The following is a 56,663-nucleotide window of genomic DNA, read 5'->3' on the forward strand; positions in this document are numbered from 1 at the left end:
CTCAGAGTGAATGAGGAAAAGAGCGCGGTTGGTCGTCCCTGGGAGCGAGTGTTCTTGGGGTTCACGTTCACTCGACGGGATCGGGAAAAGCGACGCAAGGTGAGCGAAGACGCGATTCAGCAGTTCAAGTATCGCGTTCGAGCTATCACCCGGCGAACGCGAGGTCGTACCATGCAAACGGTGATGGGTGAGTTAGTGGTATACCTGAGAGGTTGGAAAGGCTATTACGGTTTTGCGCAAGTGAAATCGCCGATCCGGGATCTGGAAAAGTGGGTACGTCGCAAGCTCCGGTGTTATCACTTAAAGCAATGGGAGCGATCCGGTTACCGCCAGTTGCGCAAGCGCGGAGTGAGTGTAAAGCTGGCCTGGAATACGGCCAAGTCTGCTCATGGCCCGTGGCGTTTGAGCCATAGTCCGGGGTTAAGGCAGGCCCTGCCGAGGCAGTACTTTGCCTCTATGGGGCTCCCGGACCTTGTGGATTGCTGACAACTCAATCAACCGAACCGCCGTGGTACGTGATCCGTATGCCCGGTGGTGTGGGGGGAGAGGTGCCGTGAGGTGCCTCCCTATCCCGATTAGCTGGATTGGTGTTGTTCTTTTTTGGTGGTTCGGTGCCAGTGGCCTCAGCCCAGAGTTGGTAGCAAAACCGGCGAGTTTCGGTTTTCGGTTTTTGCCAAGGCCGTTGAAATCGGTAATTAGTTTGGTGCTTCACCGTTTCAATAGTGTTAGCAGGAAATTGAGTGTTCCGTTCGTGGGGCCGTCCGCGGCAAGCTGGGTTTTGATCTGCTAGTCTTATGTTCAGGTTCGTTCGCCGCATCGGCGGTGGTCTTTTTCGCACTGTGCATCGGCAGAACTTGGTACAAGGGCAGCAGCGGAGCAGGCCATCATATTGGTTGCCAGGGAGTGGCTTCGTCGTTACACCCAGCTAACCAATCAATCAAGTTCGTTCCCGGCCTGAAGGCCGTCCACCGGACGTCCTTGACGGGCCGCCGCTTAATTCAGCGTTATGGCTGTGGTTGCCGGATTGTAAGCCACTGGGTACTATCCGTTTTGGAAAAAACCATGGAAAGGAGAAAGTACAATGGACTGTCCTACGATTTCGGGCTTGAAGCTGGACTCTGAAGATCAGGAAGCACTGGAGGCAATAAGGAAGGCTCAGCGCAATGGAAACATGCTTGAGATTTTTTTACCTGCCGGTGTTTTAACAACGATATTTCTTGGCAATAACTCTGCGCAAGTAACTTTCAATGTTCATTCCACCGACTGGGTTTTGTTCGCGCAGTCAATGAGCAAGATTCAACCTATCGTAAGAAAAACCATATCCAAAATTGCCCAAATGCAAAGACTCAGAGCAGGGTTGTCATACGAGCAACGACAGTTCTGGGAAGCCGTGGATAATGGTTGCGGGGGCTATTAATATGAAAATTAATTTCAAGTTCGCATGCCCTTTACTACTCGCCGCCACTTCTGCTCTTGCTGGCAGTAACGACGAATCTAGTGCACATCGGTACATTTCTGAGAGAATTGCACAATATGGAGAAGCCGTAGATCGGTGTGAAAAGGTAGCGGGTAGCCGTCCCTTACCCGATGAGTCAGTGATCAAACATTTGCGTGGCTATAGTATCGAGGATGTTAGAGTTTTTCTTATCACGCGTAGCTCGCTTGTCTCGGAAGATTGCGAAAAGCCAGAGTTGACTGAATTGGCTTACGCAATTGGTATTTTGGAGGGTGCTGATATTTCCGGGACACCAAAAGAGATTGTACAGAACATAAAATTGCTGGTTTTTGGCGAAGCAACTTGGGGGTTGAAAAAGAAATATCTCGAGCTTCCAATGAGTGCCCGAAATATTTTGGAGCAAACGGATTATTTTGATAAGCCATTCGACGATATTGCTATTCTGAATGCTATCGAAAATGCCAAAAAGCCATAACAAGACGCTGTTGTCGGAAAATTTTTCCGCCGCTTTGCGGCTCCAAAATTGCCGCAAAGCTAAGCGTTATGAGTGCTCAAGGAGGTTCAGATTTTGATTCACGATTGCTCTTCTTGCTCGCTCGCAGAGGTGTGGTTTGAAGAAGATGGCGCCGATGTTTATATCAACCTGAACAGGGTGGCGACAGAGGAAGACCTCGAGACGGACCATTATCTTGAATACGAGGGGCAGACAATCGAGACTGTAAAAATCTGCGTAGCTTTCTGCCCTTTTTGCGGCGACAAGCTCGGAAGCGGGGACGAAGTAGTGGTGCCTCAGTTTTGGCACCATAATTTCGGCAGTAGGAAGTGAGCGCTCATAATCGGGTAGCCGGGGGTATCTAGTCCCCAGCCCCCACAACACCCTGCATGCGGGTCCGCACAGGGCGTTTCCCGAAAACGTTCAAAGTAAGTCGGCCGATTACCTCCGCTTACCCCAATGATGGCTTCTGATTTTGCGCCAGCGCTCCTTTGTCCGGTCGGATATGGAATCGTTGAGCTGCACAGGCTCCTCATTGATTTTCGGGTTCAGGCCTTCACCTTGTCCCACCCATTACGATGGGCATTTGGCTACTATGCCGTCTGCTGACTTCTGCTCAATCACCGGCGGGGTTACCCCCATCGGCGCTATCGGTGTCCATCTCATTCGCTCGCACCCGCCGATGGCAACGGCTGCGCCCAGGCTTGATCGACCAGTGGCCTGACTGGTAATTGACCGATCGCTCGTTGAGCAGATCCCGATGCGTCGGACCGCCCCAGATAAGAACATGTACTGTCACTGCACCGCTGCATCATTTACGGTGGCCGTTAGATCACATGGCTTCGTCGTCTGGTGCCAACTCGCCTCCGGCCTACGCCTCCTATGATGTTCTTGTTCATCAGCTCGCAGTTTTGCTAGCGGCTTCCTCAAGACCGCTCCTCACGGATTGGCCCTTGCCATTCGCTAGTGGTTAGCGTTCAATCGGCTAAAACCGGCTAAAACCGGCTGAACGGTGACCTTCCCACAGGGGACTTTCACCCCATTAGTTCATGCCCATGCTGGGCGTACACCAGTCAATCAAGTCCGTTCCCGGCCTGGTGGCCGTCCACCGGACGCCCCTGTCGGGCCGCCGCTTATTTCAGCGTTAACTTTTAATCACACTAAATGGAGTATCCATGATCAAACATCAATATAAACTATTGTCAGTGGCAATAATCCTCTTTGTATCGTCTTTAAGTTATGCTGACGTTTCCGATGAATCAATAAATAAATTATTAGATTTATCAGGCTTAACAATACAAGTCGATCAATTTCCTGATTTGATCAAGGCAGGAATGGAACAGGCTAAGCAACAAGGCACTCCAATCCCTGATGCTGAATATAGTTCAATGGTAAACAGTGCTGATGAATCGATTGTACCTTCAGAAATCATTGAGGGAATCAGAGTCTCTTTAAAACAATCAATTAATGAAAAAGAGACACAGAAACTACTAGCTTGGTATGAGTCTGATTTGGGAAAAGAAATTACACACGCTGAAGAAAGTGCATCTACCCCTGAAGCATACCACCAGATGATGCAATCGGCACCATCTCTATTAGCAAATCCAGAGCGAGTCGAATTTGCTAATAGACTTGATGTACTACTAGGTGCAACTGATATGACAATGGGTATACAGGAACATACTGGTATTGCAGTTTACTCAGCAATTATGACTGCAATGCAACCAGGCACGCCATTAAATGTAGAACCATTTAAAGCTCAAATGGATGCAGCAAGCGTGCAAACACGTGCAGCAGTTAAACAAATGGTTACGATTTCTCTTTTATATTCATATAAAAATATTAGAACAAACAATTTGAGAAAATATGAAACTTTTCTAAATGACTCTACCACGATGAAATTTAATAAAACCATCATGGGTAGCATGAATAGAGAACTTGAATCTTCAATATCAAAATGGGCTAATATATTAGCCCATATATTTAGAAATAAGAAGCAACAAAGTTAACAAGTTGCTGCACTCGGATTCTGCAAACTGTCCAGATATTTTGCAGAGCAAAAATACGGGCCAATTTGCTCCACCGGTGAGCAAGGCGTTAGAAAATTCGGAGAAATGAGATGGCTATCAGGTTTCGCAAAAAAATAAAAATAGCGCCTGGGGTAAAGCTAAATGTAACCTCAAAAGGAATTTCGAGTGCTTCTATCGGCAAAAAGGGATTGACCTTGAATGCTGGAGGGAAAGGTGGAGCAAAGCTGACGACTGGCATTCCTGGTACAGGCTTATCTGCAACACACAGGTTGTCAGAAAGCAGCGTCAAAAACTCCTCGAAGGACGCTGAATCTGCGTCAGGTATCGGATTCGGAAAGCTGCTGGTTTTTGGGCTGCTGGGTCTCGTTCTATATTTGATCCTTTTTGGCTAAATCGTTTCTAACAAGAGCATTAAATTCGTTCCGGCCCGATGGGCCTCCACCGGACGGACCCAGTCAACCTGCAGGCGCTCCACCAGGGCATTGATCATCAGGGCACTGTTCTGCTGGGCCTCATGGGTCATCCGGGTGTAGCGGGCGGTGGTTACCGGGCTGGCGTGGCCGAGCAGAGTCTGAATCGAGCGCAGGTTCACCCCATTTTCCAGCAGATGGGTGGCAACGCTATGGCGCAGGGAGTGAATGTGAACATGCTTGCGGATACCGCAGTCCAGGGCGACCTGCTTGATGGCCTTCTGCACCCCACCCCGGGCCATCACCCGGGGCTTGCCGGAGGTGGCAACCGACTCATACGGAGGGTGTCCCCCGGGAAACAGCAGGTCCGGATGACGGTGAGTGGCCCAATAGCGCCGCAAGGCCTTGAGTGTCATCAGCGGTAAAGGCACGAAGCGATCCTTCTTGCCCTTGCCACAGCGCACATGCACCCGCGGTGACTGTCGACATCGGCGATGATCAGGTTCAGGGACTCGCTCAGTCGCAGGCCCAGACTGTAGGTGGTGAGGAAATAGACCTGATAACTGAGTTTGCGTGTGCGACTGATCAGGCGCTCGACCTCCTTCAGGGAGAGCACGTCCTGCAGGGTCTGAACCTTGGGAGCCTTGACGATAAGGACGTATTCCCAGGGCTTGCCCAGTACATACTGATAGAAACTCTGCAACGCATTGCGGGCAATCTTGACCAGACTCCAGGACCGGTGCTCGACCAGATGCATGAAATACTGCTGGAGCTGATCGGTGCTAAGCTGATCGGGACAGGTCTCGAAATAGTCGCAGACCTGTCGCAGGCAACGGGTGTACAGATCGATGGTCTTGGGGCTTTTGCCACGCAGAGTGAGTTCGGTGAGGTAGCGTTGGTGCAGTGCTTGAAAACGAGCGTGTTCGTTAGCGTTCATTACACTTCTCCTGACAGGCCCCTCCGGAATGGAGTGGGTCAGGGGAAGTACAGACGAATTTGACCTCTGCCGCGTAGCGGCTTCGTTCAACAAGACGGTCAACCGGACACCAAAAGCGTGCCGCTTTTGGTTCCCTCCGCTGCGCTCCGGCGCCGGTTACCTAAGCGTTAAGATCACTCCTATTCTCACCAATGCTAGGCCTGTCGACCAATGCGTTTCTATGGCGTATACTCTTCACCCCTAGGGTGAACGTTTCCATTCCAAATGTGTCTACACTTAGGGTACCCCGATTTTGAAAGTCGAGTTTCGAAAAAAAAAGCTAGAAAAATGCTTTAAACATAAAAAACAGGCGACTAAAGAATTCGGCGATCAGGTTGCTCGAAAATACATTCAGCGTATCGAAATCATCAAATCGGTTGCGAACCTCGATGATTTAAAGGGAATGCCGGGGCTGAGGTGCCACCCTCTTAAGGGGAAACGCCAGGGTCAATACGCGGTCAAGCTCACGGGATTTTACAGACTGATATTCACTGTTGATGGCGACTGCTTGAACATAGCGATGATTGAAGAAGTGAGTAAGCACTATGATGACTGAACAAGCACACATGTCAGATTTAGCTATACCACCGGGAGAATATCTGGAGGAAGTGCTTGAAGAGGTAGGCATCAGTCAGGCGGAATTAGCTCGTCGGATGGGGCGGCCTCCTCAAGCTATCAATGAGATATTGAAAGGTGATAAAGCGATTACCCCAGAGACCGCACTACAGCTAGAGCAAGTAGTCGGCGTACCTGCGTATTTCTGGAGCAATTTGGAAGCTAGTTATCGATTGGCTATAGCCAAAGAAGTGGACGAGAAGAAAGCTCAAGTCGAGGTCGAGGTTGTCTCGTCCTATCCATATTTGGAACTCTCGAAGCTAGGGCTGGTTGAGAAAACCCGGAATAAAATTTCTAAGGTTAAAGAATTAAGAAAATTATTTGGTGTTTCTTCGCTTTTTAATATAGGGGAAGTGAAAGAATATTCACCTGCTTTTAGGCAGGTTGAAAAAGATAGCACTTCTAGTGAAGCTCTGGCTGCTTGGTTGAGAGCTGGGCACATTATAGCCTCTGGTAAGAAAACCCAAGACTTTGATGCCGAGCGACTTAAAGAGTGTTTGTTTGATATTAAGGGGCTTACATTCGAGACTGACCCCAATGTTTTAATTGATAATCTTGGGAATGTATTATCAGATTGTGGCATTGCTTTGGTCTTAATTCCCCATTTCCCTAAAACCTATACGACGGGTGCAACTTTTTGGGTAGAGAAAAAGAAAGCAGTAATAATGATGTCTCTAAGGGGTAGTTGGTCGGACATTTTTTGGTTCAGTTTGATGCATGAAATAGCACATATTTTGTTGCATGATAAGAGGGCAACATTTTTAGAAAATGGCAAAGGAGATCATCAATATCGTAAACAAGAGGAAGAAGCAGATTTTTTTGCTCAAAAAACGTTAATCCCTTCAAAAGATTACAAAGGGTTTGTAGCGGTAGGTGATTTCACCGCGAATTCCATTGAGAAATTTGCAAATAATATCGGTATTTTTCCAGGAGTTGTAACTGGTCGCTTACAGTTTGATAGCTTGCTACCTCATACAGTACATCACCACCGAATTAGGTTTAAGTGGAAAAAAGCTTAACAATCGGCTGCACGGCGACCGATTTTCCGCCACTTCGCGGCTCCAAACCGGCACGTGAGCCAAGCGTTAAGCAGTCAATCAGGTCGAGTTGATGGACAACTATTTCTACAAAATTGCTGTTCGCGAGTATGAGGCTGGTCAGGCTATCGATCACGATATAGAACAGCATCGGCGTTCAAGTGATGAGGATTTCATCATCGAAATGAACGTCCATGCTCTAAAGGGGCACCAGTCAACGAAAAATGTAAGTGCCATCATCTTCTCCGCAATGGTGGTCGAAGCTTTTATATTTCACTATGCATCGGAGCACCTGGGAAAGCGGTATTTCCTCGACAATCTCGATCGACTTGATATCAAAGCAAAGTGGCTGGTAGTGCCACGCTTGGTACTTGGAAAAGAAATTAATAAGGGTGGCCAGGCCTACGAAGCTCTCTCCAAGCTGGTTTCTGATCGGAACTACTTGGTTCATCATAAAGATGGGAAAGATCGAGGTGGGTATTCATTCGACTTCTACGAGAAGGTCAGAGTGGGAGCCGACAATGCGATGAAAGCATTGACCCTTTTGTTTGCTGAACTGGATCAGCTGCACGTTGGTGCAACCAACTATACGGCTGCAGTCTTGAACACAAACGAGTGCCATGCTTAACAAGGCGCTGTAGTTCGCGGCCTATGGCCGCCGGACGCCCTTTTCATTGCGGCTTCGCCTTCATTACAAGGGCGCCGCCAAGCTTCGCGTTGAGGCTGTAGAAAAACCCCAAACCGAACGGTTTTTGGTAGTATTGAGAAAACAGACAGGGAGCCGTCGGAATGCCTCGTTTTAAGCACTACAACTACGACCAGGATACGATGGTGGTCATCAACTACCGAGAGCAGCTCCAGCCCGGCACCTTTGAACACGCGGTTCACTACCTGATTGAGCACAAGCTAGACCTGACGGTTTTTCACCCGAAATATCGTAACGACGACACCGGCCGCCTGGCCTACGATCCCGCCATCTTGCTGAAGATCATTCTGTTCGCGTACTCCAAAGGCATCACCTCCAGCCGCGAGATCCAGTGGTGCTGCGAGACCAACATCATTTTTAAAGCTTTATCCTGCGATACCGTGCCGCACTTCACCACCCTGGCCAAGTTTGTCAGCCAGCACGCCGATGAGATTGAAGAACTGTTCGAACAAATACTGCTGGTGTGCCATGAACAGGGCCTTCTGGGTAACGAGCTGTTTGCTATCGACGGCTGCAAAATGTCGTCGGACGCCGCGAAGGAATGGTCTGGCACCTTTAAAGAACTGGGCGAAAAACGCGACAAGTTGAAACGGTTGATTCGCCACCACCTGCATGAGCATCACGAGCGGGATGAGGTTGAAACGGAAGCGGAACTGGATCGGGATATTCGACGCGCGAAAACCGTGCTCTCTCTGGATGAATCCATGAAGAAAGTGGACCGTTTCCTAAAGACGAACAGCCCAAGGATGGGCCAAGGGAAACGACTCAAGGAAGTGAAGAGCAACATCACCGATAACGAAAGCGGCAAGATGACCACCAGCAAAGGCACGATCCAAGGCTATAACGGCGTGGCCACGGTGGACAAGAAACACCAGATCATCATCGATGCCCAGGCATTCGGTGAAGGTCAGGAACACCATACTTTAAAGCCGGTGTTGGAGACGGTTCAGCGTCGTTACAAAAAACTCGGCATTGCCGACAACATCTATCAAACCGGCGCGATCGCGACCGCCGACACCGGCTTCGCCAACGAAGCCAATATGAAGTACTTGCATGAGCAACAGATCAACGGCTACATCCCGGACAACCGCTTCCGCAGCCGTGATCCCAAGTTCGCCGAGCAGAAAGAAAAGTACGGTAAGCGCTCACAAACTCCATCGAAGAGCGGCTGGAAACACGTGATTCCCGCCAGTGAATTTCAGTTCGACCCGGTTACGATGACGTGCATCTGTCCCGCCGGAGAATCCCTGCGCCACGAAGGCACCCGAACCGACCAAAACGGCGTACCCAGAGTCCACTTCCAAGGCCGGTTATTGCAGTGTCGCCACTGTCCAAAAAAACATCAATGCATGCAAAACCCCAGCTCAGCAGATCATCGTAAAGGCAAAGGAAGACAGGTCTCTTACACCCTGGAGCTCAGGCGAGGCCCAACGTATACCGACTGGATGAAACACCGAGTCGATAGCCAGCAAGGCAAAGCGATTTACGGTCATCGCATGTCGGTGGTTGAGCCCGTGTTCGGTAACATCGGCAGCAACAAACGTCTGAATCGCTTCAGCCTGCGGAGTAAAAAGAAGGTGCAAGGCCAGTGGCAATTGTATTGCCTGGTGCACAATATTGAGAAGCTGGCGAACTATGGGCAGTTAGCGGCATGATGCCAGGGCTAGGATATGGCCAGATATAGGCCACAGACGGCTATGTGTAGAGTGTTCAGCGCCGGATATCGATAATGCTGCGGTGTTGTCAGTAAATGATCAAACTTGCGCCAGTTGATCGTAGGGTGCGAAAAAACAACAAAGCGGCTGCGGATTAGGCTCTGAGAAGGGTTTTTCTACAGCCTCGTTAGGGGCCTTATGAAGTTATCAATGTATGTTGTAATGCTCTTTTGTATTAGTAGTATTTCTCACTCTGCGGTTGATAGTGATGGGTTAGTAATTTATGAAGGCCCACAGATAATTAGCAAGTATTTCGAGGGTATAGGTCACTACCACGGAGAAGTGAGTGATGATTTCTTCCATGGTGAAGGGGTTTTGACTAAAGACGATGGAACAATTCTTCGAGGTGAATGGTTATACGGCCAGCAGCATGGAAATGGGGAATATATAGGCCCATTTGGTTGTGCTAGTTATAAGGGAGGTTTTTATAACGATGTTATGCAGGGCGAAGGTGTATACGCATTTAAAGGTATAGGAACTATAAAGGCACAATTTGCAAACAATGAAATGGTGGGTAAAGGAGAGTGTGAGTGTGGAGATTTAAGTTTTAAATGCACACATAAAGAGTTTAGTGAACTTTGCATGCTTCCTAGTCTTATTAATGGAAGTATCAGTGAACAATGCACAAAGTTGTTGAAGAGGGGAGTCAAAAAGCATACTGATGAAGTGCTATCAGCCCCTAACCAGTAGCAGCATAGGGCAACTAATAAAAGCGGCCAAAAAGCCGGCCACTGTTATTAGTTGCCCATGTGCAAAGCGTTAGAGCCTACAGGGAGGTAATGACATGGCAAAGCAGGTTATTGGGTGTTTGTGTTTGGCAGCTGTCCTCGTCATAGCTTCTTTGCTTGTTCCGGCAACTGTTGATGGTAGCGCCGAAATGGACAAAGTTCCTCACGGCTTCCCCTTCCCGTTCTTGTGGCAGAGCGTGGAGAAGCTAGACCCGCCTTCGTTTCCACGCTCCTATGCTGTCATGCTTCCTCAGGAATATCCGACGCGGGTATCATTGATCAAACTATCTTTGAATGTTGCGTTGGTTGGAGCAGTGGCGTTTGCTGTATTACAAATATTCAGGCGATGGAGGGCGGGAAGCAGCGTCATATGACCTCAGCAGCTCTAACAAATCATTCAAGTTCGTTCCCGGCCTGACGGCCGTCCACCGGACGCCCTAGTCGGGCGCCGCTTAATTCAGCGTGTGTGCCGGGCATGGCACTTAACTAGTGCCCATCCAGAAACTAATAACCGGCTGATTTTCAGGAAATAATTCTAAGAAAGGTTAAAGAATCCTCTTGGCTTTGGTATGTTTTAAGTGCAACCCAAAAACATCCAACAACCAAGAGGATCCAGCATGCGAGAGACCCGCAACGCTCAGGCCAGTATATTCGAAGAGTACTCGAATCACGAGTATGGCGTCAGACTCCGGAAGCTGTCGGAGGTTTTGGACAGGCAACCCGAGATTCTTGAGCCGGTGGCCGCAGATTTGATAGATGTGTCCGTTTCAGCCGTTGGGCGGGCAGGTCTCAGCGCAGAGAGTGTTCTGCGTTGTCTGGTGTTAAGGCAGCAACTGGGTTTCAGCTATGAACAACTGGCGTTTCATTTGTCGGATTCGGTGACCTACCGAACCTTTACCCGATTGCCGGCTCACCTATCGCCCAGCCGGTCCTGCCTGCAGTCCACGATCCGCAGCATCCAGCCAGAAACCCTGGAACGGGCGCATCAGGTGCTGACAAGGAACCTGCTGGACACGGGTATGGCTTCACTGGATAAGCTGCGCATCGACAGCACGGTGGTGGCCAGCAATATTGCCCCACCCAGTGACAGCCAGTTGCTGAATGATGGCGTTCGGGTGATCCGTCGGCTGCTGGCAAAAAGCAAAATCGAAACCGGCCTGAAGGTCTGCTTTACCGACAAACGCAAAGCGGCAAAGTCACTGGCATTTCGCATATTCAACGCGAAAAAGGCGACCAAGGACGAACTCTATCCCGACTTGCTGAAGATCGCACGGCGGGTATTGAAGCAGGCGGATCGCGGACGCCAGCAGATCATTCAAGGGGCGGAAGCTTCCGCATCCTGCCAGAAATGGCTGGATGCTCTGGCGCACTACAGGGAGCTGACATGGCAGGTGATCGAGCAAACCGAGCGTCGCGTCATCCACGGTGAACGGGTTCCCTCTGCGGACAAGATCGTCAGCCTGTTCGAGCCGCACACCGATATTATCGTCAAGGGATTCCGCGATGTGCAGTACGGCCACAAGATCAACCTGAGCAGTGAAGTGAGAGGCTTTATCACCGCGTTAACCATCGAAGAGGGGAACCCCGGTGACAAAACGCTGTTCCTGCCGGTTCTGGATTTTCATCAATCCGTTCTGGGCAAGCTGCCTCGCTCCGTGGTCGCCGATGGCGGCTACGCCAGCCAGGCAAACGTCGCGGCCGGACGCGCCATGGGGCTTAAGCATGTCGTGTTTCACAAACCCGTTGGCGTATCGCTCACCGCCATGGGTGTAAAGTCGAAGACCTTTACCGCATTACGTCATTTTCGAGCCGGAGTCGAAGGCAATATCTCGGAGCTGAAAAGAGCCTTCGGAGCCACGAAAGCGAAGTGGAAAGGTCACGATGGCTTCAAGGCATTTGTCTGGGCCTCGGCGCTGAGCTACAACCTGGTACGGTTGGCGCGACTCGGTCCGGATTAGTCCACAAACCTGACCCAGAAAACGACCAGAAGGACACATGGAAAGGCCATGAAATGCACGCCCATGGCCGGAATTCGGACAGACTGATCAGAAAGCGGTTAAATCCGTCATTATTTAGTCGTCTTCCATGATTTGAGGGCGCTCAGCTCAACCCCAGTTGCCAGAGATAAGCTGAACTGGCTAAAAATCGGTGTTTCTGGATGGGCACTAACTAGTTGGGTGAAAGTCCCGATACCAGGTATTCGCAGAGCTGAAGGTTAGCGAAAGGGCAAGGGCTAAACCCGTGAGGGAGGTCTGGAGGAAGCCCAACGCGAAATCGCGGGGCGATGAACAAGAACTCAATATGAGGTGTGACATATTCGGGGCCAGCGGGCACGTGACTGCCAAGCCCTCCATCTGCAACTGGGATATGTTTTATAAATTGAGCGTCTACGCGATGAAAGTTAAGTGTCTTACCCCGGGAGATCTCCTGCTGCTGCGCTGGGAAACTGCGTGCAGTTGAAAACCGCTGGGGAGCGAGCAATCGCTCTCGACCGCACAGGAGAAGTCAGCAGAGGGCATAGTACCGGTGATTACTCGACTGATTTTTTTTTCAGTAGTGAATGTCTATGGGAAGGCCCGAACGGTACCCCTTGGAACAGGGGTTTGAAAGAAGAGAGCAGTTACTGTTGTGATGAGACCCCATAGTGCACCAGAAAAACAGCAAACGCTGACCCTGGAAACAGGGGGTGAAGTGGTGGCTGGATCTGATAGAGAAGACACTCCGGTTGTTCACGATCGACTGATGGAACGGGTGTTAGACAGGGACAACCTGCGCCGCGCCTTTCGTCAGGTCAAACGCAACAAAGGAAGCGCGGGGATAGACGGGATGACCGTTGACGACCTGACCGCCTTTGTTCAACAGCATTGGCCCAGAATTGCTGCACAACTGCTGGAAGGCACGTACCGGCCTCAGCCGGTACGACAGGTAGAGATACCCAAGCCCAAAGGCGGTGTGCGTAAACTGGGCATCCCGACCGTACTCGACCGCCTGATCCAACAGGCGATGCTCCAGGTCTTGCAGGCGGAGTGGGACGGAAGTTTCTCCCATTCCAGCTATGGCTTCAGACCTGGGCGCTCTGCCCATCAGGCCCAACGTTACATCAACGAGGGGTATCGATGGACCGTGGACATGGACCTGGAAAAATTCTTTGACCGGGTCAACCACGACAAACTGATGACGCTGGTGAAGCGACGAATCACGGATGAACGGATACTCAAACTGATCAACAGCGGCCTCAAAGCGGGTGCCATGGTGGGCAATGTCTGGGCTCCGGCCTCGGAAGGCACCCCACAGGGCGGCCCGCTGTCACCACTGTTAGCGAACCTGCTACTGGATGAACTGGACAAAGAGCTGGAACGACGTGGTCACCGGTTCGTCCGCTACGCGGACGACTGCAACATCTACGTCAAAAGCCAGCGGTCCGGTCAACGAGTACTGGCAAGCATCACCGGCTTCTTATCTTGCCGGCTGACACTCAGAGTGAATGAGGAAAAGAGCGCGGTTGGTCGTCCCTGGGAGCGAGTGTTCTTGGGGTTCACGTTCACTCGACGGGATCGGGAAAAGCGACGCAAGGTGAGCGAAGACGCGATTCAGCAGTTCAAGTATCGCGTTCGAGCTATCACCCGGCGAACGCGAGGTCGTACCATGCAAACGGTGATGGGTGAGTTAGTGGTATACCTGAGAGGTTGGAAAGGCTATTACGGTTTTGCGCAAGTGAAATCGCCGATCCGGGATCTGGAAAAGTGGGTACGTCGCAAGCTCCGGTGTTATCACTTAAAGCAATGGGAGCGATCCGGTTACCGCCAGTTGCGCAAGCGCGGAGTGAGTGTAAAGCTGGCCTGGAATACGGCCAAGTCTGCTCATGGCCCGTGGCGTTTGAGCCATAGTCCGGGGTTAAGGCAGGCCCTGCCGAGGCAGTACTTTGCCTCTATGGGGCTCCCGGACCTTGTGGATTGCTGACAACTCAATCAACCGAACCGCCGTGGTACGTGATCCGTATGCCCGGTGGTGTGGGGGGAGAGGTGCCGTGAGGTGCCTCCCTATCCCGATTGAAGGTGTAGAAAAACCGAGTCCGCCTCAACAGATGGCAGAGTTCTTACCCTGCAATTTAGAACGTAAAGGAGATATTCGCTATGTCCATAGAAAATGCGCTTGCTGGTGTTGCTGTCAAGAACCTTGAGTCCGCTGCAGAGTGGTACGAGCAGTTGATTGGCCAAGCCGGCAAACAACCGATGAAAGGAGTCTTCGAATGGTCCCTGCCAAGCGGAGGAGCGTTACAGGTATTTGAGGATTCGAAGCGCGCTGGTTCATCATCAGTCACATTTTCCGTCACGGGCTTAGACAACCATGTGGCACGACTGGCTGGACGTGGTATCAAGGTCGGCAATCAAACCAAGTCAGACCAAGTGAGTACTGCCATTGTTGAGGACCCAGATGGCAATCGGGTCGTTCTTGCAGAGCAGCATTCGAGCGCGATTGCTCGCTGACGGCATTGGGTTGCGCCTAACACGGCATTGCAGCCGACCGCCTACGGCGGCGGCTGAGTTTGGGCGTTAGATAACAAGGAGAGTTTTGTGAAACCATACTTAAAGATGTTTGTTGCCGCGTTTCTTATTTTTGGCGCGGGCTCGGCTGTCGCGACCGAACCAGATGTATACAGTAACCCAACTGCGGGCTTTCAGGTGACGAAGCCAGCAGAGTGGAGTTACATCACGGCCGCCCAGAACATGGATAACATCAAGGCCATAAAACTCAGTGATGAGGAGTTTCATGCGGCTATGCAGAAGTATGCTACGGCGCCACTCGTTGCCATGGCCAAATATCAGGAGCCGTTTGATGACGTAAATCCAAGCTTCAAGGTTAACCTTAAGCCATTTGGTGATTTCAAGGGCAAACCGCCTCAAGATATTATCAGTTTTGCGGTGCCCCAATTCAAAAATGCGTTCAAGAACTTTGTGCTCGTTCAACCGCCTACGGAGGTTGTAGTGTCCGGCATTAAATCAGCCTACGCTCGCATGAATTACACCATAGAAGTTCCCGATGGACGCTCCTTTCCAATCACATCAGAACTGTGGATCGTTCCTCACGGCGATTACTTTTTCATGATTGGCGCAGGCACACGGCAGGATGAAGGAACGGGAAGCCGTAAAGAAATTCAAAATATTCTCTCGACGTTGAAGATTGAGCAATAATTATCTAACAATCGCAGGCGGTCATCACAGAGCCGGTGACCGAGGCTAAAATAACTCACGGGTACCTCTGGTGAAAACACAACATATAGTGGGTAGAGGAGCTAACCGACTACCCCGTTTAATGATTTACTTGATGGCTTCTCTGATTATAGGAATGACACTGTCTAAAGAGCACAAACGGGTATTCCTGTTGGAGTTTGGGTGAAGATGGTAAGTCTAATGTCATCCATTTTGAATCCATGGGTGAGGTGGTGAAATATCTTATTGATAACGATAGGTTATGATCAGTACGAGTAACCGTAAAAAAGCCCGCAATGCGGGCTTTTTTACTTTCTGGGGGCGGGCGGTAACCGAAAGCGCAATCAAGCCCTGCAGCTGGAAGCCAGCTATACAAAGAACACCGCAAAAGTGGTACAAGGAGGCGACCAAGGGAAGATTGATAAAACAGATAAAAACAGCCCCGCAAAGCGGGGCAATCAAATTTAGGAAGCTGACTCAGGTAAAGATTCCAACGCCTGTTCAAATGGCACTATTGGCCGCTCAAATTTCTTACCTGCATGAATCAAAGCTTTCAACACAGCTCTCTTAAAAATCAGCTTTAACTCTTCAAGCGAAGCACCTATCAATTCTTGAGTATCCACCTCAACAGATAAGGGAAGATCGCCATACTTTTTATTTACTGCTTGATAGCTTGGCTTATCATCATTTTTTAAACCATAACGAACAGCAATCGTTACCCAGAAAAATGACGCGCCTTCTAAGTATTCGGAATCAATAATAATTTTTTCTAATTCATCTCGTACTGCTGTTAATGCTTTGGTGTCATGACGGTTGTTACGTTGTTTCGTCAGGGCTACACCGCTCAGCCCCAACTTTCGATTATGCGGAGGTTTAGTAATCATCGGTTTGTCTTATTTCCTGGTAACGTGTCTTGCCCATGCATCCGGCGGAAACGCTCGATTACTCGCGTCTCATAATCTCGTGCAGATGCTTTATCTGGGAATGTTTTACGGATTTCAGAAGTGTAGGTTTCACCGGTCTCTCTAGTTAACCTTCTGGCCTGTTGTTCGGCTCTGATTGATGCACCATCGCGCCCCTTAGTGCCTTGCGCACTCTCACCTACCTTATAAATCGAACCGTCAGGCCCTTTGACGCGGTAAACGTGGGTTTCACCAACATAGTCAAGCGAGTTCTTATGGACCTTTTTAGCCTCGCTTGCTCCTTCCACAACTCGCGCAAGCTTACTACTACCAGCTGGCAGATAGGGGACAAACATGGCAGACAAATCAACAGCCATGTCCGTGGTCGCTTCCGCCACCATTTGATCGTTGCCCGTTGCGTTACCGTAAGCAATACGGGCACCATCATAAACAACGTTCAAGGCGTCCCAGATCGTATCAACCGGTAGATTCCCGTCAGGATCTTTGTACCGATAGGGACTATTGTTCGCGTAAGCATACCGGTTGAAGGAATGAATGTTTGATTCATGCCACGGCGCGTCATCGATTTGCGTAAAACGACCTATTGATGAGCTCTGCCACCGCGCAAAGTAGTCGTTTAGCCCCGTGTCCAGGTCGCGCCATTTGCCGGTGAAAGCTCGATTGTTGGCGGTAGTGGTGACAGACTCGCCCCAAGGATCATACGCCTGTTGCCAGACAACAGCCCCTGAGCTGTCTGTTGCCGCTAACGGCGATCCCAATTGGTCATTGTGGTAGTAGGTCACTAGCTCTGCCGCATTAAGGGGCAGTGAGATGAGAATCAATGCCACAAAAGCGGCTAATGTTTTCGTTAACATGAATTTCATGATGTGGTCCTCCCTGACGATTATTGGCCTACGACAGCAGTGTCATCGACAACTTTCGCCGCGACCTTAGAGTCAACATAGATGTATTCTTTAAATCCGGCTGACAAGTCGTACTCGCCCAGCAGATCCCCTTTGCTCGAATAGAGCACGTTGATGAAATCTGTGGACGAAGCCCGACTCACCCTCGTGTTTGTGCCATCATAGGTGTAGTCGATGATGTCTGAGCCACTATCGATGGAGGCGAGATTGTTCGCGCCATCGTAGACCATGATATTCAGCCCATCGCTGGTCATATTGCCTCGGGCATCGTGAGCGATGATGTAGTAGAAGTTTGGGAAAACCCGGTACGTCATTTTGTCGGAGCTGTAGTAATACTCCTGCAAATCGCCATTGCGGTCACGGGTAAGTATATTGCCTCGGCCATCGTAAGAGATCGTCTCCGTGCCCCATGGGCCGGTAGCTGAGGTCAAGCGATTGGCACCGTCATAACCGATTGTTCTGTCGTGCAGTGAGCCCACGTTATCGACAACGCTATCCAGATTGCCTGCCAGGTCGTACCCGAATTGCAGATCAACGAAGTTGAGTTGGCCATTACCTGCCACAAGCGAATCAGGCCGCAGTCGACTATCGAGGTTCTGATCTGTTACTACACCGTTTGCATAGCTCATGGTATCCAACGAACCGGAGGGGTAATGCGTAACGGAGCTAACGTAGGGTGCCGCCTGGGTCTGCCAGCCGAACGCATTGGTGCCGTAATCAACCACACGGCCACTTGGGTAGGTCATGCTGCTCAGGTAATCCAGGTTGTCAATTCCGTAGGACACATCGTAAGTGGCGCTGCCAATAGTGAGCGATTCGGCCTTCAGGTTGCCGTTCAGGTCATAGTTGTAGGTACGAGTGGAGGTCGAATTAGACACAGAGGTTACGTAGCTGTTGTCATCGTAGGAGAATGTGGCGGTTGGAGTACCATCGGAATAGGAAATGGCCTCCACCCGATTCAGGCCATCGTAAGTCCGAGTTTCCACAATGCCACTTAAGCCAATTTCTTTGCTGGTCATGTTGCCAGCATTATCGCGGCCGTATACCGTCGTGCCCGTTTCCTGATGGGTTTCCTGCATCAGAAAACCACGGGTATCCCGGGTGTATAATCGAGCATATCCGAATAGTTGACCGTCTTGCTGCACCTCACCTTGAAATACTCGATACGCTTGGCCGAGGCCGTCGCGGTAGATAAGGGTACCGATGCTTTCCGGTGAGTAGATGCTGGTGAGCCAAGCGTCGTCCATGCTGCCATGGGAGGCAAACAGCTTTTCCGTCTGCTGACCATTTTCGTCCACTTCCAGAACGACTGCTCCATTCGGATAACTGAAGGTGCGGGATGTTTGATCCGGGAAGGTTATGCCAGTGGTGCGCCGCAGCGCATCGTAGGCCATGTTCTTTCCCTGGGTGCTATTGGGGTAGCTCTCAAAGGTGACATTGCCAACTTCGTCGCGCTCCTTCGTTACCTCGATGGATGCGGTGGTACTTGTGTCCTCGCGCTTAATACCAAGAGACCGCCAGAAACCATCGAATGACTGGGTTTCCTTGTACGCCCCTCGCGTCAACACGGCTGAATCGTTATCGTAACTGATCGAAACGTCCGCATTAACGGGGAAATTAATTCCGGTCAGTCGGTTCAGATCGTCCCAACTAAACAACGTGGTGTAGCCCCGGCCATTGGTCGATGAGTACAAGGTTCCATCGTCATTCACCACTTGGAACTCGGTCACACCTTCAGGTCGACTAACAGTTTGAGGGGAGCCACGATGGTAGTTGGAGAAGGTCGTTACGTTAGCGTTGGCATCCGTAACCGTTTCTATATCCCCTTCGTTGGTGTAGGCATAGGTGGTCAGGACACCTGATTGATCGTTGTTCAATACGTTTCCAGCAGCATCGTAGGTGTTGTTGGTGATCCACTGGGTGACGGGAGCGTTGTTTGGGTAATCAATAATTTACTGAGTGATTAAACCGAGGATCCAGTTACTTGCAGAGTGGCTGTAGGTCTGAGTACGAGTACGATCGGTCGCACTACTGTAATTGGTTGTTTCGACTATGGATTGGGGCTTGCCATAGGTATCAAAGTTCGAGTACTGGGTCTGTACCGAGGTGCCTTGGCGCCAATGCCTTAACTTAGTGAGTAGTGGAAGTTGGGTTGTCGTGTGATGCGCCAGGCGTTCGGAGACATTGAGTACAAAGCCGAGGCCGAACTGCTGGCGTTATTGCCGCCACATTTACAAAAGGTGTTTGCGCCCTATGTGCAGGAATCTGCTTTGGGTGAGGAAGAGAAAAAACTGATTAAAGCCGCAGACCGGTTATCGGCGTGGCTAAAATGCCGCGCGGAAGTGGCGGCAGGAAATCGCGAATTCGAGCCAGCCGCGGCGCAGATACACCGGCGGCTTACTCAGGAAACACTGCCCGAAGTGGCGTACTTTTTAGAGGTTTTCGCCCCCAGCTACGATCAGCCCCTAGACAACCTGCTGGGCTAGGGCCCAACAGGTCAGGTGCAACAAGACCTCAGGCCTGGCCGGAAGATCCCAGCATGCCGGCGCGCAGACCGTCTTTTTTCAGTGAGCTGCGCACCGCATCTTCCGGGCTGCCCGCCAGGTCGCGGAACATACCCATAGAGCCCAGCAGCGCAGACGACTCGTAAGGCACGAACACCCGCTCGCCGTCTTTTGCCATATTGGGCAATACCTTGATGTAGCTTTGCCCCAGTAAATAGCCGATAACGGTTTGCTTGTTGTCTTCGCTGTCGCCGATGGCGCTCAACACCAGGCGAATGGATTCCTGTTCACCCTGGGCCCGCAGAATGGCGGATTCTTTGTCGCCCTGGGCGTTCAGTATGGCCGCTTCGCGCTGGCCTTGGGCCTTGGCGATGGCAGCGGTTTTTTCGCCCTCGGCTTCGGTCACGGTGGCCCGGCGTTTACGCTCGGCGGCCATTTGCAGGCGCATGGCCTCTTCAACTTCTTCGGGCATGCTGATGTCCTGCACTTCTACCCGAGTCAGTTTTACACCCCATTTGGACGCAGGCTCCTCCATTTCGGCCTGAATGGCATTGTTTACTTCGGCGCGGGATTCAAACAGCTTATCCAACTCCATTTTGCCTACCACGGAGCGCAGGGTGGTTTTGGCCAACACTTCCACCGCCTGGCTCATGTTGGCTACTTCATACACCGCGCGGCGCGGATCGATAATCTGATAGTAAAGGGCGCCGTTGATCGACACGGTTACGTTGTCAGTGGTGACCACCGGCTGGCCGGGAAAATCCATCACGGTTTCGCGTCGGTCGATGCGTGCTTCATCACTCATCACGGCCTGGTAATCCTGGCCGCTGCGCAAATAGCGGATCATGGTGATGGCGCGGGGCCGTTCGATGAACGGAATAATGATGTTCACGCCGCTTTCCAGAATTCTGTTAAAAGAGCCCAAACGCTCGATCACCATCACTTCAGACTGGCGCACAATCACTAGGCCTTTGGCGATAATAAAAATGCCAATGGCGACAACAATCAGGCTGATAACCAGCCCCGGGGTTAGAAACTCTTCCATGGTTACAGGTCCTTGGGGGTTGCGAGTTCAACAATGGCGGTGGTGCCATCGAAGTGGTCAAAAACAAGTGCTGTGCCTTCTGGCAGCTCGGTTTGTCCGCCCGATTGTACACGCAGGCGATAGAAGTCACCGTTCACTTTGATGCCGGTGGCGTCGTCAAAATCACGGCGTAAACTGCTGAATTGCTTTCCCTGATCTACGCCGGTGCCGGTCGTGCCGTAGGCTACGCCCTTTGGTGAAAAACGCGGCTTCAGCCAGCGAATGGCAACGGGCACCAAAATGCCAGAAAATAAGCCCATTCCCGCCAGTTGCCATTCCAGGGAAAAGCCGAGAAACGCCAGTACTGCCGTAAATGCAGCAGCAATCGCCAGGGCCAACAGCACCATAACGCCGGATGTCAGCTCGGCCAGGCCCAGCAAGAGCGCCAGAATCAGCCAGAGGTGGGTAATGCTCCATTCCATAGTGAGTTCCATAGGGTGAGCGTTGCACGAGTAAATACGAAAATTGCTCTTAATTGTACCCAAATTGGGTGGTGCTGCCATGGAATGAATTGGGGTTGTCAGGACGCGTGCCGTCCAAACCCTGTATATTTGAAGTATGTCTGATTTGCCGAGGTTAAAACTGCGTTATGTGTGAACTGCTGGCGATGAGTGCCAACACCCCGACCGATCTGTGTTTCAGCTTCACCGGCCTGACCCGCCGTGGCGGCGACACCGGGCCACACAAAGATGGCTGGGGCGTGGCTTTTTATGAAGGCAAGGGCGTACGGGCGTTTCACGATGTAGACGCCAGTGCCAGTTCCCGCATTGCCGAGGTGGTACAAACCCACCCCATCAAAAGCGAAGTGGCACTGTGCCATATTCGGCAGGCGAATGTGGGTGAGATTTGCCTGGCCAACACCCACCCGTTCATGCGGGAACTCTGGGGTCGTTACTGGGTGTTTGCTCACAATGGCCAGCTGTCGGATTTTAGCGCGAAGCCAGGGTTTTATGAGGCCGTTGGCAGCACCGACAGTGAAGCCCTGTTCTGTGATTTACTGAACCATTTGCGCGATAACAGCGACCGCCACAGCACCGAGCAGGATACGGTAGACCAGCTGGTTCAGCTGTCAGCAGCCTATGCCCGCCAAGGCGTATTCAATCTTTTGCTTAGCAACGGCGATTGGCTGTTCACTTTTTGCTCCACCAAAATGGCCAGCATTACCCGGCGCGCACCTTTTGGGCCGGCGCGCCTGAAAGACACCGACGTGACCATCGACTTTGAAGCAGAGACCACCCCCAATGACATCGTTAGCGTGGTGGTCACCGAACCTCTGACCTCTGATGAACAGTGGGATGTGTATCGGCCCGGAGAGTGGCGTTTGTGGCGCAAGGGAGAAGTTATCCAGAGCGGTGTGGTTGCTCTGGCGGGGGTTGATTTGGCAACAGCTCAGTCCCACATAAAGTCATAACAGGGTCAGGCATAAAGCGTTAATACCAACTCAGAACATTCTCCAATTAAAGCATTCTCTAAAGCACTATCGAGAAAACTATGCAAAGACCCAATACACACAGTAAGTTTTTTGGCTATCTACTCTGGATTTTTGGCTTTCTGGGTGCGCACCGTTTTTATTACGGCAAACCGATTACCGGCACCATCTGGTTCTTCACATTTGGCCTGTTTCTAGTGGGCTGGATCGTCGACCTTTTCCTGATTCCAGGTATGGATGAAGAAGCCGATCACCGTTTTGCCGAAGGCCCCGTCAGCTACAACGTAAGCTGGTTACTGCTGACGTTTACCGGTTTGCTTGGGCTGCATCGGATGTACATGGGAAAATGGATAACCGGAGTTCTTTACCTGCTTACCGGGGGCCTGTTTCTGGTGGGTGTTCTGTACGATTTTTGGACATTGAACACTCAGATTTCAGAGCGCAATCGTGGCAGCCTGCTTCACTGATTGCCGCGCTTTAATGGGCTTTCAGCATAGCCTTGGGTACCCGGTAGAGCAGCCCACGGCTGGCACCGGTACCTTTCACGGTGCAGGTCTTGCGATTCACCCTGCTAATAATGCCCTGCCGCTGGCGCTGTCCTACGCCAAAGCTCACACATTCACCTACCTGCCACTGTTGCTGCGACACCTCGGCTTCGGCGTGGATTGGTGTGAACGGCTGTGCCGGCAGGCTCAGCCCGCGCTCGCCCGCCTGCTTCTGTAAAAATGCCCGGGCACCCTGAGCTGCGCCGCTGTTATGCAGCTGGTCCAGAATGTCGTAAAAATGGCGATTGTGGACGGAACCAAAGTGGCGCTGACCTGCGACCTGTTGCAGCAAATGGGCAAACTCGTGGCAACAGGTATGGGCCAGTAAATTAAGCGGACTTACCTCACCGTCAAAATAACCCCTTTTTCGAATTTCCCGCGCCGACAACCAGCCAACGGCGGTTTCCGGCTGGTATTTGGCCAAAATCATGCGTTGCCCGTAGTTGATGACATGCGTATGGCTGCGGGTGTCGTAACGGTGATAGGTAGCCTGCCCGGACCCCACACGGCACAACAGTGACTTCGCCTTGCCTTGAGCATTAATCCAGACAGCAGCGGGTTGCCACAAAATTTGGTCGGTAGCCTGGCACATAAGTCGGCCAAGGTTTATGGCCTGATACTGTGAAATAGATGTTGTCATTGAGGGTCGCAGCGCGTTGCAATGAATTCACCGCAGGTTTTACAAGATTATGAGGGCAATGGCTAGTTTGCTAGGAGTTAGTTGAGAAAGGCACTGGGTTAAGAATGAACTGATTCAAACATGTTAGATACCGCGGGAAACAGTTTCTGCAATCTGATCGAACTCATCTTCTGGAAAACTGAAAATAAGAACTGAGCCCGAATTTCGCTCATTAAACAAGTAACCAGTCAGATAATTACGATTCTTTGCGGCAAACCCTGAAAATCCTGCTGGAAAACTCAATGATTTCGTTGTCACTGTGTCTGATTCCGAGCTCGATCTGAGTGCGTTTAGGAAGTCAGCCGCTGAAGATGCACCCTCGGGTACTGGTTCAACCCGAATGAATCCGATGGATTTTCCGTCAAGGAATAGAGTTGTATCGTTGTTGTCAATTCGCACGGTGTCAAACACAGACGACTGAACCGACACTGAGTATTCTTTGTTGGGTGAAAAAGATATTGGCTTAGACGACGCGCAGCCGGATAAAATTAAAGCGAATACGACAATTCCAATGAATTTCATTTTTTAGGCGTCCGTGTCTTATCCGAGTGAAGCTTCCAGCAAACTCCTGAATTGTAACCCACGAGTTAACTTGCAAGTAAGGCTGATTTTGACCGAGCCTCGAGCGAATGGCTCCCCTGCCGCTCGGATAACTCTGATTGCCCATTTTCGAATACCGCTTGTTGGAACAAGTAGGTCTTTGGGACTTGGAACAGCATCAATCCAGCGACTGCACTCATCGGTTTCAGTAATCAGTTGCGCAACAAGTTCTAAAGTTTCCGATGTTATGCTGCCAGCATGAAAACGGTTCGCGATACGCTCTCCATAAAAAGCAGTAATAATTGCCTGAATAACAGTGACTTCCTCATCGGTAAGAGCAATGTAGCTCACTATTAATCTCCCTTTGATAGGTTCAACTCTCAGACAGGAGAGGGCTCGCTCTCTGAGAGCTGAATTAAAAGCTACGCTTCGATCGGCGTGCGCCAGTCGTCGGCGCCGGAAGTCCCGGCCACGCCGTGCTCCCAGGTGACTTTGCGGTATGACAGCGACACGGTAACCAGCTGGGTGAAGTCTGAACTGGTGGTATCTTGGCAATGGGGCATATTGCAGTTGATGTCAATGATGGTGGCGTCTTCCAGAATGGTCGAGAAGAAGTGCTCCTGTTTGCCTTCTACCGAGGTTCGGTACCACTTCAGTTCCACTTTTGGCAACATCTCACCAGACGCCAAAGAGTTGTACATCAGCGGTGTGGCTTTATTCAGGGCCGAGGTGAACTTGAACGGTTTGTGCACGCGCTGGCCGGAGGGTTGGCCGGATTGGGGGTCGGTAGGTACGGTAACGACGTGGCTGAATTCCTGCACCAGAATTTCATCTTCGTGGCCTTCTACGTAAATGTTGCCGACAGAATCGGCGGTGAAAGCTCCGGCAGTGATATGGCCCTGGGTTTGGCCTTCGATATTGATATAACAAGGGGTTGGCATTGTCTGCTCCGTGACGTGTTTAAAGGTTGCATTCCTGCTGTCCTAATCTGGACCCGGTAATCTAATCAAATTCTGTGCCAGATTGTTAACGTCATTTAAGATCAGTGGTTTATGATTTTTTGTTAGGCTCAGAAAACACTTAGGGCGAAGAGCTGCCCAAATTCTGGGCCAATTATTGCGGCCCGGGCAAGTTGTTGCCAGCGTATAATGAATGTGGCGGCGAAGCGCTGGCTGCCGTGCGGTTATAAGCATATGCCATGTATTTTTTGGGTGCTCAGGTTTGCTAAACTTAGCCCCTAGGTAAAAACACGCTGTGACCAGGGAGCCATAAGTGCCGATCATTCAAAAATTTGCCGAGCATCAGCGTGTTGATTAAACATTGGCTGGGCAGTCTGGTGAACCGGGCGACCGCTATGGTCGTTGTTGTGATTCTAGTGGTTGCGCTGACGGTGATGCTGGTAAGTGGCCTGCTGAGCCAGCGGGAACTGGAGCAGCAGGCAAAGGCACATGTTGAGTCTGTAGCCGCTGTGGTGGCCTATGAACTGGACGATAAACTGTCTATGCGTCTGAATATTATCAGCCAAGTGGCAACAAACCTGACCATGACCGAACAGGTGTTTCGTGACCGGGCTGAGCTGTTTTTGTCGCGCCAAACCGAGTTGCTGCATCTTTTTGATAGCCTGTTTATTCTCGATGCTGAGGGTCTCCTGCAGGCTGAATCCCCGAACATTGGCCTGTCAAAGGGGCTGGACCTCAGCACCCGCGAGTATTTTGACCGTATATCCACGCTGATGACACCGATTATCAGCGAGCCTTACGTATCTTCTGACGACGGTAAACCTGCGGTTATGATCGGTGCGCCAGTGTTCAATCATGACCAGCGTTTTATCGGGATGATTGGCGGCGTCATGTTGCTTGAGGGCGAACATATTCTGAAAAAATTCGGCAATATCCGCTTTGCGAAAACCGGTTATATCGGCATTGCAACCCCCAGTGGCACAACGTTGGTAAACGGGCGTGCCGGGCAGTTTATGGTGCCCCTGCGATCAGAGAACACGATACTGATGCAAGCTATGGATGGATTCGAGGGAACTGCAAAAACCGATAACGGCGATGGTGACGTAACCATTATGTCGGTGCGGCAACTGGATCAGGCACCTTGGCTTGTAGCCGCGGTTTGGCCTATAAAGGAAGCTTTTGCGCCGATTGGCCGCATGGGCAGTGAGCTGGTCTGAACGCTGTTGTTGATTTTATTGGTGCTGGTACCCATTGCCGGTTGGCGTTTTCGCACGCTGATGCGCCCTTTAAAATTGCTGGGCGAGCAGGTACAGGATCGCCACCTGGGCTTGCGTTCGCAGCCAGTTACCATTCCCGGCAGTATCGAAATCCAGCGCGTAGCCACTATATTCAACACGTTGATGATCGAGCGTGAGAGCGCCATGCTGTCGCTGGCAGAACGCGAGGCTTTTTACCGTTCGCTGACTGAAAGCGCACCCATCGGCATAGCCCAAACCGACGTACTTGGCCGCATTGAGTTTGCCAACCCTGCGTTGGAGGTCATTCTTGGCCGTTCGGCCGCAGAGCTAATTGACACGCCGATAATGGGTTACCTGCAAAATAGCGACCGGAAGACGTTAATTACTGGCTGGCAACGTGATATCTATCAAAGAAAAACGTTTCATGGCCGGGTGCATTTGGTGGCCAAGAGGGTCTGTGAATTGACATGATGTCGGCGATGAGTTTGATATCGACCTAACCATGCTGAAGGTTCGCAACGGTAAGTCCCAAGAGCGCCTGGTGTTTGTACTGCGCGACGACAGCGCGCGCCGCCGGGAAAACGAGCGCCTATCATGGGAGGCCTCCCACGATCCATTGACTCAGCTTTTAAACCGCCGCGCCTTTGGCCTTGGTTTGGATAAAGCGTTGCTAGAAGCCGGCCAGAATAAAGTGGCTACTGTGATGTGCCTGATTGATCTTGACCACTTCAAACCGGTGAACGACAAAGGCGGACACCTCACCGGTGACGAGCTTCTACGCCGTCTGGCTGACTTGTTAAGGCAGACAGTTCGCCAGTCTGACACCGTTGCGCGCCTGGGCGGCGATGAGTTTGGAATACTTTTACCCAGCTGCGGTATGGAATGCGCCGAGGCTCTGGCGGAGCGGATTCGCGCAGGGATCGAAGTCTTGGTTGTTGAACACGAAGGTGAAGACTACAGCGTAACCGCCAGTATTGGCCTTGCCCAGATCAACCCCACTGACACCAGCACAAAAGCCATTATGGCCCGTGCTGACGAGGGCTCATACTTGGCCAAAGGCCGCGGCCGTAATCAGGTGGTTTTGATGTCAGGCGCCTAAAACCTGCGGATATTATTTACCACCAAGCGCCTGCGGCAGCTGCCTGCCAAAGCAGACGTAGAGCCAAGGCTGTCAGTAGCAGATTCAGCGCCATGCCAAAGCGCTGATTGCTGAACGCTTTCAACAGGCGTAGGCCAAGCCAGGTGCCGATAAAGCCGCAGCCAATCATCGCCACAATCAACGCCAGCCAGTCACTCAACATAAACCCGGTCAGTCCGAAAACAAGGGCTTTCGGCGCGTGTTGCAGAGCCATGGCGGTTGAAAACGTGGCGATGGTGCTAAAGCGGTCGCGGTGAATCTGTTTGATAAACGCTGCGACCAGTGGCCCGCTGGCCCCAACGAACAGGCTGATAAAACTGGTAAACGTCGAGGCTATAACAATTCCTGGAGCGCCGATGGCGGCTTTTGGCAGTTTGGGTCCCCAGCACAAAAACAGCACAAACAGTGCAATGGTCAGCTGCCAGATTTGAGCGGGTAGATCCACCAGTAACCATGCACCCAAGCTGGCTCCAAGCACAACGCCGGGAGCAAAAGCGGCAATCACTTTCCAGTCAATATGGCGCCAGGTCAGTGCGGCTCGGCCACAGTTTGAACCCAGCTGCACCAGCCCGTGCACCGGGATAATGGCGGCTGGGGGCATCCAGCTGGCCATAATGACGATCAGCAGCAAACCACCACCGGCACCCAGACTGGCGCTGATCATCGAGCCGAGCACTGAGGCCAGTAACAGCAGCAGAGCGACACCTGCGGCCAAGCCCTCTGGTAGCAGCGTTATTTCCATTGACAGAACTCGGAGTTTTTCAGCTCGCGGCCTTTACACAGGGCCTCGGTGGCCAGCTGCACGTCAGCCACGTAATACAGTGACGACAGGCCAAAACGATCCCGTCCCAAGTTGTGAAAAATCATGCCGAACGCGATATCCCCCGCTGAATAGCGCGCTTGGTTGCGGGCAAAGTACTCTGCAGGCCGGCTTAGCAGCTCATCTTGCAAGAGGCTTTTCACTCGTCCCGCTCCGCCGTGGTAGGCCTGAACCAGTAATAAACTGAATAGTTCATCGCGTTTTTTTGCGGGCAACTTACCGAAGCGGTCGGTAAATGCCGGGCGCAAATTACGCGCATTCTGATTGTTCAACTGCAGAGCGCAGTCCATCTGTGCGAGTCTGTGCCAGTAGTTTTTTATTGGAATGCGGCAGTCCGACAGCGCTGCAGGCGACAATTGCATGATTCCACGGGCGTTGGCCGTTGAATGAGCTCGGGTTTGGCCGCCGCTTTCGATCAGTAATTGCCCGGCTAAATAGCGCGGTAACGCTGGCGGGAGTTCACTCAAGCGTTGCTGATCATTGCGCTTGTTGTACACGGCCATCAGCGTTTGGTGCAACGACACTGAATTGCCCTGGCCGCCTACCCTTATGTCATCCCACGCGCCCCACAGGCGATCTTCCTCATTTTGGCCAAGGTAACGGGCAATAGAGCCGGGAAGATCAACGTGGGGTTGGTCGCAGGCCAGTGCAAACGGATACCCGGTCACATCCGCCGCGCCGGCGGCCCAGGCGCTGCTGCGGCCATCCTTGAACATGTCCTTGCGGGTGCCGTTGAGCTGCTGTTGGTTGGCTTCGACAGTGTCAGCGTCTTCACTCCAGCCTAAAAACTGGCCGCGCATATCGTAAAAAATGTGGCGGTTCCGGTTGGCGCAGTAGCTAGACTCGTTCAACACCCAGCTGCGAATGGTGAGCACGTTGCGATAGACGCCCTGGCTGGACCAATACGGGGCGGCCCGCACCACATCGGTCCAGGCGTCGGCCTTGCCAGGGCTAGCAGCGACGCTGCTGATAAACCATGGCAGCGTTGCCAGCAGGGCAGCCTGTAATAGCCGGGTTATCGCGAAAAAAATAGGTGTCATAAAGGCGGTTTCGAACATTGAGTGTTTGAATACTGACCCGTTGGTCGGCCAACGTTGTTACAGGTATGGTGGGTGTGCGCTCACAATAGCAAAAGTTATGACGGTTGAAAGCAGATTATTGTTTTACCGGGGCTTGTGATCTGTTGTGATCGCCCTCACGTTTATCTTTCTACGTTGTAACAGGCTATGCTGATAATCAGGGAGTGCGGTTTTCCCTGTTTTATTCTGATGGCATCGAGGAGGCTAGTGCATTATGAACCAACCGATGGCAATCGAAGAACTGGTATCGGTCGCCCAGGCGGAAGCCATGGGAGAGTTAGATGCCCCGATGATGGCCATAGTGCTGGCCAGTGAACACAGCTACGATTTACCCATTCAATCTCTGGAAACCGACGCCGACAAAGCCCGCTGGGGATTGATTCTTCGCGCTGCGAGGGAACACGTAGAAGCTGACGCGGTAGCGGTGCTGTACCCGGCCTGGACCACCATCCGCAATAAAAAGTCAGGGCAGGCGACCGACACCGCTGCGGGCACAGAGCCCAATGGCGAGAACGACGTCGAGGCGGGTGCGGAAGACGAGGCGGATGGCCCCATCGACACCCTGTTTGTGCAACTACACACCCGTGACCGCATTTACTGGCGTGGTTTCGAGCAAATTCGTGACCCACGGCACCAGCGCATTATTGGTTTTCGTAAAATCAAAGCCTTGTCCACCGATTACCAGCGCGATGAAGCGCCTTCGGTTGCAGCGTGGCTCAGTACACTGTTTGATCCATTACCGAACGAAGGTGAGGAAACCGCGATTGATCTTCAGTTGTCCGATTTACTGGACGAACCAGAAGTGAGCGCAGCCCTATACCCCAGGGATTTGCGGGCGCTGCATTGATTTCAATGATTGAATCAGCAAGGCAGGGGACAGATTTCAAATCTGTCCCCTATTTATCTTTTTAGTTTAAATAGTCCCTGCCCTTTCCACCACCCACATCAGACTGATGGCGCCCACGCCCATAAGAAGCAGCGGCACTACAACCCGTTGATACGCGTTAACGTGTGCCAAGGCATATAAAAGTGGGAAACCAACGATTAGCAACCCTAGCTGCCCCAACTCCACGCCCAGATTGAAGCCCACCAGCGCAATGGCCAAGCTGGAAATTCCGCCGGTCAGGTCGCCCAGCACGCTGGCGAAACCAAAGCCGTGCACCAGGCCGAAGGCGAACGCCAGTTTCCAGGTTTTCCGGCCCAGAAAAGGCCAAATTACATTAAGTGCGGCGAGAGCAATGGAAAGCGCGATGACCGTTTCAACCCAGGCAATGGGAAGCCGAACGATATCCAGCGCTGCCAGGGCCAAGGTGATGGAATGCGCCACCGTAAAGGCTGTCACAATACCCGTCAGTTGTAGTAACCGCGATTTGAATGAGCGGGTTGTGCCCAGATTGTTCTCTTGACGGCGGATCAGCGTAGTCGGCAATACCAGCACCAGCAGAAACAGCATGTGGTCAAGCCCGATCAGCAAATGGATAACGCCTTCAAGAAGAAATGTTGTGAAGGTGCTCCATGGCCCTATAGGCCCGCCGGTAAGGTCAACTATGGGTTGATCCGGAGAAATCACCGTGAGTGAGCGGGTACCTGCAGAGGTGATTTCAACCAGTCCTCTGTGCAGGCTGTCTACATCAAACAGCAGAGTGTATTCAATTTGCTGCGGGAGCTCGCCGTTAAGGCAGTCAATGCCGTATTGGGTCGCAAGGTAGGGGCCATCACTGTGCGAGCTCAGTCCCCATGCCTGGCCTTTGAGGTTACAGGCGCCCTGCTCGCTGGCAAGGGTGACCGCATTCTCAATGGCTTGTGTCGTAGCGGATCGTTGGGCGCGAAGCTCCTGCCCCGTGAGCTGTTGATCGCCATTGGCGTCTAGGGGAATCAACAGAGCGAGATCTCGCAGTGCGACGTCAATGCGTATCTCGGCGGCGTCCAGGTCAAGATAGATAAAGCTGTCACTGGCTTTATGAGCAACCGTTGTGCTTGCGAAGGTAACCATCGCCAACAGTGTAAAAAATTGTATGGCGCGCATCATGAGTCCTCCGGATAGCGTTCATCAGACTGATTCTGCTGTTTAAGCCAGTCGCGGAGTTGGCCCAGTGCTGTGCTGTCTTGCGCAGCAATGGCGGCCCTGAGTGCCAGGCGGGTATCCAGAGGTTCACGTTGTGATGCCCAGTTGGCCATGGCGTGTTGTAGGGCAACCGTTGGCCGCTGCTCAATATCCAGCTCGAAACTGGCCAGGTCGCGCTGATGCAACATGGAGCCACGCCATAGTGCTTCATCAAATCGCTCCCGCAATTGTGAGGCCAGCGCCGATGCGTCTGGATGACCTACGCGGCGCATAGCGATAGCTCGGATCACCGCCAACGTATCAATTGCCTCGTAGCCCTCGGTCAGGGCCAACGCCTGATCAGGTTCGTCGGCTTGCAGGAACCAGTCCGCAAGCTGTGCCCGGGTGTATAAATCGTCCGGACCCTGATTCAGCACCCGATACCAATGCTCAGTTGCAGAGCGTTGGCCCAGCTGTGCCGCGATGTCGCCCAATGTACCCTCAGCCCACAAGCGCTGTTGGTCGGTTGTTCTACCCGAAGACCGGGTTGTGGCGATCAACGTGTCGTAAGCCGCTTTGGCCGCGCCGGTACGCGCTGCCACCTGTGCATGACAGCTTGCAGCGATCAGGCCGGGGTACTCGGTTGTTAGCTGGTCGCACATTGTTTGTGCCAGTCCGTAATGCCCTTGAACAATCTCAATGTTGGCCAGTGTCAACAACGCCTGGATTCGTTGTACCGGTGCTTGCGAGCGGTCAAGCACCGTTTGAATGTCTTGTCGTGCTGCATCGAACTGGTGCAGGCTCTGCGCAAGCGTTGCCCGCAGAACCAACAGTTCATCCGTAAGCTCCGTGCCGGCCTGTTGTTTGAACAAGCGTTCGGCGTAGCCTAAAAACCTTGGGTCGCCGCTGCGGCGCGCTTCGGAGATCAGCCTTTTAACCTCTACTGCCATTGCTTCGGGGGAAGAGGTGGCGCCATCGCTGGCGGGGCCAGACGCGGGCAGGGTCACCAGCACAGCGTCGTCGTCAAAATCATGTTGAATGGGGCTGGGTGCGGCGGTTGATGTTGCTGAACACAGCAAACCCAGCAGGCCAAATCCCAAAAAAAAAGCCCCCCCGCGCCAACGCGCGGGAAGGGAGAGGACCGGCTGCAAAGCAGGCCGGGTCCGGTGTGCCGATATTTTATCGGAGAAGGTCATCGAAGGCCTGTGGATTGTCCTGGTCGTTAAAGCTGAATGTGACGTTATTCAACTCCGTAGGCTCCCGATTGGCATTCGGGTTAGCAAATTCGTTCTTAACGAAGGTGCCGAAATCCACTGACGCCGCAGGTTGCGGGGCTTGGCTACTGTTGCCGCCAGAGCCGTCAAAACATCCCGTCAAGGCCAGAGCCACCAGCCCCGTCGCAGCTAACTTAATGGTTAATTTCATTTTTCACTCCTCAAGAATTGGGTGAGCCGGCCAGCGGAGTTGCCAGGTATGGGAACACGACTTGAAGTTCGGTTGGGTCAAGCTGAACGCCATCGGTAAAGGGTGTGTCTTTATTTGGGGCGTCAGTGGTCAGGGCACCCATGACGACTCTTAAGGCGGAATCCACAACGTCATCGACGGGGCGGCGACCGTTCGGGAACCCGGCGTTGTCACCGCCCAGAACGCCTAGGTCATTTTGCGTGGCCGCAGCTGTAGCGGCGATAGCGGGGTTCAGGCGCAGCATTTCTGACGCTTGCACGCCCACTGGCATATTGACCCCAGCCACACCGGTCAAAAATGCTGACACTAAATCGGTGCGGGGAAAGTTATTCGGTGCTACAGCGCCTGCGCCGCTGAACAGTATTTCCAACAGTTCCGGCAGAGTCGGGTTAGTGACGTAAGTGGCAAACTGGCTATCATCTTTCGGTTCGCTGGCGTTGAACCGGTCCTTATCCTTAAGGCCGATGACGACTTCGTTCACCAGCGGCATGCCCAAGCGCGAAACTTGGGTCCAGGCGCCACCTTCCACGGTAGCTCCCTTGCCGTCCGCGCTGGGTGCTGGATTAATGATTCTCGCCTGGCGCAAGCTAGCGGTGGTCCAACCACCAATGACTGGTTGGCCCGAAGCGTTTGCCGCGGTGCCGGTCAGGCACTGGGCGGGCACTTCCAGGGCAAACGAGGTTACGTTCTTATCGTCTAGGTCCCCTTTACCTTCGCCGTTACGCAGTCCGAGAGGATTGGTGTTCACCAGGTCGAAAATCTCGCCGAGATTGACCGCAAAAGCTTCTTTGCGCTGACCGACAAACACCTTGGCGTTGACGGAACAGCCTGGAATGGCCATCTGGAAAATATGCTGATTGGCATAAGTCTGGTAATCGGCAAACGATTTACCACCGATGTTGTCCAGAGGTTTGTCAAATGTAGCGGTGCCATTGGAGGCATTCGTTGCGGTCTGGACGGTGCCGGTGCGGCGGTCACCACGAACAACGGAAACCGTATACTCTTGGCTGACTTGAACATTGGCGCTGTCGGCGGCGTTACCAATGTTCTTTAGTGGCACAGAGACCATTTTCTGGTCGCCAGCCGGGCCAACCGGTAACTGGATGTCGTTTAGGGTGGTAGTGAACTGGAACTGGAACGTCAGGTCTTCCTGAGCGTTACCGCTGTTATCGATGTGAATTTCGTAAAGGGCATCTTCATCCATATCGAAATAGTTGGGACCGCCGTAGGCATCTTGCAAAGGCAAGTAATTGGCGATCAGGGTGACATAGTCTTCGCGACCGGATTCATAGCTGCGGAACATGTAAAAATCGGTGCCGTCCACTTTTGGCACTTCGGTTATGAAAGGCGCTTCGCGGTGACTGGAGGCGTGGCTCAGGCCGGCGCTCAAACAGACGCTGGTAACAGCGATAGCCAGAGCAGAACGTTTAATAATGGTGTTCATAGTGTTTCCTCAGAGTGCTTTGTTTTGGTTATGACAACGAGGTAACGCGCAGCCGTACAATAAAGATGCACGCTGCAATGAAAAAAATTACAGTGGTGTTTGCATCTCGCCGGGATGGGCAGGGCGTACTAAATAATGATAGTCGTACGGAGTTGAAATGTCTCAGACTAAAAACGATCAGGACGACCTTATGCGCTTGCTGGTAGCCGTATCCCGTGAAGACCGTGACGCCTTCCAGCAGCTTTATCATAGGGTGTCCGCCCGAATGTTCGGAATGTGTCTGAAACTGGCAGGGCAGCGCGATCTGGCGGAAGATGCCTTACAGGAGGCGTTTCTCCAGATATGGCATCGTGCCCGCGAGTATCACACCGATCGCGGTATGCCGTTAAGCTGGATGATGAGCATTGCGCGCTACCGGACACTGGACATGATGCGGGCGCGCAAGATTCGTCGTAACGGCGGTGAAGAGCATCTTGAGTACGTTGAAGACGGGCGCGAGGGTCCTCTTGATGAGTCCCTTCGCAGCGCCGGAGAAGCACAGCTTAGCGGTTGCCTCAATGAGCTCAGCGATGCGCAGCGTGACAGCATTCTACTCTCTTACTACAAAGGGCTGACGCACGATGAGTTGGCCCATGTCCTGAGCACTCCATTGGGGACGGTGAAAAGCTGGGTGCGCCGTGGACTGATGACTTTAAAGAGGTGCCTGGAACAATGAATAAGACACCTGAACGCATTGAAAATCTTGCCGCCGAGTATGTTCTGGGTTCACTCCAGGGCCTTGCACGTAAGCGCTTTGAGCGCTGGATGATGGAATCCACAAAGGTACGGCAAGAGGTCTGGTTCTGGGAGCAAAAACTCGGTCCATTGTCCGTCGAAGTGGCAGAGGTCAACCCTCCTTCGTCTGTGTGGACTTCAATTGAACGCCGCTTATGGCAACAAGAGCGGCCTGCCGGTAAAGCCCAATCCCGCGCCAACCAACGGTGGTTCTGGCCTGGCTGGAGTATTGTTGCGACGGCTGCCGCTCTGGTTATGGCGGTTTTATTGCTCCAGCCGTCGCAGGGGATTCCCCAGATGCAGCTTTCAGGCGCTGTTGTTCAGGCTGGTATCAATGATCCGCTCTGGCTGGTGAGTGAGACGGGTTCTAACAATCTGTTGAAGTTGCGCTCGGTCGCCGCCAATGCCGCCGAAACCGATAAAGATTACGAACTCTGGATCGTACCGGAGAATGGTCAGCCCCTATCGCTTGGCGTTATTCCTGTGGGTGGGGTGCACCAAGTGACATTGACGGATGCGGCCAGAGACGCGCTGTCACAAAGCCGCACCCTCGCCATCAGTCTGGAGCCCAGCGGAGGCTCGCTAACCGGGGCTCCAACAGGTCCGATTCTACACGTGACTCAACTGTACGAGATTTAATGAACCCGAAACGGGGACAGATTTTAAATTTGTCCCCTATCTTGCGTACTTTGCTTGCTGCGCAGGGGGTGCGGATTCGGGTTTGATGAGCGAATGGTTTATAATCGCGTCTTTTTAAATTTGCACCGACAAAACACTGACGCCCAAGGCGCGACAAGGCTGATTCGTGATCGTATTTGACGAGATAGAGAAATCCTACCAGGTGGGGGGTAAAGCTGTTCCTGCGCTGCACCCCACCAGCTTTGCTATTGAAACCGGCGAAGTATTTGGCATAGTCGGCCATTCCGGCGCTGGCAAATCCACCTTGGTACGGTTGATTAACTTGCTGGAACGCCCGACCGGCGGCAGCATCAAGATCGACGGCGAAGACGTTACCCATTATAACGCCTCCCAGTTGCGTGCTTTTCGCCGCAACGTTGGCATGATCTTCCAGCACTTCAATCTGTTGTCATCAAAGACGGTTAACGACAACATCGCCTTTCCCATGAAACTGGCCGGCATCTATTCAAAATCTGAGATCCAGCAGCGGGTTGAAGAGTTGCTCGAGCTGGTCAGCTTGTCTGAACACGCCATAAAGTTCCCGTCGCAGCTTTCAGGCGGCCAAAAACAACGAGTAGGCATTGCGCGCGCTCTGGCCTGCCGGCCCACCATTTTGCTGTGCGACGAAGCCACCAGCGCGCTGGACCCGCAAACCACCCAATCGGTGCTGAAACTGCTGGCCGATATCAACCGCGAACTGGGTTTGACCATCGTGCTGATTACCCACGAAATGGACGTGGTGCGCCGAGTGTGTGACCGGGTCGCGGTGATGGATGCAGGCCGCGTGGTGGAAATGGGCCCGGTGAGCGATGTGTTTCTGCATCCGCAACACCCCACTACCCGCGACTTTGTCTTCGAAAGCGAAAATATCGATAGCCTTGAACTGCAGCAGGATTTTAAAAAGGCCAAAGGCCGCATTCTTCGCCTGACCTTCAAAGGCGAGTCGACCTACGACCCGTTACTTGGCAGCGTGGCGCGAAAGTCCGGGGTCGACTTCAGCATCATCTCCGGTCGCATTGACCACATTAAAGATACGCCTTACGGCCAGCTGACTCTGGCACTGGTGGGCGGCGACCTGGCTGTGGCCATGGCCGCGCTGGAAGCTGCAGACGTGCACGTAGAGGTGATGAACTGATGAAAGCCCTGATGCAGGATTTGTTAAGCAACGTAGACTGGATGGAAATCGGCATTGCCAGTTGGGACACCCTGATTATGGTGGCCATGTCGCTGCTGTTCAGCGTGGTGATTGGCCTGCCCGTTGGTGTGCTGCTGTTTTTGTTTGGCAAGCGCCAGCTGCTGGAACAGCCCTTGGCCTACGCGGTACTGTCGTTCGTAGTGAACGTACTGCGTTCGGTGCCGTTTATCATTCTGTTGATTGTGATGATTCCGTTTACCGTGATGATGATAGGCACCTCTCTGGGCGTTGCGGGGGCTATACCACCACTGGTCGCCGGCGGCGCGCCCTTCTTTGCTCGTCTGGTAGAAACGTCGCTGCGGGAAGTGGACCGCGGCATTATCGAAGCCACCCAGGCCATGGGCGCTAACGTGCGGCAAATTGTCCTCGGTGCCTTGTTGCCGGAAGCGCTTCCGGGCATCATCGCCGGTGTTACCGTCACCGCAATAACCTTGGTGTCTTATGCGGCTATGTCCGGCGTGATTGGCGGAGGCGGCCTGGGCGACCTGGCCATTCGTTTCGGTTATCAACGGTTCCAAACCGACGTTATGGTCATCACCGTCGCGTTACTGGTGATTTTCGTACAGCTGCTCCAAATGCTAGGCGATCGTCTAGTTATACATTTCAGTCGTAAATAGCGGCGAATTAACCTTCAGATGCACCCAAGGAGAACACAGATGACTTTCAAGAAGACCCTGATTGCCCTAGCCGCTGCGGCTACTTTGTCTGCTGCTGTTAGCGCCGAAGAACTCAGCATTGCTGCCACTCCGGTCCCCCACGCGGAAATCCTGGAATTTGTGAAACCGATGCTGGCCGAGCAGGGCGTAGAGCTAGACGTAAAGGTATTCACCGACTACATCCAGCCCAACGTTCAGGTTGACCAGAAGCGCATGGACGCCAACTTCTTCCAGCACCAGCCGTACCTGGACGAGTTTAACGCCGGTCGTGGTACAAACCTGGTTACGGTTACCGGCGTGCACGTTGAGCCTTTCGGTGCTTACTCCAGCAAAATCAAATCGTTGGACGAGCTGAAAGACGGCGGCGTTGTTGCCATTCCTAACGACCCCACAAACGGCGGTCGCGCCCTGCTGCTGCTGCAAAAAGCCGGACTGATCACCTTGAAGGAAGGCAGCAAAATCACCGCAACACCGCGCGATATTGCCGACAACCCGAAGAACCTGGAATTTAAAGAACTGGAGGCCGCTACCCTGCCGCGTATCCTGAACCAGGTAGACGTTGCCCTGATCAACACCAACTACGCGCTGGAAGCGGGCCTGAACCCCACCAAGGACGCGCTGATCATCGAAGGTTCGGATTCACCTTACGTCAACATTCTGGTGGCTCGCCCAGATAACAAAGACAGCGACGCTATGAAGAAGCTGGCAGCCGCGCTGACATCCGAAGACGTGAAAGACTTTATTAACGAGAAATATCAGGGAGCGGTCGTTCCTGCTTTTTAAGAGCACCTGCATTCTGATGTGTTATTGATATAAAAAAGGCCGGGCTGCTAACGCAACCCGGCCTTTTTGCATTGCTAAAAATGCAAACAGCGCGATTTAATCGCCAGACCAGTTGGTGGTCGGGTCTGGAGTCATACGCAGGTACGACTTAACCGCCTTGTAGCCTTTTGGGAAGCGTTGTTTGATTTCGTCTTCATCTTGCAACGAAGGCACAATCACCACGTCGCCGCCGCGTTCCCAGTTACCCGGGGTGGCGACTTTGTGTTCATCCGTCAGCTGCAAGGAGTCGATAACCCGCAGTACTTCGTTGAAGTTGCGACCCGTGCTGGCAGGGTAAGTGATGATCAAACGCACTTTCTTGTTCGGATCAATCACGAACAGCGAGCGTACGGTCAGCGTGCTGTTGGCATTGGGGTGAATCATGTCGTATAGCTCGGCCACTTTACCGTCGTGGTCGGCAATGATCGGGAAGTTAACGGTGCAACCCTGGGTTTCGTTGATGTCTTTGATCCAGTCGTGGTGGGAATCAACGGGGTCAACACTCAACGCCATGGCTTTCACATTGCGCTTGGCAAACTCGCCCTTCAGCTTGGCGGTCAGGCCCAGCTCGGTGGTGCACACCGGGGTAAAGTCTGCCGGGTGTGAAAACAGCACACCCCAGCCGTCGCCGAGCCATTTATGGAAACTGATTTTACCCTCACTGGAATCCTGCTCAAAATCCGGTGCGGTATCTCCAAGGCGTAAACTCATGTTCGCTCTCCTTCGATGCAGTATCTGATCGCGTTGTTTGAGGTTCCGGCAGGTAAACGGCCGAGCCTGGTTATTGATTGTATATAAAAATGGAGCGGTGCCGGATGACAGGAATGCAAGGGTTAGTTGATACACCTCATCCGGCACGGGTCTGCTCGTTCTCAGCCGTAATGGCCGTTGTATCAGAGGCCTGCCGCTTTTTCTTTCTCAAAATGCTCTTTGGTCAGTTTGAACACCACCGGGCTGAGTAGCGCCAGGGCAATCAGGTTGGGCAGTGCCATCATGGCATTCAGCGTGTCTGCTATCAGCCAGATCAGGCCCAGGTTTACGGTTGCGCCAACGGGGATAGCAAGGACCCAGGCAATTCGATAAGGCACTATAGCCTTTACGCCGAACAGGAATTCAACGCTGCGCTCACCGTAGAATGACCAGCCAAGAAGGGTCGTAAAGGCAAAAACAGCCAGAGCTATGGCCACCACATAATCGCCAACGCCCGGAAGCGCCTGTGAGAACGCCATGGACGTGAGTGCCGCGCCGGATTCGCCGGATGTCCATACACCAGAAGTGATGATGACCAGGCCGGTGATCGTACAAATAATGATGGTGTCAATAAAGGTGCCCAGCATGGCGATCATACCCTGATTGATAGGGTTCTTGGTTTGCGCTGCCGCGTGGGCGATAGGCGCAGAGCCCAAACCGGCCTCGTTGGAAAAAACACCCCTGGCAACGCCGAACCGGATGGCTGCCCAGACTGCCGCACCGGCAAAGCCGCCTTCTGCAGCGATGGGGCTGAACGCATGCTCGAAGATTAGCCCAAATGCGGCAGGAATCTCGGCGAAATTAATGGCCAGTACAACCAGTCCAGCAAGTAGGTACGACACTGCCATAATAGGAACGAGCGCGCTGGCTACCTGCCCGATGCGGCGAATACCGCCAATCAGAACCATACCCACCAGAACCATCAGGATAACGCCGCTGATCCAGTGTGGCAGGCCGAATGTGGCTTCCATTACGTCTGCAACCGAGTTGGCCTGTACGGTATTGCCGATGCCGAAGCCGGCAATAGCGGCGAAAACGGCAAACAGCACGCCCATCCAGGCCCATTTTTTGCCAAGCCCGTTACGAATGTAATACATGGGCCCGCCGACATAGGAGCCGTTCTCATCGACCTCGCGGAAGCGCACCGCGAGCACCGCTTCAGAGTACTTGGTCGCCATTCCCACCAGGGCTGTCAGCCACATCCAGAACAGGGCCCCCGGGCCGCCGAGGAAAACCGCGGTGGCCACGCCGGCGATGTTACCGGTTCCGACAGTGGCTGAAAGGGCGGTCATCAGAGCCTGAAACGGCGGAATCTCACCATCTGACTCCGCACCTGCGGCGCTGCGACCGTTCCACATCAGGCGAAAACCCGCACCGAGCTTGAATATGGGCATCAGCTTCAGGCCGAGACTTAAAAACAGCCCCACACCAAGAATGAGTATCAACATGGGTGGCCCCCAAACCAGCCCGTTGATTGCACTAAATACGTTTTCAATAGCGTCCATGAGAATCCTTTTTTATATGCCATGGTTCGATATATATGTGCCATGGTTTGATTTTTTGATTTTACCCGCAAGGGGTATAACTTACTGAGCTTACTCAATTACTGTCCTGTGTAAACCGGCACTTGGTTAAAGCTGGAGAATTCGGCGAATATTGCCTATGTTTACAGCACAGGGTTGAGGTTTGGCCAATGCCGGCCGGGTCAAACAGAAATGCGGGGAATTGCTCATGTGTGCACTCAGAGTTTCCGATGTTATGTTCAATCATATTGAGCCCGTCCGCTGCGGGACACCCCTAACCAAAGTGGTCAAGGCGCTGCTGGAGAATCATATTTCCGGGCTGCCGGTGGTTGATGCGAGTCGGCGTTTGCTTGGTTTTGTGTCTGAGCAGGATTGTATCCATGCGTTACTGGTGAGCAATTATCACTGTGAGGGTGATCCGATTGTGGACGATGTTATGTTCCGTGAACCCGTGTGGATTTCACCTGGCACGGCGATTGTTGACCTTGCCCAGAAACTCGGCGCTGGCAAACCGAAAGTGTACCCGGTTGTTGATCACGGCAAACTGGTGGGCATAGTCACCCGCAGCGCCATTTTGGAACACCTTGTTAACGCAGGTTGCAGCGTGGGCACACCAAGGTTTGCTAACTCCGATGACTGAGGGTTAACCTTGTCCGGATACACTAATACCGAGGGCACTATGGAACTGATTTCAACGAACGCCAGCTTTGGCGGCGAGCACCGCCGTTACCGCCACACCGCCGCTACCCTGGAATGCCAGATGGAATTTGCTGTTTTCCTGCCGCCCCAGGCGCTGGCAGAACCGGGCCACAAGGTCCCGGTGTTGTATTGGCTGTCTGGCCTGACCTGCAACGACGAAAATTTTATGCAAAAAGCCGGTGCACAGAAACTGGCCTCTGAGTTGGGTCTGGCGATTGTGTGCCCGGATACCAGCCCGAGGGGCATCAATTTGCCGGGGCAAGACGACAGCTACGATTTTGGCAGCGGTGCAGGTTTTTATGTGAATGCCACAGAGCAGCCTTGGGCGCCCCACTACCGGATGTACGATTACGTAGTGAAGGAACTGCCCCAAGTGGTAGAAAACGAATTGCCCGTCAGTGCTGAAAAATCCATCAGCGGCCATTCTATGGGTGGTCACGGAGCGTTGATATGCGCGCTCAAAAACCCGGGGCTTTACCGGTCGGTATCGGCGTTTTCACCCGTTGCCCATCCGGTGGAGTGCCCTTGGGGCCAGAAAGCCTTTGCCGGCTATCTGGGTGACAACCAGGAAAAGTGGAAACAGTGGGATGCCACCCTGCTGATCGCGGATGCCCAGGAACGCTTGCCGTTACTGATTGACCAAGGCACTGCCGACCAATTTCTGGCAGAGCAGCTGAACCCGCAGGCGCTGGTTCAGGCCTGCCACAGCGTTAACCATCCGGTAACCCTGCGCATGCAGTCCGGCTACGATCACAGCTATTTCTTTATTGCGTCTTTTATTGACGACCATCTGCGCCATCACGCGGACGCCTTAGGCTTGGCCCAACCCCAGTTGTAGCCGAACAGGCGCCAGCCCATCAGCACACTGGCGGAGATAAGGCCGCCAGTAAGCCCTACCCAGAAGCCCGCGGCCCCCATGGCCGGCACCAGAACGCTGGTAAACGCCAGCGCATAGCCCAGCGGCATACCCACCACCCAGAATGAAAACAGCATAATGATCATCGGAATGCGGGTGTCTTTATAGCCCCGCAGGCCACTGATGCAGGTAACCTGAATAACATCCGCCACCTGAAAAAACGCGGCGTACATCAACAGAGTAACGCTGACTGCCTGAACTTCGGGGTCACTGGAATAGAGCGCGGCAATGGGCGCACGGAATACAAACAGGACAATCGCAAACAGCAGTGAAATAAACGCAGCCAGAATTATCGCACTGCGTGACAGCAGCCGCGCAGACTCAGGCGACCCCGCGCCTACCAGAAAGCTCACCCGCAGGGTGATGGCCATGCCCAGGCTCAGCGGCAGCATAAACAATAAAGACACCACGTTTAACGCAATCTGGTGCCCGGCCACCACCACTGGCCCCAAAGGCGCCAGAAACAGTGCGATCACGGCAAACATGCTGGCCTCTACAAAGATGGTAAAACCAATGGGCAAACCCAGCCGCAATACATAGTGCAGTACACGCGGGTTGGGGCGGGCGACGTAGGCCAGCAGGCGAAAATTCTGATACATCCGGCTGCGGTTCAGGTAAGTCAGTAACCCGATTGCAGCGATACCGTTGGATAGCGACGTGGCCCAGCCACAGCCGACACCTCCCATAGCGGGAATGCCCAGGCCACCGTAGATAAACAAATAGTTCAGTGGCAGGTTGAACAGGGTGCTGATCAGTGAAAACACCATAATCACCCGGGTATGGCCCAGGCCATCGGTCAGTCCGCGCAGAGCGGTCATCAGCAGCAGTGCGGGAACGCCCCAGGCGAACGCATCCAGGTAGCCCTGGGCAATGCCGGCGGTGGCCGGTTCCAGCTTCATCAGGGTCAACACCGGGTGCACATTCGTTAGCAGCAGAATCATAATCACGGCCGCTGCTGCCGCAATATAAAGCCCTTGCCAGACCGTTGGCATAATCCGCCGCAGTTTGTTGGCGCCTTTATAGCCGGAAATAATGGGCTGCTGGGCGCTCAGAACGCCCCAGAAAAACAGGAACAATGGCATCCACAGGCTGGAACCAATGCCCACCGCGGCCAGATCCTGGGCGCTGGCGTGGCCAGCCATAACGGTATCAATCACGCCGTTTGCCATCTGTGCAACCTGCGCCACCAGAATAGGCCCGCCCAGTATCGCCAGGGTTTTCCATTCCAGCAGCACCCGTTTAGCGAAAGGCTGGCGGATAGCGGGCAGTGGCTGGTGCAGTTCATCCATAACAAGTGTCCGAAATACGGTCGAATTCGGTGGCGGCTCTGAATGACCAGTCAGGCGCCGTCTATTGGGGAGCGGATGTTACCGGATTCGGGCGCCCAGGGGCATTGCGCATTGTCCGCATAGGCGTTGGCCAAGGCTTTTTTGCAGCCTGTAATTGGTCGCAAAAGCAGGTAAAATACTGCCCTTCATTTTTGCAGGCGCAGCGGGCATGGGTTTTTTGGTATTTGTTACGATTCTCTGGGCGTTTTCGTTCAGTTTGATCGGCGAGTTTCTAGCGGGCAGGGTCGACAGCTATTTTGCAGTTCTTACCCGGGTGTTGCTGGCAGCGCTGGTATTTTTACCGCTTACCCGCTGGCGCGGTGTGCCCGCTGGGCTGAAAAAAGGCATTCTGGTCAGCGGTATGCTGCAGTTTGGCATTACCTACGTGTGCCTGTATCAAGCGTTTAGCTATCTGTCGGTGCCAGAGGTGCTGTTATTCACTATCTTCACACCGTTGTACGTAACCTTGGTAGACGACGCCCTGAACCGGCGCTTCTCCCCGGCGGGGCTGATGGCGGCCGCAGTGGCCACCTTGGGCGCCGGCGTTATTCGCTATGATGGCCTGAGTGAAGACTTCATCACCGGTTTTTTATTGCTGCAGATAGCCAATATCACCTTTGCCGCGGGCCAGGTGGGTTACAAACACGTGATGGCACGCTACCCCTTGCCCATTCCACCCTGGCGCACCTTTGGTTACTTTTTCTTTGGCGCTTTAATCGTGGCACTGCCATCGTTTCTGATTTTTGGCAACGCCGACAGGTTGCCTGGCACGCTTACGCAGTGGGGCATTCTGGCCTGGCTCGGGCTGGCGGCATCGGGCCTGGGTCTGTTTCTGTGGAACCGTGGCGCCTGCTACGTTGACGCCGGCACCCTGGCGGTAATGAACAACGCTCTGGTGCCTGCCGGTTTATTGGTGAATCTGTTGATCTGGAACCGCGATGCGGATATTCCTCGCCTGGCTGTGGGCGGCGCGATCATTCTGGCGTCTTTGTGGCTGAACTCGTGGCTACGGGCTCGCTGGGCAGTGGCCAGAGGCAGAATCTAAGCGATTGGGTGGCATCGGCTGGCCAGTGCTGGCAAAATCTCGCTTCAAGAGTCCAGGCCTGATCTGGGGCAACCCTTATTAAGTTCATTTCTTAGCCCAAAGCACAGGAACAAGAACATGACTCAGTCGAAAACAGCCCCGGGCAACAACTCAGGTTTGTCCCGTGGTCTTTGGTCTTCCCGCTTCGCCTTTATTCTGGCGGCAACCGGTTCTGCCGTGGGCCTTGGCAACATTTGGAAATTCCCTTATGTAACCGGTGAGAACGGCGGTGGTGCCTTTGTACTGGTGTACTTGTTGTGCATCGCTGTTATTGGTGTGCCCATCATGATGGCGGAGGTTTTCATTGGCCGCAACGGCCGTCACAACCCCATCACCAGCATGCGCCTGGTCGCTGAGCGCAACCTGAAATCGCCAGTCTGGCGTATTTCGGCGGTAATCGGCATGATTGCGGCTTTTGCCATTCTGTCGTTCTATTCGGTGATTGGTGGCTGGGCGGCGTCTTACGTTGGCCATGCGGCCATGGGCGACTTCACTGGTGGTACTGCGGAATCCATTGGTGATTTGTTTGGCGGCCTGTTGGCCAGCCCTGTGCAGTTGCTGGCCTGGCACACTGTGTTTATGGCACTGGTAATACTGGTAGTGTCGCAAGGCCTGAAGGGTGGCCTGGAACGCGCTGTTACCATTTTGATGCCGGCGCTGTTCCTGCTTTTGCTGGTTGCGGTGGGTTACGCGACAACAACCGGCCATTTCGGCGAAGCCGTTAGCTTTCTATTTACGCCAGATTTTTCCAAGCTGACGATTGAAGGCGTGCTGATTGCTCTGGGCCACGCGTTCTTTACCCTTAGCCTGGGTATGGCCATTATGATGGCCTACGGTTCCTACCTTGGTAACGATGTTCCGGTTGGCCGCACTATGGTTATTGTAGCCTTGATGGACACCGTGGTCGCACTGCTGGCTGGCTTGGCCATTTTTCCGGTGGTCTTTGCTAATGGCCTCGAGCCCAGCGCCGGTCCGGGGCTGATTTTCCAGACCTTGCCGCTGGCGTTCGGCAATATGCCTATGGGCGGCCTGTTTGGCACGCTGTTCTTTATTCTGCTGTTGTTTGCCGCCTGGACTTCTGGCATCTCGCTGCTAGAACCGGTAGTGGAATGGGCGGAAGAAAATACCAATATGAACCGCACTGGCAGTGCCGTTGTGGTGGGCACACTGTGCTGGTTATTGGGTATTGCCTCTATTTTGTCGCTGAACGTGTGGTCAGATGTGACCCCGCTGGGTATGTTCGCAGCGTTCGAAGGCAAAACTATTTTCGACTTGCTGGATTACTTCACCGCCAACTTCCTGCTGCCGCTGTCTGGTTTGCTAACCGCCATTTTCGTGGGCTGGTTTGTGGCGAAAGAGTCGTTGAAAGCAGACCTGAATTTGCACGGTGCCACGTTTGCGCTGTGGCTTAATCTGCTGCGCTATGTAACGCCAGTGGCGGTGATTATTGTGTTTGTATACAACCTGCTGGGCTAGCCGCGTGCGCTGAGCGCTTGCAAAGCTCCGTGTAAAACGCGTAAAACCCGGTAGGTGACAAGCCTTACCGGGTTTTTTTGTTTAGGATTCTAGCGTTATGAGAACATAGCACCATGACACGCAGCGTACTGATTATTGAAGACAACCCCGCCATCGCCGAACTGGTGAGCATGCAGGTAAGCGACCTAGGCATGACGCCTGTGCTGGCAAACCGCGGCGACGACGGCTTGGCACGTTTTCGCCAAGGCGGCATCGATCTGGTGGTTCTGGACTTGATGTTGCCGGGCCTTGATGGCCTGGCGGTGTGCCGTGAAATCCGCACCGCGCCAGATTACGTGCCGGTGCTGATGCTGACCGCTAAAAGCACCGAGCTGGACCGCGTGCTGGGGCTGGAAATGGGCGCCGACGATTACCTGATCAAGCCTTTTAGTGTGGCCGAGCTGGGCGCCCGTATAAAGGCTTTGTTTCGTCGTGGAGATGCCTTTTCGGCCCGCGCAACAGCCACGCCAGAAAGTCGCGTAATTGAGGTAGACGGCCTGCGTATGGATTCGTCACGGCGGCGGGTGTTTGTAAAGGATGCCGAGGTAGAACTGACCGCCCGCGAATTCGATCTGCTGTGGCACTTCGCCAGCCATCGTGGCCGTGTGTTCAGCCGCGCCCAGTTATTGGATTCTGTGTGGGGCTACAATCACCAGGGTTACGAGCATACGGTGAACACCCACATCAACCGCCTACGTAACAAAATTGAAACCGACCCCTCCGAACCGCGCTATGTGCAAACGGTATGGGGTGTTGGTTATAGATTCAAGGACTGACCATGGCTCTGCCTTTGTTGCGAACACTCTATGCTCGGTTGGCTCTGGGTTTATTTCTGCTGTTGCTGGTGATTGGCACCTTATTCAGCGCCCTGAGCTTTTATTCGGTTCGTGAATACAGTGCCGCGGTAAATCAACAGCTCAATCGTGATTTGGCCAGTCGATTAGTTGCTGACCGTAATCTGGTGACCGGTGACCAGATTAACCATCGCGAGTTAGAGCGCTTGTTCGATCTGTACATGAGCATCAACCCGAGCATTGAAATTTACCTGCTGGATTTGCAGGGCCGGATTGTTTCGTTTTCTGCCAATCCTGACAAAATCAAGCGCAATCAAGTGTCGTTGCAGCCGATTCAGACCTTGCTGACCAACCCTGACGTGTACCCATTGCCCGGCGACGACCCTCGTAGCCACGATCGCCGCAAAGTGTTTTCAGTGACACCAGTGCCCAACGCCGACAACCCGACCGGTTACCTCTATGTAGTGCTGCGAGGCGAGCAGTACGATTTTGCCGAAAGCATGGTGCACAGCAACCACTTGCTAAAAATGGCGGCGGGCGCCCTGACCCTGAGCCTGGCGGTTGGCTTGTTGGCAGGGCTGGTGTTTTTCCGCCTGTTGACCCGGCGACTAAGCCGGTTGACGGCCCGGGTAGAAGGCTTTGAGGCAAAAACAAATATAGATTTGGAGCCGCAAGCGTCGCTTTTGCCCGGCGAGCGGGGTGACGATCTGGACTATCTGAGCTTGCGCTTCGACGCAATGGCGCAGCGCATTGCCGCCCAGCTTGAACTGTTGAAAGATAAAGACCATCAGCGGCGCCAGCTTGTAGCCCAGGTATCACACGATTTACGCACGCCTTTGGCAGCGGTGCAGGGCTACCTGGAAACCCTAAGCCTGAAACAGGACTCCCTGGATCTGGATCAGCGCCGTCGTTTTTTGGCGATTGCCCTGGGGGAAACCCGCCGCCTTGGCCAGCTGGTGGATGAGCTATTCGAGCTAGCGGCCCTGGACGCCCGTGAAAAGCAGCCTAACCCTGAATGCTTCATGGTGGCCGAACTGGCGCACGACGTGGTGCAAAAACACGCCCCTGGCGCCGGGCAGAATAGCGTAAGCCTGAGTATTGGAACGGTTGAACCCGCCATGGTAAACGCTGATATTGCGATGACCGAGCGGGTACTGGACAACCTGATCAGCAACGCCATCAGCCACTCACCGGCGGGCACTAAAGTGCGGGTGAGCGTAGCGGCAGACGCGAACGGTGTGAGTATTCACGTGTCAGATTCAGGTTCGGGCATTGACGAACAGGCCCTGGCGCACATTTTTACTCCGTTCTATCAGGCGCCTGGCGCAAATCGCAGCGGCCACGCCGGGCTTGGGCTGGCCATAGCGCGGCGTATGGCAGAACTGCAGCAGGGCCACATAACTGTGCACAATCGTCCCGCTGGCGGCGCGGAATTTTTATTCTGGCTGCCTTTGGCCGACGAAAAACAATCCACGCCGTTATAAATTCGTAACATTATAGGAACGTTTTGGTGATGCCTCAGGGTTAGGATGATCATCGAACATTACTTTTAGGAGTTTTCATATGAATCGCAGACTACAAGCAATTCTTGTTGCAACGGCCATAGCGGCCAGCGGGGCGTTCTACGCAGCCTTCGCCTCCGCTGAAAAGAACATTGCCGTGAGCAATCCCTATGCGCCCACAGACTCGAACCTGGCCGTTGCCACTGTGGCCGGTGGTTGTTTCTGGTGTGTGGAAGCCGGTTACGAGAAAATCCCTGGCGTAGTGGAGGCCGTTTCTGGCTACGCTGGCGGTGAAACCCCAAACCCGACCTATCGCTCGGTGTCTTCTGGCGGAACCGGCTATACCGAAGCTGTACAGGTATATTACGACCCGCAGCAGATTACTTATGAAGGGCTATTGCAGGGCTTGTGGCGAATGATGGACCCGACCGATGATCAGGGCCAGTTCGTGGACCGCGGTACCCAGTATCGCCCGGCCATTTTCTACCACAGCCAGGAAGAAAAGCAGAAAGCGGAAGCGGCCAAAAAAGCCCTGCAGGAATCCGGTGTGTACGACAAACCGGTGGTCATCGAGATAGTTCCAGCGGGCACTTTTTACCCGGCGGAAGACTACCATCAGGATTACTACAAAAAGAACCCGGTGCGCTACAAGTTCTATACCTTTAATTCTGGCCGTTATCAGTTCATTGAAAGCGTGTATGGCTCAGATTACGAGCTGGACTTCAGCCAGTTCAAGCCAGCTGCCAACAGTACTGAAAGCGTCGGTCAGAAAACTGTAAAGGCGTCTGGTGCGAGTGCAGGATTTAATCCGGACACTTTTGTAAAGCCGCAGCAGGACGAGCTGAAAAAATTACTCAGCAGCGTTCAATACAACGTAACTCAGGAAGACGGCACCGAGCGCCCGTTTAACAACGCCTACTGGGATAACAAAGAGCCCGGGCTGTATGTAGACGTGGTATCTGGCGAGCCGCTGTATTCTTCCCGTGACCAGTACAAGTCTGGCACCGGCTGGCCCAGCTTTACCCGCCCGCTGGACCCGGCAATGGTGAAGGAGCATGAAGATCGAGCCTTCTTCACGACTCGGGTTGAAATTCGCAGCATCTATGCAGATTCCCACTTAGGGCACGTGTTTGATGACGGTCCCGCGCCGACAGGCAAGCGCTACTGCATGAACTCAGCGTCTATGCGTTTCATTCCGCTGGCGCAGATGGCCGACGCTGGCTACCGCGACTTTATTGACAAGGTAGAACCCGTTAACTGAGTTTTTTAGCAAGGCGTCACATTCAAGCCTGACCTTAGAGCTTGAACTTAAAGCCACAGATCGCTCACCGGTGTTTGCGCGCCAAAATGGTGGGCGATTTGTGCTTGTAGCAACTCTGCGGTGGCAATGGCGTCCATCAGCGCATTGTGCGCGGCGTAGTGGGGCAACCCATAACGTAAACGGCTGTCTGCCAGCCGAATAGACAACTGTTTTTGGCCCCGCCAGCTTTGCCAAAAGGTGGGCCGGCGGTCTGGGTGCAGGTGCGCTTCTATGGCCATAGTATCCAGTAGCGGAAACTGAATCCCCTCCTGCAACCGGTAGCGCAAAGCCACATCCAGAAACGGTCGTTCGATATCGCGGTAATGCACCACTGGCAGGCGCCCCGCCAGGCATTCCAGTAGCTCTGGCAAAATGTCGACCAGATCTGGCGCCTGCTCCAGATCCGCGTGGGTAATACCGTGAATCGTCACCGAAGTTTGGTGCAAGGCAAGCCTGGGCTTCACCAGCCAGTGGCGGGCTGCGCTGAGCTGTATGCCCTCCAGAGTAAATGGCACTAAGCCTACGCTGATGATGGAGTGTTCAGTAGCGTTTAGCCCGGTGGTTTCAAAATCCATCGCCACCATGGGCACCTGTGATAAAGGCGTATTCGCGTCGCAGCAACCGGCCTGGTAAAAGGCTTTCAACAAAGGATTGTTAGTGGCCTCTGTCAGGGCCTGATAGCGGCCAGGCCAGGGCACATTGGCAAAGGGCTGGGATGGCGGTGTATCCATTTCTTCAAGAGACATTGCGGGTAATCTGCGCGTTGTAGCGATACTTCAGAAATTTCTGGGCATTACTGAGCACCTGAAAAGCGTCTTTCAGGTGGCTCCGCTCGAAAGGCGAAAGGTCCTGTGGGCGCACGTTGTTGTCTGGCTCGCGCCCGGCTTCAATAGCCAACGCCTGATGGCGAATACGTACAATGGCGATAAACTCCAGAGCATCTCGCAGGTTACCAATGCCGTCGTCCAGGATCAGGCGGGTTTTGCTGATGGCTTCCAGGCGCTCGAACGAATTCTGGGCCTTGGAGCCACAAGCCAGTGCGTGTATGCGAATAAGGTCTGACAGTGGCGCCGTGCCCCGGCGTTTCAGATTAAAGGTCTTGCTGTGCTTGCCATGCTTACCGTCTTCTTCCATCACGAAATTACGGAAGAAACCCAAAGGTGGCGTGCGATTTAAGGCATTGCGCGCCATCATTGCCAAGAAGCGTTGGCTATTTGAGGCCTTTTGCGCCACCAGAGTTTTTAGCTGCTCGGCAAAATCGGTTTCCCCGTAAATACCGTCAAGATCAAAAAAGATATTGCTGTTAAGCAGGGCGCGGGCCTGGGGGTTATCAATCCAGTCGCTGAAGTAGGCTTTCCAGGCCTTCAGCGGTTGGCGCCAGCGCTCATTGGTCGCCATGATGTCACCCGTGCAGTAGGTGTAGCCGCACTCAGCCAGGCCGTCACTGACAAACTTCGCCAGTTCCAGAAAATAGGCGTCGTGTTCCTCCTCTACAAAGCTGTCGTCCAGAATCATGGCGTTGTCTTGATCGGTCACCACCAGCTGCTCATCCCGCGCCATAGAGCCCAGGGCCATAAAGCAGTAAGGCACGGGCGGCGGTCCCAGCTTTTCCTCGCCCAGTTCCAGCAGCCGTTGGGTGAAGCTACGGCCAATACCCGCCATGGCACTGCCAATCATGTGCGAGTTGGCGTCTTCATTCACCATGCGCACGAAGCTGTCGCGCACTTCCAGGCTGATTTTCTTCAGGCCTTTTACGCTGGTTTGGTGGTAAATATTACTGACCAGATACAGGCTGCTCTGGCTCTCATATTTCACGATGTCAGACAGCGCAATCACGCCGCGCACTTCGTGATCGTCCATCACCGGTAAATGATGCACGTTGTTGTGCAACATAGTCAGCATGGCCTCAAAAATGTAGTGGCTGGCCGGTATGGTGATCAGACCTTCGGTCATAATCTCGCTGATCGGTGTTTCTGAGGGCAGGGCTTCCGTAAGTGCCCGAATACGCAAGTCGCGATCGGTGATAATGCCTTTCAGCCGCGCTTCGTCGCCTTCCCCGTCCATAAGAAGCAGCGCCGACACGCTGTTTTCGGTCATGATTCGAGCCGCTTCCTGCAGCCGCACAGTATAAGGTGCAGACACGGTCTTGCGTGAAATCAGTCGGCTTACCCGCGAGGTCATCAGCTGGTTGGATTTTTCACGCCGCGATACCGCGGAGCGTAGGCGACTGCGATCTTCAATTTCCACGTAATCCGCAAACCCCTCGTCCTGTTCGAACAGATAATGGAAGGTTTCTGCCGGAATACGATAAATCAGGCTGTCTTCAAGTACGGTAGCCGGAAAGCGCACGTGTTTGTTCATTAGCAGGCCAAACTGGCCGAAAATTTCACCCTCACCAATCCGGTTGTACAGTTCGCCCGAGCGTCGAAAAATCTCTACCGCGCCGCTGCGCACGTAATACAGCGCCTTGCTGGGGTCGTTGATACGCAAAAGCTCGGTGCCGGCACGGGCATAAACAATCTCGATGGTTTCGGTAACACGGTTAACCAGTTCCTCTGGCATCTCGTTAAACGGCGAATGCTGGAGAAGGTGGTTACGAATGTCGATCAGTTCAGCCTGCATGCAGCCCCCAGAATGGATTGAATAGTGCTCGGCCAAAACTATAGCAGAAAGCACCGGTTGATCGTGGGTGATGGCGCCAAAACCGCTGGCGGCGCCAGAAGCAGCCATAAATCCGCTTACCTTGGCCTGTTTGAAGTGGAAGCGCGTATTTCATAGAACCACACTCCGAAAGCCCGGCATCTTTCAGCGCGCCGTTGTTTCAACATTCGTTGTTAGGGTCTAGGATGAGGGTAGGCACTGATTTTTATCGTCTAACTTAGAGGTAATCAAATTAGCGATATGCTACTTCATCATGCGGCCACAAGAGATTCCATTCGTCAATTATTTGATGCGGTAAAAGCTATTTCTGTTCAGGGATACGATGAAGAACGTAGAGTTGTCTATTGGAATGTAGGCAGCGAATTACTGTATGGCTACACGGAAGCAGAAGCCTTAGGCAGGAAGTTAGAAGAGCTGATCATTCCAGAATGCATGTGTAATGTTGTTGTGACATCTCATAAAAGATGGGTGGACGAAGGCGTGGAAATTCCGGCTTCAGAAATTATTTTGCGCAATAAAAATGGCCAGGATGTAAGCGTTTTTTCGAGCCATGTATTATTTGAGGATGAAAATAATAAAAAAGAGATGTATTGCATCGATATCGATTTGGCTGAGGTTAGGCAGGCCCAAGCCCAGGTGATATTTAAAGAGAATATGCTTAAGGCGGTATTTGAAGCGACTCCCGATTTGTTTTTCTTGATGCAAGAAGATGGAACGATCATTGATTATTATGTCGGTGATAAAAAAAACCTCTACGTTTTACCAAAGGATATTCTTGGTAAAAGTATGTCAGATTTTTTGCCTGAAAAAGTCGTAAAAAATTTCAAATCTCATTTTGTTAAAATTATCGAACAAGGAGGCGTGTCAAGTTTTGAATATGAGTTAAGCATGCCTCATGGATTAACTCAATTCGAAGCGAGAATTATTTATTTGCAGTCGGACAAGAAAATTGTGGTTATTGTTCGAGATATTACTGAGCAACACAAAGCCGCCGAGGTGATACGTAAGCATGCGTATTTTGACAACTTAACCTCACTGCCCAATCGGTTTTTGTCCCTTGATCGTTTGTGGCAAATGCTCAAAAAAGCGAAAAGAAATGCTGATAACGTGGCGGTATTTTTTCTGGATTTAGATGATTTTAAAAAAGTAAATGATTCATTAGGCCATGAGGTAGGCGATAAGTTGCTCGTTGAAGCCGCTAATAGGTTAAAGCTGGTCGTTCGGGAATCAGACACGGTAGGTCGCTTGGGTGGTGACGAGTTTATTGTATTGTCGCAAGCGCTTACCAACGGTCATGACGCGATTGATATTGCTGAAAATTTACTCGGAATATTCAGGGAGCCTTTCAAAATTGATGGTAGAGAATTAAGTCTGACGGTCAGCATTGGCATTGCTATCTATCCTGAAAATGGCGGTTCTGCGTCAGATTTGTTGCGTAATGCTGACACAGCTATGTATCAGGCAAAAACGTTAGGGCGTAACGCATATTCATTTTTCACGAGAGCAATGAATGACATTACGTTACGCCGTCTTGAAATAGAAGGGTATTTGCACTACGCGTTAGAGCGTGACGAATTCGAGGTTTATTATCAACCCAAGGTTAATATAGTAAATGGAAATATAATTGGTGCAGAAGCCCTACTTCGTTGGCATAATCCGGTTTTAGGCAATGTTACTCCAGATGAGTTTATCCCAATTGCCGAGCATACGGGTCTAATCGTCCCTATTGGGGAGTATGTTGTTCAACAAGCGCTTGATTTTTTGGGGGATTGGCAAAGTGCTCATCAAAAAAATTATACAATTGCAGTAAATTTGTCTCCCCGGCAGTTCAGGGATAAAAAGCTGATAGATTTCATAAAGAAATCATTGAATAACGCGAATATTAAGCCTGAAAGTTTAGAGTTTGAAGTTACCGAAGGTGTACTGATGATTGGTAATTCTTACATTGACGGTGCGCTGGCTGAACTCCATAAGTTGGGAGTTAAGTTGTCAATGGATGACTTTGGGACAGGGTATTCGTCATTAAGTTACTTGCGGAAATATTCATTCGATGTCTTAAAGATAGATCGAAGCTTTGTAAGTGGTATAACGCTAAAAAAATCAGATTGTAACCTGGTGAAAGCAACTATAGCGATGGCGCACAGCTTGGGTTTGTTGGTTGTTGCTGAGGGTGTGGAAATGCGTGAACAACTTACTTTATTGGAAGAATTGGGTTGTGACTTGGCTCAGGGATACTATTTTAGCAAACCAATACCGGCTAAAGAGTTGATTGATTTTCAGTACGCTGCAAACCGCCCATAAAACTCTGGCAGACGGAAGCCTTATCCAGAGCGCTGTTGAGCATTGATCAGCATCGTTGCGTTATAACGTCATGCCCACTTCAATACGATAGCCTAAATCTACCACCTTCTGCGTTAGCGACTCACCGCGAATACGCGCTAGCAGCTCTCTCGCTGCCGCTTCGCCGATGGCCTGACGTGGAGTGATTACGCTGGCCAATCGGGGTGTCATAACCTGCCCAACATCGTGGCCGTGAAAGCCCGCCAGTGCCATGCGCCCAGGCACGTCTACGCCGCAGCGCTGGCACTCGAAATAGGCCCCCACCGCGACGTCATCGTTGGTGCAGAAAACACCATCTGCCGCTGGGTAATCGGCAATGACCTGCTGAAGCAGCGCTGCCCCCACGCTGTATGAAGAGCGCTGGGTGCTTTGCAGGGTGACGGGCGTTAACCCGTGCTCCTCCATGGCGCGGCGATAGCCCAGCTCGCGCTGTCGGGTACGCTCATCCAGGCGCACTGCCAGGTAAATCACCTGGCGTCGCCCGCGGCGAATCATCTCGCTAACCATATCGAACGCGGCCTGAACGTTGTCATAGCCCACCGCCTGCTGCAGCGAAGGACGGTGGGTGTCCATGATTTCAACAATCGGTATACCGGCGGTTTCCAGCATGCGCAGGCTGCGCGGGGTATGGTCACGATCGGACAGAATCACCCCGTCTACGTTATAGGAGAGCAGCGAGGCCAAACTACGCTCTTCAAGCTCGGGGCTATAACCGTAGTGAGAAAGCATCAGGTGATAGCCCGCCGGCTCCGTTAGCGTCTCTATGCCAACAATGACATCGGCAAATACCTGGTTGGTGAGAGACGGTACCAGCACTCCTATCGAATGGCTGGTTGCTCTAGAGAGCAAATCAGGCGCACGGTTTGGAATATAACCAATCTGTTCAGCAATCAAGAAAATGCGATCACGAAGACCCTGCGAGACCGTTTCAGGGTCTCGCAGGCAGCGGCTTACCGTCATTTTGGTCGCCCCCACATGGTCGGCAATATCCTGCAGGGTCGGGCGTTTTTTCTTCACAAGGGTAACTCCAATGCCTATGTCTCCGTGTAGCTTGGCGTGGGACCAGATAGCGCCAACGTGGCAGAAAATTGATCAACAATTTCCTTGGGCGACAAAGAAATCGAGGCGTTGAAAGCTTCCTTGCCACTGGGGGGCTCCAGGTCGGCCAGTTGACTGGCCAACATGGTATCGCCTTTGAAAAAGTGGCCTGCACGGGTTTCCAAACGTTGCATCAGCAGCTCCCGGCGGCCCTCTAAATAGAGGATGTGCAGCGCCGGGTCACCTTCGCGCAAACGGTCGCGGTAACGTTTTTTCAATCCCGAACAGGCAATCACCAGCGATAAATCCTGCCTTTGATAGCCTGCCAATAACGCCGCCAGCGTAGCCAGCCACTCGCTCCGGTCATTGTCATTGAGCGGTGTGCCGCTGGCCATTTTAGCCACATTGGCGGGTGAATGGTGATCGTCACCGTCAATAAACGTCGCCCCTACGCTTAGCGCCAACTGACGGCCAATATGCGATTTACCCGAGCCGGACACACCCATCACTAAAACACGATGCGAGAGGGTCTTCACAGAAGCTCTCCTATTAATTGCCGCGCACGGCGGTCAGGTCAGGCAGCCAGGTAACGATGTCCGGGACGGCAATCAGGATCACCAGCACGACGAGAAGTGCCGCGTAATAAGGCAACATGGCTTTGACCAGAGATTCCATAGAGACCTTGCCCACGCCGCAACCTACGTAAAGGCAGGTGCCCACTGGCGGAGTTAATAGCCCAATACCTAAGACAAACGCCATCAGTACGCCAAAGTAGGCCGCATCGACGCCCACTGAGGTCACAATAGGCGCCAGCATGGGCGCCATGATCACCATCGCTGGGGTTAAGTCCATTACAAAGCCAATTAACAGCAGCAAAAAGGCAACAATTAATAGCAGCAGGAATGGGTCTTGAGTGATCG

Annotated in this window: 60 protein-coding genes and 1 pseudogene (2 of these 61 running past the window's edge); 36 read left to right on the forward strand and 25 right to left on the reverse strand. The window is 52.8% G+C overall.

Annotation, left to right across the window (positions count from 1 at the left end; genetic code table 11):
• The 6 genes from ltrA (MIH19_RS01000) to MIH19_RS01025 form a co-directional block, all read left to right on the forward strand.
• On the forward strand, positions 1–486 hold the 3' portion of the coding sequence (gene ltrA / locus MIH19_RS01000; RefSeq protein WP_249009077.1) for a group II intron reverse transcriptase/maturase. 843 nt of this gene lie to the left of the window's left edge; 486 of the gene's 1,329 nt are visible here — the last part of the coding sequence; the start codon falls outside the window, past its left edge; its stop codon occupies positions 484–486.
• Positions 487–1,081: 595 nt separating this feature from the next.
• Positions 1,082–1,417 carry a hypothetical protein gene (locus MIH19_RS01005; protein ID WP_249007137.1) on the forward strand — a complete coding sequence of 112 codons (336 nt, stop codon included), beginning with the start codon at positions 1,082–1,084 and terminating at the stop codon, positions 1,415–1,417.
• Between the two features lies 1 nt (position 1,418).
• Entirely contained in the window at positions 1,419–1,931 is a 513-nt protein-coding gene (locus MIH19_RS01010; protein ID WP_249007138.1) for a hypothetical protein, read from the forward strand.
• A 93-nt stretch (positions 1,932–2,024) separates the two neighbouring features.
• Positions 2,025–2,282, forward strand: coding sequence for a hypothetical protein (locus tag MIH19_RS01015; protein WP_249007139.1), 258 nt, complete (start codon positions 2,025–2,027; stop codon positions 2,280–2,282).
• An 842-nt stretch (positions 2,283–3,124) separates the two neighbouring features.
• Positions 3,125–3,958: a DUF2059 domain-containing protein gene (locus tag MIH19_RS01020; protein ID WP_249007140.1), complete on the forward strand. Its 834-nt coding sequence runs from the start codon at positions 3,125–3,127 to the stop codon at positions 3,956–3,958.
• Positions 3,959–4,068: 110 nt separating this feature from the next.
• On the forward strand, positions 4,069–4,371 hold the full coding sequence (locus MIH19_RS01025) for a DUF4236 domain-containing protein (RefSeq protein ID WP_249007141.1): 303 nt from the start codon (positions 4,069–4,071) through the stop codon (positions 4,369–4,371).
• On the opposite strand, the gene MIH19_RS01030 is transcribed toward MIH19_RS01025, so the two are convergent.
• Entirely contained in the window at positions 4,368–4,820 is a 453-nt protein-coding gene (locus MIH19_RS01030) for a tyrosine-type recombinase/integrase (protein WP_249007142.1), read from the reverse strand. The genes MIH19_RS01025 and MIH19_RS01030 overlap by 4 nt on opposite strands.
• Entirely contained in the window at positions 4,805–5,326 is a 522-nt protein-coding gene (locus tag MIH19_RS01035) for a site-specific integrase (RefSeq protein WP_249007143.1), read from the reverse strand. The genes MIH19_RS01030 and MIH19_RS01035 overlap by 16 nt, the downstream gene beginning before the upstream one ends.
• Positions 5,327–5,618: 292 nt before the next feature.
• On the opposite strand from MIH19_RS01035, the gene MIH19_RS01040 reads away from it, so the two are divergent.
• From MIH19_RS01040 to MIH19_RS01085, 10 genes are all read left to right on the forward strand, one after another.
• Positions 5,619–5,921: a type II toxin-antitoxin system RelE/ParE family toxin gene (locus tag MIH19_RS01040; protein ID WP_249007144.1), complete on the forward strand. Its 303-nt coding sequence runs from the start codon at positions 5,619–5,621 to the stop codon at positions 5,919–5,921.
• The gene (locus MIH19_RS01045; protein WP_249007145.1) at positions 5,911–6,999 is read left to right on the forward strand and encodes a HigA family addiction module antitoxin; all 1,089 of its coding nucleotides are present in this window, start codon (positions 5,911–5,913) and stop codon (positions 6,997–6,999) included. Before MIH19_RS01040 ends, MIH19_RS01045 begins: the two co-directional genes overlap by 11 nt.
• A 91-nt stretch (positions 7,000–7,090) precedes the next feature.
• Positions 7,091–7,645: a hypothetical protein gene (locus MIH19_RS01050; RefSeq protein WP_249007146.1), complete on the forward strand. Its 555-nt coding sequence runs from the start codon at positions 7,091–7,093 to the stop codon at positions 7,643–7,645.
• 161 nt (positions 7,646–7,806) lie between these two features.
• On the forward strand, positions 7,807–9,378 hold the full coding sequence (locus tag MIH19_RS01055) for a transposase (RefSeq protein WP_249007147.1): 1,572 nt from the start codon (positions 7,807–7,809) through the stop codon (positions 9,376–9,378).
• 198 nt (positions 9,379–9,576) lie between these two features.
• A complete protein-coding gene (locus MIH19_RS01060; protein ID WP_249007148.1) occupies positions 9,577–10,128 on the forward strand; it encodes a hypothetical protein in 552 nt (183 codons plus the stop codon).
• 94 nt (positions 10,129–10,222) lie between these two features.
• Positions 10,223–10,540 carry a hypothetical protein gene (locus MIH19_RS01065; RefSeq protein ID WP_249007149.1) on the forward strand — a complete coding sequence of 106 codons (318 nt, stop codon included), beginning with the start codon at positions 10,223–10,225 and terminating at the stop codon, positions 10,538–10,540.
• Between the two features lie 243 nt (positions 10,541–10,783).
• Entirely contained in the window at positions 10,784–12,124 is a 1,341-nt protein-coding gene (locus MIH19_RS01070) for an ISNCY family transposase (protein ID WP_249007150.1), read from the forward strand.
• Positions 12,125–12,797: 673 nt separating this feature from the next.
• The gene (gene ltrA, locus MIH19_RS01075) at positions 12,798–14,126 is read left to right on the forward strand and encodes a group II intron reverse transcriptase/maturase (protein ID WP_249009077.1); all 1,329 of its coding nucleotides are present in this window, start codon (positions 12,798–12,800) and stop codon (positions 14,124–14,126) included.
• Between the two features lie 173 nt (positions 14,127–14,299).
• Positions 14,300–14,653 carry a hypothetical protein gene (locus tag MIH19_RS01080; RefSeq protein ID WP_249007151.1) on the forward strand — a complete coding sequence of 118 codons (354 nt, stop codon included), beginning with the start codon at positions 14,300–14,302 and terminating at the stop codon, positions 14,651–14,653.
• Positions 14,654–14,740: 87 nt separating this feature from the next.
• Positions 14,741–15,358: a hypothetical protein gene (locus tag MIH19_RS01085; protein WP_249007152.1), complete on the forward strand. Its 618-nt coding sequence runs from the start codon at positions 14,741–14,743 to the stop codon at positions 15,356–15,358.
• Positions 15,359–15,840: 482 nt separating this feature from the next.
• Here the strand turns inward: MIH19_RS01085 and MIH19_RS01090 are convergent, their stop codons facing one another.
• The 3 genes from MIH19_RS01090 to MIH19_RS01100 are packed head-to-tail and all read right to left on the reverse strand — an operon-like array spanning position 15,841 to position 19,078.
• Positions 15,841–16,260, reverse strand: coding sequence for an Imm39 family immunity protein (locus MIH19_RS01090; RefSeq protein ID WP_249007153.1), 420 nt, complete (start codon positions 16,258–16,260; stop codon positions 15,841–15,843).
• Complete coding sequence (locus MIH19_RS01095; RefSeq protein ID WP_249007154.1) at positions 16,257–17,162, reverse strand: RHS repeat-associated core domain-containing protein; 906 nt, start codon at positions 17,160–17,162, stop codon at positions 16,257–16,259. Before MIH19_RS01095 ends, MIH19_RS01090 begins: the two co-directional genes overlap by 4 nt.
• Positions 17,163–17,182: 20 nt before the next feature.
• Entirely contained in the window at positions 17,183–19,078 is a 1,896-nt protein-coding gene (locus MIH19_RS01100; RefSeq protein WP_249018614.1) for a hypothetical protein, read from the reverse strand.
• A gap of 279 nt (positions 19,079–19,357) precedes the next feature.
• Between MIH19_RS01100 and MIH19_RS01105 the strand changes: the two are divergent.
• A pseudogene (locus MIH19_RS01105) lies at positions 19,358–19,687 on the forward strand (YfbR-like 5'-deoxynucleotidase); the annotation flags it as partial.
• A 28-nt stretch (positions 19,688–19,715) separates the two neighbouring features.
• Here the strand turns inward: MIH19_RS01105 and MIH19_RS01110 are convergent.
• Both MIH19_RS01110 and MIH19_RS01115 read right to left on the reverse strand, forming a co-directional pair.
• A complete protein-coding gene (locus MIH19_RS01110) occupies positions 19,716–20,750 on the reverse strand; it encodes an SPFH domain-containing protein (protein ID WP_249007156.1) in 1,035 nt (344 codons plus the stop codon).
• Between the two features lie 2 nt (positions 20,751–20,752).
• Complete coding sequence (locus tag MIH19_RS01115; protein ID WP_249007157.1) at positions 20,753–21,211, reverse strand: nodulation efficiency, NfeD-like protein; 459 nt, start codon at positions 21,209–21,211, stop codon at positions 20,753–20,755.
• Between the two features lie 167 nt (positions 21,212–21,378).
• Between MIH19_RS01115 and MIH19_RS01120 the strand changes: the two genes are divergently transcribed.
• Positions 21,379–22,200 carry a class II glutamine amidotransferase gene (locus MIH19_RS01120; protein ID WP_249007158.1) on the forward strand — a complete coding sequence of 274 codons (822 nt, stop codon included), beginning with the start codon at positions 21,379–21,381 and terminating at the stop codon, positions 22,198–22,200.
• Between the two features lie 80 nt (positions 22,201–22,280).
• Positions 22,281–22,685, forward strand: coding sequence for a TM2 domain-containing protein (locus MIH19_RS01125; RefSeq protein WP_249007159.1), 405 nt, complete (start codon positions 22,281–22,283; stop codon positions 22,683–22,685).
• A gap of 10 nt (positions 22,686–22,695) precedes the next feature.
• Here the strand turns inward: MIH19_RS01125 and MIH19_RS01130 are convergent, their stop codons facing one another.
• The 4 genes from MIH19_RS01130 to MIH19_RS01145 form a co-directional block, all read right to left on the reverse strand.
• The gene (locus tag MIH19_RS01130) at positions 22,696–23,403 is read right to left on the reverse strand and encodes a hypothetical protein (RefSeq protein ID WP_249007160.1); all 708 of its coding nucleotides are present in this window, start codon (positions 23,401–23,403) and stop codon (positions 22,696–22,698) included.
• 123 nt (positions 23,404–23,526) lie between these two features.
• Complete coding sequence (locus MIH19_RS01135; protein ID WP_249007161.1) at positions 23,527–23,964, reverse strand: hypothetical protein; 438 nt, start codon at positions 23,962–23,964, stop codon at positions 23,527–23,529.
• Between the two features lie 18 nt (positions 23,965–23,982).
• Positions 23,983–24,333, reverse strand: a complete 351-nt coding sequence (locus tag MIH19_RS01140) for a hypothetical protein (protein WP_249007162.1) — start codon at positions 24,331–24,333, stop codon at positions 23,983–23,985.
• 71 nt (positions 24,334–24,404) lie between these two features.
• Positions 24,405–24,923 carry an Hcp family type VI secretion system effector gene (locus MIH19_RS01145; RefSeq protein ID WP_249007163.1) on the reverse strand — a complete coding sequence of 173 codons (519 nt, stop codon included), beginning with the start codon at positions 24,921–24,923 and terminating at the stop codon, positions 24,405–24,407.
• Positions 24,924–25,288: 365 nt separating this feature from the next.
• On the opposite strand from MIH19_RS01145, the gene MIH19_RS01150 reads away from it, so the two are divergent.
• Genes MIH19_RS01150 through MIH19_RS01160 form a run of 3 tightly spaced genes read left to right on the forward strand, consistent with a single transcriptional unit; the run spans position 25,289 to position 27,278 of the window.
• The gene (locus MIH19_RS01150) at positions 25,289–26,158 is read left to right on the forward strand and encodes a cache domain-containing protein (protein ID WP_249007164.1); all 870 of its coding nucleotides are present in this window, start codon (positions 25,289–25,291) and stop codon (positions 26,156–26,158) included.
• Between the two features lie 6 nt (positions 26,159–26,164).
• On the forward strand, positions 26,165–26,650 hold the full coding sequence (locus MIH19_RS01155; protein WP_249007165.1) for a PAS domain S-box protein: 486 nt from the start codon (positions 26,165–26,167) through the stop codon (positions 26,648–26,650).
• Positions 26,651–26,681: 31 nt separating this feature from the next.
• Positions 26,682–27,278, forward strand: coding sequence for a GGDEF domain-containing protein (locus MIH19_RS01160; RefSeq protein WP_249007166.1), 597 nt, complete (start codon positions 26,682–26,684; stop codon positions 27,276–27,278).
• Between the two features lie 16 nt (positions 27,279–27,294).
• Here MIH19_RS01160 and MIH19_RS01165 read toward each other — a convergent pair whose 3' ends face one another.
• Together MIH19_RS01165 and MIH19_RS01170 are read right to left on the reverse strand one after the other, a co-directional pair.
• Entirely contained in the window at positions 27,295–28,059 is a 765-nt protein-coding gene (locus MIH19_RS01165; RefSeq protein ID WP_249007167.1) for a sulfite exporter TauE/SafE family protein, read from the reverse strand.
• The gene (locus MIH19_RS01170; RefSeq protein WP_249007168.1) at positions 28,050–29,195 is read right to left on the reverse strand and encodes a hypothetical protein; all 1,146 of its coding nucleotides are present in this window, start codon (positions 29,193–29,195) and stop codon (positions 28,050–28,052) included. Before MIH19_RS01170 ends, MIH19_RS01165 begins: the two co-directional genes overlap by 10 nt.
• Before the next feature lie 235 nt (positions 29,196–29,430).
• On the opposite strand from MIH19_RS01170, the gene MIH19_RS01175 reads away from it, so the two are divergent.
• Positions 29,431–30,063, forward strand: coding sequence for a hypothetical protein (locus tag MIH19_RS01175; protein WP_249007169.1), 633 nt, complete (start codon positions 29,431–29,433; stop codon positions 30,061–30,063).
• A gap of 66 nt (positions 30,064–30,129) precedes the next feature.
• Here the strand turns inward: MIH19_RS01175 and MIH19_RS01180 are convergent, their stop codons facing one another.
• The 4 genes from MIH19_RS01180 to MIH19_RS01195 form a co-directional block, all read right to left on the reverse strand.
• Positions 30,130–31,245 carry a HupE/UreJ family protein gene (locus tag MIH19_RS01180; protein WP_249007170.1) on the reverse strand — a complete coding sequence of 372 codons (1,116 nt, stop codon included), beginning with the start codon at positions 31,243–31,245 and terminating at the stop codon, positions 30,130–30,132.
• A complete protein-coding gene (locus MIH19_RS01185) occupies positions 31,242–32,360 on the reverse strand; it encodes a hypothetical protein (RefSeq protein ID WP_249007171.1) in 1,119 nt (372 codons plus the stop codon). Before MIH19_RS01185 ends, MIH19_RS01180 begins: the two co-directional genes overlap by 4 nt.
• A 79-nt stretch (positions 32,361–32,439) precedes the next feature.
• Positions 32,440–32,685, reverse strand: coding sequence for a hypothetical protein (locus MIH19_RS01190; RefSeq protein WP_249007172.1), 246 nt, complete (start codon positions 32,683–32,685; stop codon positions 32,440–32,442).
• Between the two features lie 10 nt (positions 32,686–32,695).
• Complete coding sequence (locus MIH19_RS01195; protein WP_249007173.1) at positions 32,696–34,168, reverse strand: DUF4331 domain-containing protein; 1,473 nt, start codon at positions 34,166–34,168, stop codon at positions 32,696–32,698.
• A gap of 157 nt (positions 34,169–34,325) precedes the next feature.
• Here MIH19_RS01195 and MIH19_RS01200 point away from each other — a divergent pair, with 157 nt between their 5' ends.
• From MIH19_RS01200 to MIH19_RS01220, 5 genes are all read left to right on the forward strand, one after another.
• Positions 34,326–34,883 carry a sigma-70 family RNA polymerase sigma factor gene (locus tag MIH19_RS01200; protein WP_249007174.1) on the forward strand — a complete coding sequence of 186 codons (558 nt, stop codon included), beginning with the start codon at positions 34,326–34,328 and terminating at the stop codon, positions 34,881–34,883.
• Positions 34,880–35,581 (forward strand): anti-sigma factor, encoded by a 702-nt coding sequence (locus MIH19_RS01205; protein ID WP_249007175.1) that lies wholly within the window; start codon positions 34,880–34,882, stop codon positions 35,579–35,581. Before MIH19_RS01200 ends, MIH19_RS01205 begins: the two co-directional genes overlap by 4 nt.
• 166 nt (positions 35,582–35,747) lie before the next feature.
• On the forward strand, positions 35,748–36,755 hold the full coding sequence (locus MIH19_RS01210) for a methionine ABC transporter ATP-binding protein (RefSeq protein ID WP_249007176.1): 1,008 nt from the start codon (positions 35,748–35,750) through the stop codon (positions 36,753–36,755).
• Entirely contained in the window at positions 36,755–37,432 is a 678-nt protein-coding gene (locus tag MIH19_RS01215) for a methionine ABC transporter permease (protein WP_249007177.1), read from the forward strand. Before MIH19_RS01210 ends, MIH19_RS01215 begins: the two co-directional genes overlap by 1 nt.
• A 39-nt stretch (positions 37,433–37,471) precedes the next feature.
• Positions 37,472–38,254, forward strand: coding sequence for a MetQ/NlpA family ABC transporter substrate-binding protein (locus MIH19_RS01220; protein WP_249007178.1), 783 nt, complete (start codon positions 37,472–37,474; stop codon positions 38,252–38,254).
• Between the two features lie 96 nt (positions 38,255–38,350).
• Here MIH19_RS01220 and MIH19_RS01225 read toward each other — a convergent pair whose 3' ends face one another.
• Together MIH19_RS01225 and MIH19_RS01230 are read right to left on the reverse strand one after the other, a co-directional pair.
• Entirely contained in the window at positions 38,351–39,004 is a 654-nt protein-coding gene (locus tag MIH19_RS01225; protein WP_249007179.1) for a peroxiredoxin, read from the reverse strand.
• 182 nt (positions 39,005–39,186) lie between these two features.
• Positions 39,187–40,548, reverse strand: coding sequence for a sodium:alanine symporter family protein (locus tag MIH19_RS01230; protein ID WP_249007180.1), 1,362 nt, complete (start codon positions 40,546–40,548; stop codon positions 39,187–39,189).
• Between the two features lie 226 nt (positions 40,549–40,774).
• On the opposite strand from MIH19_RS01230, the gene MIH19_RS01235 reads away from it, so the two are divergent.
• Both MIH19_RS01235 and fghA read left to right on the forward strand, forming a co-directional pair.
• A complete protein-coding gene (locus MIH19_RS01235) occupies positions 40,775–41,206 on the forward strand; it encodes a CBS domain-containing protein (RefSeq protein ID WP_249007181.1) in 432 nt (143 codons plus the stop codon).
• Between the two features lie 39 nt (positions 41,207–41,245).
• Positions 41,246–42,103, forward strand: coding sequence for an S-formylglutathione hydrolase (fghA, locus tag MIH19_RS01240; protein WP_249007182.1), 858 nt, complete (start codon positions 41,246–41,248; stop codon positions 42,101–42,103).
• Here the strand turns inward: fghA and MIH19_RS01245 are convergent.
• A complete protein-coding gene (locus MIH19_RS01245) occupies positions 42,064–43,470 on the reverse strand; it encodes an MATE family efflux transporter (RefSeq protein ID WP_249007183.1) in 1,407 nt (468 codons plus the stop codon). The genes fghA and MIH19_RS01245 overlap by 40 nt on opposite strands.
• A gap of 208 nt (positions 43,471–43,678) precedes the next feature.
• On the opposite strand from MIH19_RS01245, the gene MIH19_RS01250 reads away from it, so the two are divergent.
• The 5 genes from MIH19_RS01250 (at position 43,679) to msrA (ending at position 49,665) form a co-directional block, all read left to right on the forward strand.
• Positions 43,679–44,554 (forward strand): carboxylate/amino acid/amine transporter, encoded by an 876-nt coding sequence (locus MIH19_RS01250; protein ID WP_249007184.1) that lies wholly within the window; start codon positions 43,679–43,681, stop codon positions 44,552–44,554.
• Between the two features lie 117 nt (positions 44,555–44,671).
• Positions 44,672–46,069: a sodium-dependent transporter gene (locus MIH19_RS01255; protein ID WP_249007185.1), complete on the forward strand. Its 1,398-nt coding sequence runs from the start codon at positions 44,672–44,674 to the stop codon at positions 46,067–46,069.
• 113 nt (positions 46,070–46,182) lie between these two features.
• Positions 46,183–46,884: a response regulator transcription factor gene (locus MIH19_RS01260; protein ID WP_249007186.1), complete on the forward strand. Its 702-nt coding sequence runs from the start codon at positions 46,183–46,185 to the stop codon at positions 46,882–46,884.
• A 2-nt stretch (positions 46,885–46,886) separates the two neighbouring features.
• Positions 46,887–48,386: an ATP-binding protein gene (locus MIH19_RS01265; RefSeq protein WP_249007187.1), complete on the forward strand. Its 1,500-nt coding sequence runs from the start codon at positions 46,887–46,889 to the stop codon at positions 48,384–48,386.
• 79 nt (positions 48,387–48,465) lie between these two features.
• Positions 48,466–49,665, forward strand: a complete 1,200-nt coding sequence (gene msrA / locus MIH19_RS01270; protein WP_249007188.1) for a peptide-methionine (S)-S-oxide reductase MsrA — start codon at positions 48,466–48,468, stop codon at positions 49,663–49,665.
• A gap of 47 nt (positions 49,666–49,712) precedes the next feature.
• On the opposite strand, the gene MIH19_RS01275 is transcribed toward msrA, so the two are convergent.
• Both MIH19_RS01275 and MIH19_RS01280 read right to left on the reverse strand, forming a co-directional pair.
• Positions 49,713–50,450, reverse strand: a complete 738-nt coding sequence (locus MIH19_RS01275; RefSeq protein WP_249007189.1) for a 3'-5' exonuclease — start codon at positions 50,448–50,450, stop codon at positions 49,713–49,715.
• Positions 50,440–52,326, reverse strand: coding sequence for a DUF294 nucleotidyltransferase-like domain-containing protein (locus MIH19_RS01280; RefSeq protein WP_249009078.1), 1,887 nt, complete (start codon positions 52,324–52,326; stop codon positions 50,440–50,442). The genes MIH19_RS01275 and MIH19_RS01280 overlap by 11 nt, the downstream gene beginning before the upstream one ends.
• A 279-nt stretch (positions 52,327–52,605) precedes the next feature.
• Between MIH19_RS01280 and MIH19_RS01285 the strand changes: the two genes are divergently transcribed.
• A complete protein-coding gene (locus MIH19_RS01285; protein ID WP_249007190.1) occupies positions 52,606–54,666 on the forward strand; it encodes a bifunctional diguanylate cyclase/phosphodiesterase in 2,061 nt (686 codons plus the stop codon).
• A 60-nt stretch (positions 54,667–54,726) separates the two neighbouring features.
• Here MIH19_RS01285 and gntR read toward each other — a convergent pair whose 3' ends face one another.
• The 3 genes in view from gntR to MIH19_RS01300 are tightly spaced (at most 17 nt apart) and all read right to left on the reverse strand, a layout consistent with a single transcriptional unit that may run on beyond the window.
• Positions 54,727–55,722, reverse strand: coding sequence for a gluconate operon transcriptional repressor GntR (gene gntR, locus MIH19_RS01290; RefSeq protein ID WP_249007191.1), 996 nt, complete (start codon positions 55,720–55,722; stop codon positions 54,727–54,729).
• Positions 55,723–55,739: 17 nt separating this feature from the next.
• Positions 55,740–56,279, reverse strand: coding sequence for a gluconokinase (locus tag MIH19_RS01295; protein WP_249007192.1), 540 nt, complete (start codon positions 56,277–56,279; stop codon positions 55,740–55,742).
• 13 nt (positions 56,280–56,292) lie between these two features.
• Positions 56,293–56,663: the 3' portion of a TRAP transporter large permease gene (locus MIH19_RS01300; RefSeq protein ID WP_249007193.1), read on the reverse strand. Its footprint extends 910 nt past the window's final position; only the last 371 of its 1,281 coding nucleotides appear in the window; the start codon falls outside the window, past its right edge — the gene reads right to left on this strand; it ends in the stop codon at positions 56,293–56,295.

Origin of the sequence: Marinobacter sp. M1C (genome assembly GCF_023314135.1) — a bacterium.
GTDB lineage: Bacteria > Pseudomonadota > Gammaproteobacteria > Pseudomonadales > Oleiphilaceae > Marinobacter.

Bases quoted from the DNA above. Each gene is read 5' to 3' on its own strand.
- MIH19_RS01005 (WP_249007137.1), top strand. From the start codon at position 1,082: ATGGACTGTCCTACGATTTCGGGCTTGAAGCTGGACTCTGAAGATCAG.
- MIH19_RS01010 (WP_249007138.1), top strand. From the start codon at position 1,419: ATGAAAATTAATTTCAAGTTCGCATGCCCTTTACTACTCGCCGCCACT.
- MIH19_RS01020 (WP_249007140.1), top strand. From the start codon at position 3,125: ATGATCAAACATCAATATAAACTATTGTCAGTGGCAATAATCCTCTTT.
- MIH19_RS01025 (WP_249007141.1), top strand. From the start codon at position 4,069: ATGGCTATCAGGTTTCGCAAAAAAATAAAAATAGCGCCTGGGGTAAAG.
- MIH19_RS01035 (WP_249007143.1), bottom strand. From the start codon at position 5,326: ATGAACGCTAACGAACACGCTCGTTTTCAAGCACTGCACCAACGCTAC.
- MIH19_RS01045 (WP_249007145.1), top strand. From the start codon at position 5,911: ATGATGACTGAACAAGCACACATGTCAGATTTAGCTATACCACCGGGA.
- MIH19_RS01050 (WP_249007146.1), top strand. From the start codon at position 7,091: ATGGACAACTATTTCTACAAAATTGCTGTTCGCGAGTATGAGGCTGGT.
- MIH19_RS01055 (WP_249007147.1), top strand. From the start codon at position 7,807: ATGCCTCGTTTTAAGCACTACAACTACGACCAGGATACGATGGTGGTC.
- MIH19_RS01060 (WP_249007148.1), top strand. From the start codon at position 9,577: ATGAAGTTATCAATGTATGTTGTAATGCTCTTTTGTATTAGTAGTATT.
- MIH19_RS01065 (WP_249007149.1), top strand. From the start codon at position 10,223: ATGGCAAAGCAGGTTATTGGGTGTTTGTGTTTGGCAGCTGTCCTCGTC.
- MIH19_RS01070 (WP_249007150.1), top strand. From the start codon at position 10,784: ATGCGAGAGACCCGCAACGCTCAGGCCAGTATATTCGAAGAGTACTCG.
- ltrA (WP_249009077.1), top strand. From the start codon at position 12,798: ATGAGACCCCATAGTGCACCAGAAAAACAGCAAACGCTGACCCTGGAA.
- MIH19_RS01080 (WP_249007151.1), top strand. From the start codon at position 14,300: ATGTCCATAGAAAATGCGCTTGCTGGTGTTGCTGTCAAGAACCTTGAG.
- MIH19_RS01090 (WP_249007153.1), bottom strand. From the start codon at position 16,260: ATGATTACTAAACCTCCGCATAATCGAAAGTTGGGGCTGAGCGGTGTA.
- MIH19_RS01095 (WP_249007154.1), bottom strand. From the start codon at position 17,162: ATGAAATTCATGTTAACGAAAACATTAGCCGCTTTTGTGGCATTGATT.
- MIH19_RS01110 (WP_249007156.1), bottom strand. From the start codon at position 20,750: ATGGAAGAGTTTCTAACCCCGGGGCTGGTTATCAGCCTGATTGTTGTC.
- MIH19_RS01115 (WP_249007157.1), bottom strand. From the start codon at position 21,211: ATGGAATGGAGCATTACCCACCTCTGGCTGATTCTGGCGCTCTTGCTG.
- MIH19_RS01120 (WP_249007158.1), top strand. From the start codon at position 21,379: ATGTGTGAACTGCTGGCGATGAGTGCCAACACCCCGACCGATCTGTGT.
- MIH19_RS01125 (WP_249007159.1), top strand. From the start codon at position 22,281: ATGCAAAGACCCAATACACACAGTAAGTTTTTTGGCTATCTACTCTGG.
- MIH19_RS01130 (WP_249007160.1), bottom strand. From the start codon at position 23,403: ATGACAACATCTATTTCACAGTATCAGGCCATAAACCTTGGCCGACTT.
- MIH19_RS01135 (WP_249007161.1), bottom strand. From the start codon at position 23,964: ATGAAATTCATTGGAATTGTCGTATTCGCTTTAATTTTATCCGGCTGC.
- MIH19_RS01145 (WP_249007163.1), bottom strand. From the start codon at position 24,923: ATGCCAACCCCTTGTTATATCAATATCGAAGGCCAAACCCAGGGCCAT.
- MIH19_RS01160 (WP_249007166.1), top strand. From the start codon at position 26,682: ATGCTGAAGGTTCGCAACGGTAAGTCCCAAGAGCGCCTGGTGTTTGTA.
- MIH19_RS01165 (WP_249007167.1), bottom strand. From the start codon at position 28,059: ATGGAAATAACGCTGCTACCAGAGGGCTTGGCCGCAGGTGTCGCTCTG.
- MIH19_RS01170 (WP_249007168.1), bottom strand. From the start codon at position 29,195: ATGTTCGAAACCGCCTTTATGACACCTATTTTTTTCGCGATAACCCGG.
- MIH19_RS01175 (WP_249007169.1), top strand. From the start codon at position 29,431: ATGAACCAACCGATGGCAATCGAAGAACTGGTATCGGTCGCCCAGGCG.
- MIH19_RS01180 (WP_249007170.1), bottom strand. From the start codon at position 31,245: ATGATGCGCGCCATACAATTTTTTACACTGTTGGCGATGGTTACCTTC.
- MIH19_RS01190 (WP_249007172.1), bottom strand. From the start codon at position 32,685: ATGAAATTAACCATTAAGTTAGCTGCGACGGGGCTGGTGGCTCTGGCC.
- MIH19_RS01195 (WP_249007173.1), bottom strand. From the start codon at position 34,168: ATGAACACCATTATTAAACGTTCTGCTCTGGCTATCGCTGTTACCAGC.
- MIH19_RS01200 (WP_249007174.1), top strand. From the start codon at position 34,326: ATGTCTCAGACTAAAAACGATCAGGACGACCTTATGCGCTTGCTGGTA.
- MIH19_RS01205 (WP_249007175.1), top strand. From the start codon at position 34,880: ATGAATAAGACACCTGAACGCATTGAAAATCTTGCCGCCGAGTATGTT.
- MIH19_RS01215 (WP_249007177.1), top strand. From the start codon at position 36,755: ATGAAAGCCCTGATGCAGGATTTGTTAAGCAACGTAGACTGGATGGAA.
- MIH19_RS01220 (WP_249007178.1), top strand. From the start codon at position 37,472: ATGACTTTCAAGAAGACCCTGATTGCCCTAGCCGCTGCGGCTACTTTG.
- MIH19_RS01225 (WP_249007179.1), bottom strand. From the start codon at position 39,004: ATGAGTTTACGCCTTGGAGATACCGCACCGGATTTTGAGCAGGATTCC.
- MIH19_RS01230 (WP_249007180.1), bottom strand. From the start codon at position 40,548: ATGGACGCTATTGAAAACGTATTTAGTGCAATCAACGGGCTGGTTTGG.
- MIH19_RS01235 (WP_249007181.1), top strand. From the start codon at position 40,775: ATGTGTGCACTCAGAGTTTCCGATGTTATGTTCAATCATATTGAGCCC.
- fghA (WP_249007182.1), top strand. From the start codon at position 41,246: ATGGAACTGATTTCAACGAACGCCAGCTTTGGCGGCGAGCACCGCCGT.
- MIH19_RS01245 (WP_249007183.1), bottom strand. From the start codon at position 43,470: ATGGATGAACTGCACCAGCCACTGCCCGCTATCCGCCAGCCTTTCGCT.
- MIH19_RS01250 (WP_249007184.1), top strand. From the start codon at position 43,679: ATGGGTTTTTTGGTATTTGTTACGATTCTCTGGGCGTTTTCGTTCAGT.
- MIH19_RS01255 (WP_249007185.1), top strand. From the start codon at position 44,672: ATGACTCAGTCGAAAACAGCCCCGGGCAACAACTCAGGTTTGTCCCGT.
- MIH19_RS01260 (WP_249007186.1), top strand. From the start codon at position 46,183: ATGACACGCAGCGTACTGATTATTGAAGACAACCCCGCCATCGCCGAA.
- MIH19_RS01265 (WP_249007187.1), top strand. From the start codon at position 46,887: ATGGCTCTGCCTTTGTTGCGAACACTCTATGCTCGGTTGGCTCTGGGT.
- msrA (WP_249007188.1), top strand. From the start codon at position 48,466: ATGAATCGCAGACTACAAGCAATTCTTGTTGCAACGGCCATAGCGGCC.
- MIH19_RS01275 (WP_249007189.1), bottom strand. From the start codon at position 50,450: ATGTCTCTTGAAGAAATGGATACACCGCCATCCCAGCCCTTTGCCAAT.
- MIH19_RS01280 (WP_249009078.1), bottom strand. From the start codon at position 52,326: ATGCAGGCTGAACTGATCGACATTCGTAACCACCTTCTCCAGCATTCG.
- MIH19_RS01285 (WP_249007190.1), top strand. From the start codon at position 52,606: ATGCTACTTCATCATGCGGCCACAAGAGATTCCATTCGTCAATTATTT.